Raw genomic sequence first — 57671 nt, forward strand, 5'->3', positions numbered from 1 at the left:
AGGCATCACCGGCGTGGAGGACGTCCTTGTCGTCGTCGCCCGGTACGAACACCCCGGCGTGGCCCGCCGCGTGACCGGGCAGATCCACCAGCATCATCCCCTCGGCGACGTGGTCCAGCGGATGCACGCGGAACCCCTCCCATCGGTCGGTCCCGTAGACGTACTCGACGAAGCGCGGGCCGTGCGCCCACTGCGTGCGCCGGTACCTGCGACGCTCCACGAAGCGCGGCGTTCGTACCGCCCACGTCAGTGCCTCGGCTGCCACGTGCACACGAGCCTCGGGGAAGTCAGCGAGACCGCCCGCGTGGTCGAGATCGAGGTGCGTCAGGACGATGTCGTGCACGTCGTGGGGATCCAGGCCCAGTTCATCGATACGGCGCACCGCGGTCTCCGCCGGGTCCAATGCCGGTCGCAGCAGATGACGCCCGGGACCCAGGCGGCCCGCAGGGTCAGCGATGTCCTGAAGGCCGATGCCGGTGTCGACCAGGACCAGCCCGCCAGGAGCCTCCACCACGAGGATCCGCGTGGGGGTGCGGCCCGCCATGGTTCCGCAGTTGAGCTGGTGGATCCGCATGTGAGAAACCGTACCGGGGAACGTCGCCGCCGGCTCGGTTGACGGGGCACACTGGATCCATGACCACCTCCGCATCCCGCCCCGGCCGGACCACGGGCGAGGCCCGGCCTGTCCACCCCGTCTATCCGGAGTGGCAGCCACCGTCCACCTCCCGTGCTGCCAACTACGGGCCATTGCCTGCTCCCGAACCGGGCTTCACCCCGGAAGTGATCGTGGTGGGTCACGGGCTCTCGGGACTGGTGGCGACCTACGAGGCCAGCCGGGCGGGCAAGAAAGTGCTCGTGGTGGACCAGGAGAACGAGAAGAATCTCGGCGGTCAGGCCTACTGGTCGCTCGGCGGGCTCTTCATGGTGGACACGCCGGAGCAGCGGCGGATAGGGATCAGGGACTCCCTCGAGCTCGCCTGGCGGGACTGGCTCGGTTCCGCCGGGTTCGACCGCCCCGAGGACGCGCGTCCGCTCGAGTGGGCCCGCGCCTACGTGGAGTTCGCGGCGGGTGAGAAGCGGCGGTACCTGCACGACCTGGGCCTGCGGATCGTGCCGACTGTCGGTTGGGCCGAACGCGGTGGCGGCGAGGTTGACGGTCACGGCAACTCCGTCCCGCGCTTTCATGTGACCTGGGGGACCGGGCCCGAGGTGGTGCGCGTGTTCGAGGAGCCCGTTCTCGACGCCGCCCGTCAAGGGCTCGTGCGGTTCGCGATGCGGCACCGGGTCGACGAGATCGTGGTGTCCGACGGCCGGGCAGTGGGTGTCCGCGGAGCCACTCTCGTGCCCTGCGGCCTCGACCGCGGAGTCGCCTCACCGCGTGAGGAGATCGGAGAGTTCGAATTCCGGGCCAAGGCGGTCCTGCTGTCCTCCGGCGGGATCGGCGGAAACCCTGACCTGGTCCGCGAGTACTGGCCCACGGACCGACTCGGCGAAGCGCCCCGGAACCTGATCGTGGGTGTCCCCGAGCACGTCGACGGTCGGATGCTCGAGATCTCCGACGGCGCCGGCGTCAATCTCATCAACCGGGACCGGATGTGGCATTACACCGAGGGCGTGTCCAACTTCGCGCCCGTGTGGCCCTCACACGCAATCCGGATCATCCCCGGCCCGTCGACCCTGTGGCTGGACGGCAACGGCGACCGCATGCCGATGCCGCTGTTCCCCGGCTACCACACCACCGCCTCTATCGAGGCCATCCGTCGAGCCGGCCACGATCACTCGTGGTTCATCCTCGATTCGTCGATCGCCGGCAAGGAGTTCATCCTGTCGGGCTCCGAGCAGAACCCCGAGCTCACCGATAAGAGCCTGAAGAAGTTCGCCTCTAAGGCCGGTAGCGGGCTCCCGCCGTCGATCACCGACTTCACTGAGCAGGGTGTCGACTGGGTGGTGGCCGACTCCATCGAGGAGTTGGTGTTCGGGATGAACGAGCTCGTGGACGAGGGTGAGCCTGCGCTGGATCTCGAGAAGGTGCGCGAATTCGTGCTGGCGATGGACGGGCAGATGGACAACCCGTTCGCCAAGGATCTCCAGGTGCAGGCCATCCACAATTCGCGGCGCGTGCTGACGGACAAGCTCACCCGCCTGGCCAAGCCGCACCGCCTCCTCGCCGATTCAGGCGCGGGTAAGGGGTCGGCTGCGGGCTCGGGTGGGCCACTGATCGCCGTCAAGGTGCACCTGATGACCCGCAAGACGCTCGGCGGGATCGAGACCACGCTCGACTCGCAGTGCCTGACCAAGGACGGTCAGCCTTTCCCGGGCCTGTACGCGGCGGGCGAGGTGGCCGGCTTCGGCGGAGGCGGCGTGCATGGCTATAACTCGCTCGAGGGCACCTTCCTCGGCGGCTGCATCTTCTCCGGGATGAAGGCCGGCAGGGCGATCGCGCGCGAGGTCTAGCGCGCGTTCCGCTGCCGTGCCACGCTTTGCCGCGCCGACGACCCGCCCCACCCGCCGCCGCGGCGCGGCGCGGCGATCGTGTTTTGTCGTCGCCACTGCGAGCATTTTCGTCGATTTTCGCAGTGACCACGACATTTCTGGCTGGCGTTGGGCTGCGGCGGGCCGCGCGGCGTTGGGCCGCGGCGGGCTGGGCGGCCTGGGCGGCGTTCGGCTGCGGCGGCGTTGGGCGGCGTTGGGCCGCGGCGGGCCGCGCTTCGTACACCGCGCAGGGAGCGGCGGGGCGGGGCGGGTCAGCCGGCGCTGGCGATCGCGAGCGGCAGTACTGCGGATACGCCCGCAGCCCGCAGGTGGCGGGCCGCCTCCGTCGCGGTCCAACCGGTGCCGAACAGATCCGTCACGAGCAGCACCGGCCCATCGCCCACTGCGGTCGACCCATCGGCGGCGGTGGGCCCGGCGAGGGTGCCCCACAGCTGCGCGACCCGGTAGGCCGAGTTCTGCGCTGTCACCGGCGGTAGAGCGGCGGCGCGGGTGATCTCACCGAGGTCTTCCATGCGGCCCATCTGCGCCAGCGCGCGGGCCAGACTCGCCACCAGGACCGGATGGTCCCCGGTCGTCAGGGCCACCACTCCGGTGGGTCGCTCGGACCAACCCCATTCCCGTAGGACGGGCACGCAGGCGCGGGCCACCCAGTCCGGCGTCTCCTGGTCTGGTTCAGCGAGCAGGGCGCGCAGCTTCTGACCCAGCCCGAGGTCGGTCAGGCGTGCCAGGGCCCGGCCCTCCGCGGGACCGTCCGCGATCTTGCCCTTGAGCGGGATGTCCAGCCGAGCTAGGCCGGTCGGCCACTGGCGGCGCGGGGGCAGCACGACGCCGGGCCGCTCGAGGGCATCTTTCGCGCGCGTGAGGGCGGCGTCGGCGACGGTGGTGGGGCGGCGTTCGCCGGTGCAGTTGTCGCAGCGGCCGCAGCCGGGTGAAGCCGGGTCGAGAGTCGGGTCGTCCAGTTGACTGCGGAGAAAATCCATCCGACAGCCGTCCGTGCGCTGATAGGTGATCATCGCCTGCTGCTCCGCCTGGCGGGCCTCGGCCAGGCCGGCGTAACGCTCGGCGTCGTAGTGCCATGGTTGCCCCGTGGACACCCATCCACCGCGAACCCGCTGGACCGCGCCGTCCACGTCGAGGACCTTGAGAACCATCTCCAGGCGCGTACGACCCAGATCTACAGCGGGCTCAAGTGCCGGGGTGGACTGCGGCCGGTCCGGGAGCAGCGCTTCCAGGACGCGTCGAACCACGTCCTCGGGCGGAAATGCCAGCGAGGCGAAGTGGTTCCAGATGGCCCTGTCCTCTGGGCCGGGTAGCAGGACTACCTCGGCGCGGTCCGCGGCACGGCCGGCACGGCCGATCTGCTGGTAGTACGAAATCGGGGACGGGGGAGCGCCGAGATGTACCACGAAGCCGAGGTCCGGCTTGTCGAAGCCCATACCGAGGGCCGATGTGGCCACCAGTGCTTTGACCTCGTTATCCAGCAGCGCGCGTTCGAGTTCCTCGCGCTCACCGGCGTCGGTGCGGCCGGTGTAGGCGCTGACCCGGTGCCCCGCGGATGTGAGGAGCTCAGCCATGTCCTGCGCGGCCGCGACGGTGAGGCAGTAGATGATCCCGCTGCCGGGTAGCGAGTGTAGGTTCTCGACCATCCAGGCGGCGCGCTTCTCCGAATCGTCGATCTCCACCACCGAGAGCCGAAGCGACTGCCGGTCCAGACCGCCTCGCAGCACGAGAGTGTCGGCCTCGGCGTGTGGGTCGGCACTCGGAGCGTCTCCGGCAGTACCGACTCCGAGTTGCTGCGCCACGTCGCGCACCACTCGGTCGTTGGCCGTGGCGGTGGTGGCCAGCACGGGGACGCCCTCGGGCAGGTCGGTCAGAAGAGTGCGGATCCGACGGTAGTCGGGACGGAAGTCGTGTCCCCAGTCGGAGACACAGTGGGCCTCGTCCACCACCACGAGGCCTGCGTCTGCGGCGAGTGCGGGCAGGACCGTGTCGCGGAAGTCCGGGTTGTTGAGCCGCTCGGGGCTCACCAGCAGCACGTCCACCTCACCGGCCCGGACGGACTGCCGGACCTCGTCCCATTCCGTCATGTTGGCGGAGTTGATCGTGGCCGCCCGCACCCCGGCCCGCGCCGCCGACTCCACCTGATTACGCATCAGCGCCAGCAGGGGCGAGACGATCACTGTGGGCCCCGAGCCGAGTTCACGCAGCAGCCGGGCTGCGATGAAGTAGACAGCCGACTTGCCCCAGCCGGTGCGCTGCACCACCAGAGCACGCCTGCGATCCGCGACCAGGGCCTCGATGGCAGTCCACTGATCTTCCCGCAAGGTAGCTCCCGGGCCGGCGAGCGCTGACAGGAGCTCATCGGCGCGGGATCGCAGCGCCGTGCGATCGAGTCCGGTGGGGGAGATGCCAGTGGGAGTGGGGGCCATGGTGCCCATCGTGCCCCAGAACTCCGACACCGCCGGGCGGGGTGGGGGCGGACCTCGTCGTCGTCCTGGTCGTGTTCTTTCCGGCAGGTCCATACTTGCCGTATGACGCAGACGTGGAAGAACATCGTGGAAGCCGATCCCGAGCACTCCCGGCGGTACGCCAAGCGTTGGGAGGACATGGTTGCGGAAGGCGTCGACATCGACGGCGAGGCGCGACTGGTCGACGCAATGGCGCCGCGCGGCGCGCGGATCCTCGACGTGGGGTGCGGCCAGGGCCGGATGGGCGCGTATCTCTACCAGAGAGGGCACCGGGTGACCGGGGTGGACCTCGATCCGTACCTCATCGACAGGGCGCGCGAGTCGTGCCCGGATGCGCAGTGGGAGGTCGCGGATCTGGCTGACGATGGTTGGGCTCAGGGGCCGTTCGACCTTGCCGTCTCCGCGGGCAACGTGCTGGCATTCGTGGATCCAGCAGACAGGGGCGCGGTGTTGGCCAACCTCGCAGCGCGACTGGAGGCGGACGCCAGGGACGTCGAGAACCGGCCGGGGCGACTCGTTGTGGGATTCGGACTGGACCGGGGGTGGACACGCGAGCAGTTCGACGCCGACGCCGCACAGGCCGGGCTGCGCCTGGTGCAACGCTGGTCCACGTGGGATCTGGAGCCGTTCGACGACGAGAGCGGATTCATGGTCGCGGTACTGGTGCGCGCTTAATCGGGGAGAGCCTCGCGCCGATCGCCTCACCTCGACGATCGGTAAGCTGGCACGCATGACGACGAGCCACCTTGACGCCCTCGACGCCCCCGGCCAGATCGGGGCGGACCCGGTCCGTGACGCTGTTCGTGACGCGGCCAGTCGTGCACGAACCGCCTCTCGCGAGCTGGCGCTGCTCACCGCCGACCGAAAGAACTCGCTGCTGCTCGCGGCGGCCGACGCCCTCGTCGCCGCGGAGGCGCGAATCCTTGAGGCCAACGGTCGTGACATCACCGACCAGGCGGAGGCGGGAACCGGGGAGGCGATGCTCGACAGGCTCCGGTTGACCCCCGAGCGGATCGAGGGCATCGCGGGCGGTCTTCGGCAGGTCGCCGGACTGGCCGACCCGATCGGTGCCGTCGTCCGCGGGTCCGCGCGGCCCAACGGCCTGCAGTTGCGTCAGGTCCGCGTCCCGCTGGGTGTGATCGGCATGATCTACGAGGGGCGCCCCAATGTCACCGTGGACGCCTTCGGACTCGCTTTCAAGTCCGGTAACGCGGCGCTCCTGCGTGGATCGAAGTCCGCTCGTCACTCCAACGAGGCACTGGTCGACGTCCTGCGCGGCGTACTCGCCGAACATGATCTTCCCGTGGACGCCGCGCAATTGTTGCCGTCCGAGGACCGCTCGTCCGTGACGCACCTCATCCAGGCGCGGGGCCTGGTGGACGTGGTGATCCCCCGCGGCGGTGCAGGGCTTATCCAGACCGTCGTGGAGAACGCTAAAGTGCCGGCCATCGAGACCGGCACCGGCAACTGCCACCTCTACATCCATGGAGACGCGGACCTGGACGAGGCGATCAGTCTGCTGATCAACGGCAAGACCCGCCGCTGCAGTGTCTGCAACGCCACAGAGACCGTCCTGATCGACTCCGCCCTCGGCGAAGCAGCGGTGGACCGTATCGTGGGCGCGCTGCGCTCGGCGGGCGTGACCGTGCACGGCGACCGCGAGGGCCTGGTCCCGGCCGACGACGTGGACTGGGGTGAGGAGTACCTGAGCATGGATATCGCCCTCAAGGTTGTCGATGGCGTGGACGAGGCGATCGAGCACATCGCACGATGGTCGTCGGGACATACCGAAGCGATCTCGACTCGCAGCATCGACGTGGCGGACGAGTTCTGTGCTCGTGTTGACGCGGCCGCGGTGATGGTGAACGCCTCCACGGCGTGGACGGACGGCGAGATGTTCGGCTTCGGCGCTGAAATCGGCATCTCCACGCAGAAACTCCACGCCCGGGGCCCGATGGGTCTCGAGGAACTCACCAGCACCAAGTGGATCGCCCATGGAAAGGGGCACGTGCGGCCCTAGCGCCCACACCACCCGGGTCGCCCGACGGCCCGCCCCGGACACTCCGAATCGAAAGGATCCACTCATGGACCGAGCTCGCACCGCCCAACGACCGGCATTCTCCAGCATCGACCACGTCATCGAGGCGCTCGGTGACCAGGGGTATCTGGCGGACCGGTCCACGGCGACCGTCGTCTACCTCGCCGACAGGCTGGGCAAGCCCCTGCTCATCGAGGGCCCGGCGGGTGTCGGCAAGACTGAATTGGCCAAGGCCGTGGCGAGCGCTACCGACGCCGAACTCATCCGACTGCAGTGCTACGAGGGCGTCGACGAGGCGCGAGCGCTGTACGAGTGGAACCACGCCAAGCAGATCCTCCGGATCCAGGCGGGCCAGGGCGAGGGCTGGGATTCCACCCGGGACGATGTGTTCTCCGAGGAGTTCTTGCTCTCCCGGCCGCTACTCACCGCCATTCGCCGCAGCGAGCCCACCGTGCTGTTGGTCGATGAGGTGGACAAGGCCGACATCGAGATCGAGGGACTGTTGTTGGAGGTCCTCAGCGACTTCGCGGTGACCATCCCCGAACTCGGCACCATCGAGGCGACCCGCCTCCCGTTTGCTGTGCTGACCTCCAACGCGGCCCGCGAGCTGTCCGAGGCGCTTAAGCGGCGCTGCCTCTACCTGCACCTGGACTTCCCGACGCCCGAACTGGAACGCAAGATCTTGGCGTCGAGAGTGCCCGAGCTAGACGACCGGCTGGCCGAGCAACTCGTCCGGGTGGTCGGCGTTCTGCGCGCGATGGCGCTCAAGAAAGTGCCGAGTGTGTCCGAGACGATCGACTGGGGTCGCACCCTCGTCGCACTAGGGCTGGACACCATCGACGACGAAACGGTGCTGCAGACCCTCGGTGTTGTTCTCAAACACCAGTCTGACCAGCTTCGCGCGGCCGCCGAGCTGCGGCTCAACTAGGTCGACGCACAGCAAATCGAAGGCGGGCGCGATGAGCAACGAAACGACCATCAAGGGAACACCGGGCGGTCTGTCCGGCCAACTCGTGGACTTTGTCGACGCACTGCGTCGCAAGGGGATCCCCGTAGGCCCGAGCGAGGCGGTCGACGCGGCGTCCGCGATGGTGCACATCGACCTCCTCGACCGAGCGGCGTTGCGCGAGGCACTGGCCGCGACGATCCTCCACAAGCCGACGCACCGCGGGGTGTTCGACCAGCTCTTCGACCTGTGGTTCCCGGCAGCCGTCGGCGCCCACGCGCAGAGCGACGCGGCGATGGTGGAGGTGGAGATCCCCACCGACGACGACGGCAAGGTGGACCCCGAGGCATTGAACGAACTCATCGCCTCGCTTCTGCTCGAGGACACCGACGAGTCGCGCGCCAAGGCCCGTGCACTGGCAGAGCTCCTGGTGGAGCAGATCGGTTCCTACGATTCGGCCGGCGGACAGAGATTCTCCGCGTACCAGGCGCTCAGCCCGCTCGATACCAGCGCGATCATGCAGAGGATCCTTGACGGACTGCTCGGTGCCGACCCCTTCGACCCGGATGGTGCCAAGAGGCACGCGGAGAAGACCGCCGCAGCGAACTCGGCCGCCGACATGGTGCGCGGATTCTTGCGCGAGGTCGCTGACGAAACCCGCCGACGCACCGCTGAGTCGGTGGGTCGCGACCGGGTGGCGCAGTACGCTGTCGGCCCCGCTGCAGAGCAGGTCGACTTCCTGCGCGCCAACGACCAGGACCTGCAGGCGCTGCGCCGACGTGTGGGTCCGCTCGCCCGCCAGCTGGGCAGCCGTCTCGCAGCCAGGCGTCGTCGCCACCGGCACGGCGCGATCGACATGCGTAAAACCATGCGTAAGTCGATGTCCACAGGCGGGGTGCCGATCGAGTTGGTACTGCGTAAGCCGCGTCCGGCCCGGCCAGAACTAGTGGTGCTGTGTGACGTGTCCGGCTCGGTGGCCGGATTCAGCCATTTCACCCTCCAGTTGGTGCACTCGCTGCGCGAGCAGTTCTCCCGTGTGCGCATCTTCGCTTTTGTCGACACCACCGACGAGGTCACCTCGTTCTTCGAAGCTGGTTCAGATCTGGGTTCAGCGATGAGTCGCATGGTGAGGGAAGCGGAGATCGTCACCTACGACGGGCACTCCGACTACGGTCACGCCCTCCGGGGATTCGCAGACAAGTACGCGCACACGCTCAGCCGGACCGGATCGCTCCTCATCCTGGGCGACGGACGCAACAACTACCGCGACCCGTCGGTCGAGGCGCTCGAGTTCGTCACCGAACGGGTGAGCCATACGCACTGGCTCAATCCGGAGCCCACTAAGCAGTGGGGGACCGGCGACTCGGCGGCCAAGCTCTACTCGCAGTACGTCCCGATGCACGAATGTCGGAACGTGGAACAGCTCACGAAGGTCGTTGCTGGCCTCCTGCCCGTGTGACCGTCGGTGACACCGGGGTGCTGCGTTCGACCGCACCGGGTAGCTGACGGATAGACTGCACGACCATGACCGACACGGGTACCGCCGCGGGCGTCCGACGCCGCATTGGCGTGATGGGCGGGACCTTCGATCCCATCCACCACGGGCACCTCGTGGCGGCCAGCGAGGTTGCCCACAGGTTCGGGCTCGACGATGTCGTGTTTGTCCCCACCGGCCAACCGTGGCAGAAGCGCGGCCGGAAGGTGTCGCCAGCCGAGGACCGCTACCTAATGACCGTCATCGCCACCGCATCCAATCCACGCTTCTCCGTCAGCCGGGTAGACATCGACCGTCAGGGACCCACCTACACGGTCGATACCCTCCGTGACCTGCTGCGGCAGAACCCGGACACCGAACTGTTCTTCATCACGGGCGCGGATGCCCTGGAAAAGATCCTGACGTGGCGCGGGTGGGAGGAGATCTTCGATCTCGCCAGCTTCGTGGGGGTCTCGCGGCCGGGTTTCGAACTGTCCGACACCCATCTCCACCGCACTGGCGACGGGCAGGTTCACCTCCTCGAGATCCCGGCACTGGCGATCTCGTCCACGGAGTGTCGCCGCCGCGCCGCCGACGGGGCTCCTGTCTGGTACCTCGTGCCCGACGGGGTCGTGCAATACATCGTCAAACGCAATCTCTACCGGCCCGAAGGCTCAACCCGCCTGGACGGCACCCCCGCAGCGACGGCTCCGGTACACCTCGAGCCAGAACTCACCGAACCCCACACCGAGGAGAACCCCCTGTGACCGCAAGCCCCGAATCCCTGGAGATGGCCGCGATCGCGGCCCGCGCCGCAAGCGAGAAGCTGGCGACCAACATCGTCGCGATCGACGTCTCCGGTCAGCTCGTCATCACCGATTGTTTCGTCGTGGCCTCCGCCGAGACCGAACGACAGGTTAACGCCGTGGTCGACGAGATCGAGGACAAGCTCCGCGAGGCGGGATACAAGCCGCTGCGCCGCGAGGGCACCCGCGAAGGACGCTGGGCGCTACTCGACTACAACGAGCTCGTGGTGCATGTCCAGCACGTCGACGAGCGCGACTACTACTCGCTGGACCGCCTGTGGAAGGACTGCCCCGTCGTGGAGATCGAGGGCGTGGAATCCTCGAGCCCGGCCACCGCATCGGGCTCCGGCGCCGACGATTCCCTCGCGCCGGAGGAGCCACTGCGGGATCAGGAGCTCTGAACTTCGCGGTGACCCGTCGCCTCATCCTCCTGCGTCACGGACAGACGCACTACAACGCGTCGTTGCGTATGCAGGGTCAGTTGGATACCGAGCTCAGTGAGCTGGGCGTCCGGCAGGCTCATGCGGTGGGCCGTGTGCTGGCCCCGCGTCGGCCGTGGACGATCCTGTCCTCGGACCTGCAGCGGGCTCACGAAACGGCGCGGGCTCTGGCCTCGGAGGTGAGCTTGGAGGTGCATACCGACCGTAGATTGCGTGAAACGGATCTGGGGAGGTGGCAGGGGATGAGTCACTCCGAGGTCGACGCGCAGTGGCCTAACGCCAGGATGCAGTGGCGGAGCACCCCGCGCTGGGCCCCACCCGAGGGGGAGAGCAGGATCGATGTCGCCGCGCGGACCCGACAGGTCGTCGACGAGCTCCTCCAGACCTCAGCGGAATGGGACGAGCATCCCGCCGTGCTCGTGGCCCACGGTGGTGCGATCGCGGCGTTGACCGCTGCGTTGCTGGAGCTCCCGGTGGAGCAGTACCCCATATTCAACGGTCTGGGGAATACCTGCTGGGTGCAGTTGTCCGCCCACCGACGGCTCTCGGGCTCCGGCGAGGACACCCCCGGCCCCGAGGTGGCACCCACTACTGACGCCGCACGTGACGTGATCTGGCGCCTGGACCAATGGAACGCGGGCGTCACACCGTCGGAGGTGACATGACTGTCCGACTGGTCACTGACTCCAGCGCTGACCTACCCGAAGAGTGGACCCGGGAGTTCCAGATCACGGTAGTGGGTCTCCACGTGGTCGAGGAGGGCGACCGCGCGGTCTCCACAGCGGCCGTGACACCCGATCAACTCGCAGAGGTCTACGAGGAACTACTCGCGGATCCGGATTGCACCGGCGTCGTGTCGGTGCATCTGTCGAGTCAGCTCTCCCGCACCTGGCAGTCCGCGGCCGACGCGGCGACGAGGTTCGGGGGACGTGTCCTGGTGTCCGACTCGCGGTGCGCGGGGATGGCGTTCGGTGCCGCGGTTGCGCAATGTGCGTGGGCGGCGCGCAACGGTCTCGGACTGTCCGGGACATACGAACTCGCCGAGAGGCTGTGCAGGGGTGCGTCCACGTTCGCGGCCCTGGAATCGCTGGACAGTCTCCGCCGAGGTGGCCGGATCAGCGCTGTGGCGGCGATCTTTGGTAGCGCGCTCGCGATGCGACCGGTAATAGTTCTCCGCGGCGGGACGGTGGAGCTGGCGGCCAAGGCCCGCACTACCACCAAGGCGCACCAGCGGCTGCGTGCGTTGTTGCGGGACGAGATCGGTCGGGGCGATGTGCTGGTGGTGGTTCACCACCACGAGGCACCCGAGCGGGCCGAGGAGATGGCCACGGAGATCCGAAAAGAAACTCCGTTCCCGGAACGCGTGCTGATCGTCCAATTCGATGAAGTGCTGGGGTGGCACCTGGGCCCCGGAACTGTGGGTGTGTCCATCACGAGCCTGGATGACATCGAATTCCCCATCCCTCCGTTCTTTCCACAGCCGACAATCTGACCCCCGGAGCACGAAGCTGAACGGGGTGATCCACCGGCTAGGTTCGCGCCATGCGATCCGACACCCGGTCCCGCCCCGTCGGCCACGGCGATCCGGTCAGGGACCCAACGCAGGCCGCCGCGCTGGACAGACTTTCCACTGTGCTGGCACCGCCCCGGCCGATCAGCGACCCCGCGCCACCTACATCGACGAGGGAACCGGTGCCGTCAGGGGCTGGCGAGTCCGCGCCACCCTGGGCGGACATCGACCCCGACGGAGTACGCCCCGAACGGGTTCCTCCGGAGGACCCTGACCTCTCGGTTTGGGCCGATCCGCCGTGGTGGAATCGCATCCGGTGGGCGCCGGACAAGATCGCAGGCGTCGCGCTGGTGGTGCTCGTGGTGGCACTGGGCGTCTTCTCCGTCCACAGGCTGTTGGCTTCGGTGCCCGAGGCGGCGCCGGTTCCCGAGCTCCCGTTGGCAACACCGGGAGAGACGGTGCCGGCAGACGGAACCTCGGTGCCGGATCCGGCCTCGACCCTGATCACCACCGCGCCTCTGGCGGCGGCCGAGTCGTCGGAGGCCGAGGAGATCGTCGTGTCGGTGGTAGGTCTGGTGGGTCGCAGCGGACTGGTGACCGTGACACCGGGTGCGCGGGTCGCCGATGCCCTCGACAGGGCGGGCGGCGTCCTGGAGGGGGGAGATCGTGACGGCCTGAACCTTGCTCGCAAGGTAGTCGACGGGGAGCAGATCCTGGTCGGGCTAGCGCCCGGGCCGGACGGCCCCAGGGGCCCGCGCAGCGCCATCGTCGGTGCGGACGGCGGCGCAGGCCCGGAAGGTGTAATCGCCTCTGGTCCTGGTCCTGCACCGGAGGGGCCGGGCGGCGCCGCGGGGATGGTGAACATCAACACCGCCGATGCCACCGCGCTCGAGACACTGCCTGGCGTGGGACCGGTGACGGCCTCGTCGATCCTGGCGTGGCGTACGGCCAACGGGGCATTCGCGAGTGTCGATCAGTTGACGGAGGTGGACGGAATCGGACCGGCGACGCTCGCCCGCCTCCGGCCGCTGGTCACCGTATGAATTCGACGGGCCCCAGCCGAGATGCTGCCGGGCACGGCGCCGCCGCCTCGCACGCGCGGGGTGAGTTCGCTCAGCGGGTGCCGGCGGTGCGGGACCTGAGGCTGGTCGTGCCTACTGTGGTGGTATTCCTCGCTACGGCTGCAACTGCAGGTGCCCCGCCAGCCGTGTCGGCGGCCCTGTCCGTGGTGTCCGCTGGGGTCTCGGGTGTGGCACTCGTGTGGGCGTCCGGGCTCGGGGCCGACCGTGCGAAAACTGGCGGGCTGGACCGGGCTGCACTGGGGGTGCTGGCGATCGCGTGCGCGGTAGGGGCGGTGGCGGTCGGAGTCCAGGCGGCGCGGGCGCATGCGTTGGCCGCGCATCCGCTGGTGGGGCTGGAGGGTGCCCGCACAGGGATCGAGGCCGTGGTGACGGGTTTTGATCGCCCTGTCCGCAGCGGTGGTGTGATAGTCCCGATTCGGGTGGAGGTCACGGGGTCGGGAACCTCAGCTACCGCGGGAAATATCGATGTGGTGCTGTTGGCCCGCGACGGGTGGCGGGGGATACCGCCGGGAACACGGGTCCAGACATCGGTCACTGTGCTGGAGCCGATGGCCGCGGGGGGTCCTCCCGCGGTGCGGGCGATGACGCCCCCTCGGGTGACCGCGCAGCCGGGGCCGATGGGCACGATGCCGGCAGCGGTGAGAGAGCGGCTTCGCGTGGTGTCAAGACGCGCGCTGCGAGGGGAGGCGGTCGGTCTGTTGCCGTCATTGGTCCTCGGCGATGAGGGTGGGGTTTCCGCCGAGACACGTGGTGAGTTTCGGTCCTCCGGTCTGTCCCATCTCGCAGCGGTGTCGGGAGCCAACACGACATATGTGGTGGGGGCGGCGTTGCTTGCGGCGGCGGCGCTCGGAGTGGGTCGGCGTGGGCGGATCGTGGTGGCGGGCGTGGCTCTAGCGAGCTTCGTCGCGGTGGTGGGTCCCGAGCCGGCGGTGCTGCGGGCGGCGGGGACGGGTGTGATCGGTTTGGCGGCATTGAGCGCGCACCGGTCAGGGCGTCCGTTGGCGGCCCTGGCGGCGGTAGTGATGCTCGTGTCGTTATTGGATCCCGCCACGGCGACAGGAGCCGGGTTTGCTTTGTCGGTGACCGCGACCGCGGCGTTGGTGGTGGCGGCCCGGCCGGTGGCGGTGCGGATCCGGCGGCCCTGGATGCCCGGCCCCGTAGCGGACGTCCTGGCGGTGTGTGTGGTGGCGCATCTGGCTACTCTGCCGGTGCTGATCGCCTCGGGACTCGAGGCCGGGCCATGGGCGTTGCCCGCCAACATCGCGGTGGCGCCGGCTGTACCGATGGTCACGGTGCTCGGAACGCTGGCGGCTGCGGTGGGGCCGGTGTGGGAAGACGGAGCGGTTCTGCTCTCGGCCGCGTGCGCGCCCGCGCTGTGGTGGCTGGATGCGGTCGCGGGGGTCGTGTCGGCGCTACCGGGCTCGCCGGAGGTGGCGCGGGGATGACCGTCGGGCTGTCAGGGGGCGCCGGGCGGCGACGGTGTCAGGTCTGCGTGGCACCATGTCGTGAGAACAACTCGGGTCGTGAGAGCCCGGAGATGACGACGACGAGGAGGTCGCATGCCGACAGGGCCCGCTCCGGCTCCGCTGCATCTGGTGTTGGGGGAGGACGAGTTCCTGACCGAACGCGCGACCTCGGGCGTCGTCTCGACAGTGTGTGCCGCAACACCTGCGGGAGAGGACCCGCCGGTGGTTTCCCGTCTGGGTGGGCCTGATGTCACGGCTCCACAGTTGTTCGAACTTCTTTCCCCGTCACTATTCGGGGAGGCGCGCGTCGTGGTTATCACCGGTGCCGCGGAGCTGGGCAAGGATGCGGTGGCAGCCGTGCTCGGCGCGGCCAAGGACCTGCCCGAAGAGACGGTGCTGGTCGTGCAGCACACGGGCGGGGGCCGAGCCAAGAACTTGGTGGCGGACCTGCGCAAGGCCGGGGCCGAGGAGCACACGGCCGGCACGATCACGCGACATATGGACGTGGTGGGCTTCGTTCGGTCGGAGTTTCGCGGGCTGAAGGTCCGCGTCGCCCCGGAGGCGTGCGAGGCCCTGGTGGAGGCAGTGGGCACAGACCTTCGCTCGTTGGCGTCTGCGTGCGGTCAGCTCGTCGCGGACACCGGCGGCAAGGTCGATGTGGAGGCGGTGCGCCGCTATCACTCGGGCGTGGTGGGAGTCAGTGGCTTCACGGTGGCCGAGCGTGCGGTCACCGGTGACACGGCAGGCGCGATCGAGGCTCTCGAGTGGGCTATGCACACGGGTGTCCCGCACGTGGTGCTGGCGGATGCGTTGGCAGACGCCGTTAATTCAATCGCCATGGTCGGGACGCAACGCGGCGCCCCACCTGCGGACTTGGCCCGGCAGGGGTTGCCACCCTGGAAGGTCAAGAAAGTTGCTGCTCAAACACGCTATTGGTCGATCGAGACGCTCGGCAGCGCACTGCAGATCGTGGCGCGTCTCAACGGTGAGGTGAAGGGCATGGCGGAGGACTCATCCTATGCACTCGAGCGCGCGGTTCGCGCGGTTGGCGCGCTTTCGTCCGCCCGCTGATCCGCCCTCCGCCGCCCTGTTGAACCAGCTCACTCGTATTTCGTTCGACACCGTAAGTCGGGTGTCGAGGTTACGACGAAAGCCCACCCCGTGCGCACCGGGAGGTTGCGGGAGGTGGGCCTTCGGAGCCTCGACACATCGGCTCACCGACGTGGGGCTCGGGCGCTTCTCTCGGGGAGAGGAACGTCAGCTGCTCAGAGGGCGTTGACGGCCTTGGTGAGCGCCGACTTCTTGTTGGCGGCCTGGTTCTGGTGGATGACGCCCTTGCTGGCGGCCTTGTCGAGCTGGCGCGAGGTAGCGACGAGCAGGGCGCCGGCCTTCTCCTTGTCGCCGGCCTCGGTGGCTGCGCGCAGGTTGCGGATGGCGCTACGCAGGCCGGTCTTCACCGACTGGTTACGCTGGCGGTTGCGCTCGTTGGTGAGGTTCCGCTTGATCTGGGACTTGATGTTGGCCACTCGTCACACCTTTGGTCGTGTGTCGACGGCTCCACGAGGGGATCCCGCCGATCTGATGTCTTGTCGTCTTGTCCGGGCGAAAACGCAGTACGTGAAGCCGTAGTACGCAGTCCTGTGGACACCGACGACCCACTTTACCAGCGCCCACGTCACCGGCCAAAATGCGGACGCCGGGTCAACGCCAACCGTATTCGGCTCGGAGTCGGTCTGCGACCATGTCGAACTTCCTCTGCGGACAGATCGCTCCCTCGCGGCGGATGCCCTCCTCGGGGACATCCAGGACCCGGTCGAGGCGTACCCAACTCGGTCGGCCCTCCGAATCCCACGGACCGGATCCCATCGCGAGCCAGTCTCTGTCGTGGTCACGCTTGTCCTGCGAGGACAACTGGAGGCCGAGAAGGCGGTCGCCATCGCGGCCCACAACCAGGACCGGTCTGTCTTTGCCGCGACCGTCGTTCTCCTCGAACGCGACCCACGTCCACACGATCTCGCCGGGATCGGCGTGACCGTCGAGGTCGGGCGCGTAGACGATGGTGCGGGCCCGGCTCGAGGTGGGCACTGTCCCGGTGGTGGCCGGGCGTCCGCTCGTCCCGTTCTGCCGGGCGAGGACGGGGGAGCCGCCACGATCATCAATCCGCTTGCGCACCTCGCGGACGGCCGTCGGTCCGTACCTGCGGCCCATCCGGACCGCCTGCCTCCCCATCCGGGCCCAGTCGATTGCCATGTTCAACAGCGTAACCGCCCCTAGGATCGCAACCATGGACATGTTGTGTGCGGTGGTGTGGTCGCAGGAGCAGGCGGAGGTCACTGACCCGGGCGAGTCGGCGGAGGTGAGGGCGCGGATAGCGGAGATCCTCGAGGCACCGCTGTCAGACCTCGGGGCGAGTGAATACCTGATGAACGTCCGCGACGAGGCCGTGGCCGGCGCCGTGATCGACGTTCGGGTGACCCCGATGCCGGTGCTCGCCGTGATCCGTGTGCGGGTGCCCGTCGCTTCGGCGACCGCATGCGCGGGTGTTCTCGCCGCACTGCAGGAGGTCGGACCGGTGTCGGCGTGGTCGGTGACGGACTCGGAGGTGCTCGGACCACCGCCCCCCCGCTCCGACGGGCGGTGCGAGGGCATGGCCAATATCGCGTTCCTCCGACGCCCTGAGCGGATGGACCGCCACGACTGGCTGCGCATATGGCTCGAGGAACACACGACGGTCGCGATCGAAACGCAGTCCACCACCTCCTACACCCAGCACGTGGTGGTCCGACCTCTGACCGAGGACGCACCGGTGATCGAGGCGATCGTCGAGGAGGTGTTCCCGATCGAGGCTGCACGCGATCTCGGCGTGTTCTTCGACTCGCGCGGCAGTGACGAGAGGCTGAACGCCAATATCGCGGCGATGACGGCCTCCACCGGGCGGTTCCTCGACGAGGGCACCGTCGACGCGGTCCCCACCGGAAGGTACGTGGTGGGAGTTCCCGGCCGGAGCGTGTGACAATGGGGTGATCGCCCGGTCGGACGCAACCCAGCACTACCCGGGCCCGCCTCCAGGAGTGATCGAGATTCCCAACTTCGCAGAGACGACGTTCACCGATCCCGCCAAGATCAGGAACTTCTGCATCATCGCGCACATCGACCACGGCAAGTCGACGCTGGCCGATCGAATGCTGCAGCTGACCGGTGTGGTCGAGGAGCGTCTCATGCGCGCCCAGTACCTGGACCGCATGGACATCGAGCGCGAACGCGGGATCACCATCAAAGCGCAGAACGTCCGCCTGCCGTGGGTGCCCCGCTCAGGCGCGCACGAGGGCGAGGAAATCGTCCTGCACATGATCGACACCCCGGGCCATGTGGACTTCACCTACGAGGTCTCTCGCGCGCTCGAGGCGTGTGAGGGTGCGATTCTGCTGGTGGACGCGGCGCAGGGCATCGAAGCACAGACTCTGGCCAACCTGTACCTGGCCATGGAGAATGATCTCGAGATCATCCCGGTACTCAACAAGATCGACCTGCCGGCCGCGGACCCGGACCGGTTCGCCGAGGAGATCTCCCACATCATCGGTTGCGAACCCGCCGAGGTGCTGCGCGTCTCCGGTAAGACTGGCGACGGCGTCGAGGAACTGCTGGACAAGCTGTGCGAGACGATTCCGGCGCCGGTCGGCGATCCGGAGGCTCCGGCCCGCGCCATGATTTTCGACTCGGTCTACGACACCTACCGCGGCGTCGTCACCTACGTCCGTGTGATGGACGGTTCGCTCAGGCCGCGCGAGAAGGTCAGGATGATGTCCACAGGCAGCACCCACGAGGCGCTCGAGGTCGGGATCATCTCGCCGGAACCCAAGTCGACGACGGGACTCGGCCCCGGCGAGGTGGGCTACCTCATCACCGGTGTGAAAGATGTGCGGCAGTCGAAGGTGGGTGACACGGTCACCAGCGCCCGTAACGGTGCAGACGAAGCGTTGCCCGGCTATAAGGAACCCAACCCGATGGTGTTCTCCGGGCTCTACCCGATCGATGGGTCTGACTACCCGGTCCTGCGCGATGCGTTGGACAAGCTGCGACTTAATGACGCCTCTCTTGACTACGAGCCCGAGACCTCGGTTGCTCTGGGCTTCGGTTTCCGTCTGGGTTTCCTGGGTCTGCTCCACATGGAGATCACCCGCGACCGGCTCGAGCGGGAGTTCAACCTCGATCTCATCTCGACCGCCCCGAACGTGGTGTACCGGGTGGTCGCAGAGGACGGCTCGGAACACCAGGTCACCAACCCCTCGTACTGGCCGGAGGGCAAGCATCGTGAAATCTACGAACCGATCGTCAAGTGCACGATCATCGTGCCGAGTGAATTCGTGGGCACCACGATGGAGCTGTGCCAGTCCAAGCGTGGGGAAATGAAGGGCATGGATTACCTGTCCGAGACTCGGGTCGAGCTGCGTTACGTGATGCCGATGGGCGAGATCATCTTCGACTTCTTTGACTCGCTCAAGTCCCGCACCAAGGGCTACGCATCCATGGACTACGAGGAAGCCGGCGAGCAGATGTCCGACCTGGTCAAGGTTGACATCCTTCTGCAGGGGGAGGCGGTGGACGCGTTCTCCGCGATCGTCCACCGCGATTACGCGCAGGCCTACGGCAACAAGATGACCGTGAAGCTCAAGGAGCTCATCCCCCGTCAGCATTACGAGGTTCCCGTGCAGGCGGCGATCGGATCCAAGATCATCGCCCGCGAGAACATCCGCGCGATCCGCAAGGACGTGCTATCCAAGTGCTACGGCGGTGATATCAGCCGTAAGCGCAAGCTGCTGGAAAAGCAGAAGGAGGGCAAGAAGCGTATGAAGTCAATCGGTCGTGTGGAGGTGCCCCAGGAGGCGTTCGTGGCCGCGCTGTCGTCGGATTCAAACTCCGACAAGAAGTAGGGCACTAGGCTGCCACCGCTTGCGTGGTCTGCGTGTTGATATCCGCCAACCGGTTGCCGCACTGTTAGTGCCATGCCCTCGTCCTTCGCGGAGTTAGAGGCCACCCCAGCCATCGGTGTGTCCGTCTGGGTGCTCGCGGCACTCGTGCTGGCCGCGTTCGTCGCCGGTTGGGTGGACTCGGTCGTCGGAGGCGGAGGATTGATCCAGCTCCCCGCGCTGGTCATCGCCTTGCCTTCCGACGCCACGACCCCGCAGGTGCTGGGCACCAATAAACTGTCGTCGGTCGCGGGGACGCTAATCGCCACCGCGACGTACCTGCGCAGGATCCGGGTACCGGTGGCGATGGTGTTGCCGCTTGTAGTGGCTGCTTTCGTGGGCTCCGCGGCGGGGTCGTCCGTAGCCCGGTTTATCCCCAAAGAGGCGCTCACCCCGATCGTGCTGCTGGCCGTGGTCGCGGTGGGGGCCTATACCTACTTCAAACCGTCGATGGGGCGGACACACGAGGAGCGCTACACGGGGTGGGCGCGGGCGTGGCGGTCTGCCCTCATTGGCGTGGTGGTGGGGTTCTACGACGGAATCCTCGGCCCCGGTACGGGCTCGTTCTTCGTCATCGCAATAGTCGCGTTCCTCGGCTTCGGCTTCCTCCAGGGCACGGTCGCGGCCAAGCTGGCCAACCTGACCACCAACATCGCCTCGATCCTGGTCTTCGGCTTGCATGGCGAGCTGCTCTGGGTCATCGGCGGCTGTATGGCGGTGGCAAACCTGAGCGGCGGGTTCCTCGGGGCGCGGATGGCCATGCGGCACGGTAACGAGTTTATCCGCACCGTGTTCCTTGTGGTTATCGCGATTCTCGCGACCAAGCTTGCTTGGGATACAGCCGTCCAGTGGTGGTGAGTCGACCGGGCCGGGCGAGCGAGGTCGCATAGCCGGCGGACGTAGACTGACACACATGACACCTCCGAGTTCAGAGACGTCGCCTCATCCGCTGCTCGACGAGTCCCCGCTGCCGTACGGGTTGCCGGACTTCGCCGCGATCGACGATGCGGACCTGGAGCCGGCGATCCGCACGGCGATCGATGACCACGCGGCTGAGATCGCTGCCGTCGTCGACAACCCGGAGCCGCCGACCGTCGAGAACACGGTGATCGCACTCGAACGTTCGGGGCAGGCCCTCGACCGGGTGCTGTCGACTTTCTACGGGCTTTTGGGTCCGGACGCCACGCCGGCCCGACGTGACGTGGACCGTGTGGTGTCGCCGCTCCTGGCAGCCCATCACTCGGCGGTCATGACTGATCCAGGCCTCTACGCCCGTGTGGACGCGCTCCACTCAGCACTAGAGGCAGGGTCGTTGGATGTAGCTGATGAGACAGCGCGCCTCGTCCGCCGTCACCACCGCGATTTTCTGCGGGCCGGTGCCGCGCTCGACGACGAGGCCCGCGCCCGACTCACCGCGATCGATACCCGCCTTGCAGAGCTCACAACCCTCTTCGGCGAGAACCTGCTGGCCTCGACCAGTGAGCTCGCCGTGTCCGTCACCGACGAGGCCGAACTCGACGGGCTGCCGGACTCCATGAGGTCGACGCTGGCGGCGACCGCCGCCGACGCCGGACGCGAGGGTTGGCTAATCCCGCTGGGGCTGCCGACAGTCCAGCCGATCAGCGCCTGGCTCGACCATGAAGGCCTGCGGCGGCGCGTGATGGAGGCGTCCCTTCGGCGTGGGTCCACTCCGGACCATGACAACGGCCCGATCGTGCTGGAGATCGTTCGGCTGCGTGCCGAGAGGGCATCTCTGCTCGGGTTGACCTGTCACGCCGATCATGTACTCGCAGTCGAGACCGCAGGCACACCGGACGCCGCCCGGGGACTGCTTCTCGACGTGGTGGACGCCGCAGTGACGAACGCTCGAAACGAGGCCAAAGACTTGCTCGGCGGTGAGGATCGGGAGCTGAATCCGGCTGACTGGGCGTGGGAGTCCGAGCGTTTACGTTCCGAGCGATTCCGGGTTGATGACGCCACAGTGCGCCCCTTCTTCGAGCTCGAACGGGTGCTGCGCGACGGTGTCATGCACGCGGCGTCGAGTCTGTACGGACTGCGTTTCGTGGACCGTCCTGACCTGACCGGATTCCTGCCCGATGTCCGCGTGATCGAAGTGTTCGACGATGTGCGCAGTGAGCGCGACGCAGGGATCGGTCTGTTGCTGCTCGACTACTACGCGCGTCCGACCAAGCGGGGCGGGGCGTGGATGAGCTCGTTCCGCGACCAGTCCCGTCTCCTGGATTCGCGGCCCGTCGTCGTCAATGTCATGAACCTGGCACGTCCCGCGGCGGGGGAGCCCACTCTCCTCACGATGGACGAGGTCACCACGATGTTCCACGAGTTCGGGCACGCACTGCACGGACTGCTCTCCGACGTCGAGTACCCAGTCTTCTCCGGAACCTCGGTGCCCCGTGACTTCGTCGAATTCCCGTCCCAGGTTAACGAGATGTGGGCGCGCCGCCCGGAAGTGCTTGAGAACTACGCGCGGCATGTGGAGTCCGGCGAGTCGATCGACGAGGACCTGGTCGAGCGGATGCGGGAGGAGCGTTTCGGTGAGGGGCAGGCGACCGTCGAATACCTGGCCGCCGCATTGCTCGACCTGGCTTGGCACTCGCTGTCGCTGGAGGAGGCCCGCGCGGTCACGGATGTCGACGAGTTCGAGTCGACTGTCCTCGCCGAGGCTGGCCTTGACGTGCCGGGGATCGAACCCCGGTACCGGTCCCGGTACTTCCAGCACATCTTCGCCGGCGGTTACTCCGCTGCCTACTACTCCTACTTCTGGGCGGAGGTCCTCGATGCGGATGCCGCCGAATGGTTTGCCGAGCGCGGGGGACTGGAGCGTTCTTCCGGTGACGCGATGCGGCGTGAGGTCCTCTCGCGTGGGGGCTCGATCGAATTTCTCGAGGCCTACCGCCGGATGCGGGGCTCCGAGCCGAGTCCGGCCGCGCTGCTGCGTCGGCGTGGTCTGGATTCCTCGGTGGTCGGAGGCCGTGAAGCCGCTGCTGCCGCACGGACGTAGGATCGCCCGATGACGGCGTTCCTGCAGTTCTGGGACAAGGTCGAGCTCTGGCTCGTGACCCTGCCGTTTCCACTGCAGGTGATCATCATGCTCACGATGGGGGTCCCGCTGTTTCTCCTTGCCGCGGTAGTGGTGGAGAAGGTGGCGGACGAAGTCGTCCACAGGTTCCGGGGGCTCGCAGCTCCGCGGTCCGCAGAGACCGGGAAGGAGGTCCGCTGATGCCCCGGTCGCGTGTGACTCTCGCCCTGGTTTTGCTCATCGCGTTCGTCGTGATCGCATGGTTGATCATCGAGGTTCTCTGACTCAGTGCGCTCAACCGGACAATGCCCGCCGTGGAGCGCATTCCCGAAGTACACTCCCCCCATGCAGCGCTTGAGTGGACTTGACGCCAGCTTTCTTTACTTTGAGACGAGGGCCCAGCTCCTCCATGTGAGTGGGCTGATCGTCCTGGACGTATCAGAGATGAAGGGCGGCTATTCGTATGAGGCGTTGCGTCACGAGTTGAGCCGTCGGGTCACCGGGATGCCGGGCTTCCGCCGCAAACTTCACGATTCGGTCCTCAACGTCGACCACCCGGTCTGGGTCGAGGCCGATGACTTTGACATCGACCATCACCTCCACCGGGTGGGGATCCCGGCCCCGGGTGGGGATCATGAGCTTGCCGAGCTGTGTGCGCATTTGGCTAGTCAGCCGATCGACCGTTCTATGCCGCTGTGGCAGATGTACGTCATCGAGGGGCTACCGGACAACCAGGTAGCGGTCTTCGCGAAGATGCACCATTCGACCGTGGACGGCGTCACCGGCGCCAATATGATGTCTCAACTGTGCACTCTCACTCCCGACGACCCGTCGCTTGACGAGGACCTGGTCAACGAGACCGCCGGCGGGTCCGGTGCACTCGAGCTCGCGGTGGGCGGCGCGCTGTCCCGTTTGGCCACGCCATGGCGACTTGCTTCGCTCTTGCCCGGAACCCTCGGGGTGTTGCCGTCGTGGATCAACCGGGCGCGCAAGGGTTTGGCGATGCCGGCCCCGTTCACCGCCCCGCGCACGCCCTTCAACAGTACGATCACCGGCCACCGTTCGATCTCGTACACCAGCGTCGCTCTCGATGACATCAAGCAGGTCAAGAATGCATTTGGCACCACCGTCAACGACGTGGTGCTGGCGATCTGTTCGACCGCGCTGCGCAGCTACCTGGAGGATCTGGACGAGCTGCCCCGCAAGCCGCTGATCGCGATGGTGCCGATGTCAGTGCATGCAGCCGAGTCACGGCCGGGAACGAACCGGGTGTCGGGGATGTTTATGTCCCTGTCGACCGATATCGACGACCCGGTGGAGCGTCTCGAGGCGATTCGAGACGCGAATATCGTAGCCAAGGACCACACCAACGCTCTTGATGCGAACCTGCTCACAGACTGGGCGCAGTTCGCGGCGCCCTCGGTGTTCGGGTCGGCGGTGCGGATGTACTCCAGGCTCAGGCTCTCCGAGCGTCACCCCGTGGTGCATAACCTCGTCATCTCGAACGTGCCCGGCCCCAACTTCCCGCTGTATTTCCTGGGCGGGAAGATCGACAAGATGTTGCCGCTGGGGCCGGTGTTCCACGGGGCCGGACTCAACTGCTCGGTGATGTCGCTCGACGGCAAACTGCACTTCGGGTTCATCGGCTGCAAAGACCTCGTCCCCGATCCCTGGCCGCTGGCGAACGCGGTCGAGGACGCATTGGCGGAATTTGTCCGGGCGGCGTCCGAGCGCGAGAAGAGTGGTGTGCCCGCGGTCGAGCCCAAATCGGTGGCTGAATTAGGCCAGGAGCGCAAAGACCAGCGCAAGTCCGACCGCCAGACATCCAAGGCGTTGGCTCACGCGGATGCCGCCGCAGCCTCCGACTCAGGCGACGAGGGGAAATCGGAGACGGCAGCCGTTACCACGGCTCCGGCCAAGAAGGCTCCGGCCAAGAAGGCTTCGGCGCAGAAGGCGGCTGCGAAAAAGGCACCGGCGAAGAAGGCTGCCGCGAAGAAGGCGCCGGCTAAGAAATCTCCAGCCAAGAAGGCTGCCGCGAAGAAGACACAAGCAACGAAGTCGGCGGCCAAGCCGGCAGGGAGCAAGCCCACGGCCGCAAAGCCCACCGCGACAAAGTCCGTCGGCGGGACGTCTGCGTCTGCGTCCTCGTCCTCGTCCTCGCCCACGACCGCAGGGCAGAAGCAGGCTCGGCACGGTGGCGAAACCGGCACGGGCGCCGAGTCCGGTCAGGCGTGACGAACACGGCTCACGGCGCAGCCGGTATCGCGAACTCTCCGCCCGAACGTGATCCGGGGACACCATTCGGTATCTACCTGCACGTCCCATTTTGCTCGACGAGGTGCGGCTACTGCGATTTCAACACGTACACCGCAGGGGAACTCGGTTCCGCGACCTCACCCGTCGACTGGGAGCGAGCTGCAGCCCTGGAGATAGAGCGGGCCGCGGAGGCACTCTCGCGGTCAGGGACGCCGCCTGAGGTCGACACGGTCTTCGTAGGTGGCGGCACACCGTCGCTCGTCGGGGCGGATGTTCTGGTGGCGATGCTCGCACGGATAGACGCGACCTTCGGTCTCGCGCCGGGCGCCGAGGTGACCACGGAGAGCAACCCGGAGTCCACCTCGCCCGAGTTCTTTGCCCGCCTTCGCGAGGGTGGATACACCCGCATCTCTCTCGGTATGCAGTCGACGGCGCCGCACGTACTGAAGATCCTGGACCGGACACACACTCCGGGACGGCCTCAGAAAGCCGTGGCAGAGGCGCTGGGCGCAGGATTCGAGCACGTCAATCTAGACGTGATCTACGGGACGCCGGGGGAGACCGACGACGACCTCGCGCGCACCCTCGACGCCGTGGTCGGGGCCGGTGTGGACCACGTTTCCGCCTACTCGCTCATCGTGGAGGACGGCACCGCTCTGGCCCGCCGTATCCGCCGGGGTGAACTCCCCGGGACCGTCGAGGACGTATTAGCCGACCGCTACGAACAGGTCGCGGACCGCCTCTCGAGTGCGGGTTTCCACTGGTACGAGGTCTCGAACTTCGCCACCGATGAATCCGGCTACTGTCGGCATAACCTGGGCTATTGGCGGGGCGGCGACTGGTGGGGTGTCGGGCCCGGTGCCCACTCCCATCTTGCCGGTGCGCGGTGGTGGAATCTCAAGCACCCCGCCAGGTACGCAGCTGCATGCGACGCTGGTGAGCTTCCGGTCGACGGCGGGGAGAAGCTCGACGACGACGACCGCCATCTCGAGCTGATCATGACAGGACTCCGGCTCGCGGAGGGGCTCGGGGATTCTGCGTTCACCACCGAGGAGCGGCGCCGCGCGGACGAGCAAGTCGAGGCGGGGTTGCTGCGTCGACGGAACGAGCAGGACGCCGGTGGACCCGGTTATGCACTGACAGAAGCGGGCCGGTTACTGGCCGACGGGGTCGTGCGCGACATCCTCCTCTGAGCCGACCACCCGGACACTGGCCTAGAATCGGGGACCGGAGCCACGCGAGGAGGAGGAATCGATGTCGAGTTCGGCCGATCGTAGGACCGATGTCCTGCGCGCGATCGTCTCCGACTACATCGCCTCGCACGAACCCGTCGGTTCCAAGGCGCTCGTCGACCGTCATTCACTGGGCGTGTCCAGTGCCACGATCCGCAATGACATGGCGGTACTGGAGGCGGAGGGCTTCATCGTCCAGCCGCACACCAGTTCCGGTCGCGTACCCACTGAGAAGGGCTACCGGCACTTCGTGGACTCCATCGAGGAGATCACGCCACTGTCACGGGCCGAACGCCGCGCGATCCGCGCGTTCCTCGAGGGTGCTGTGGACCTCGATGATGTCCTCCGGAGGGCGGTGCGATTGCTCTCGCAGCTCACCCGCCAGGTCGCCGTCGTCCAGTACCCGGTCCTGGGCCGCTCCACGGTGCGTCATCTCGAGGTGGTCAGTCTCACCCCCACCCGGCTTCTCCTGGTGCTCATCACGGACACCGGGCGGGTCGACCAACGGACGGTTGAGCTGGCCACCCCGCTGACCGAAACGCACCTCGGCGAACTGCGGACGCTGCTCTCGGAGGCTGTTGCGAACAAGAGACTGTCCGACGCGTCGGCGGCGCTCACCGCGACCGCCGAGGCGGCACGATCTGAATACAGGCAGGCGGCCGAACGCTGTGTCACGGTCCTCGTAGACACCCTCGTGGAGCAACCCGACGACCGGATCGTCCTGGGCGGGACAGCCAATCTCACCCGGAGCGCCGCCGACTTTGACGGGTCGCTGCGCTCGGTTCTCGAGGCCCTCGAGGAGCAGGTCGTGATTCTGCGTCTACTCACCACCGGGCAGACCGTGGGCATGACCGGGACCGCCGGGGTCACAGTCCAGATCGGCGAGGAAACCAAGGCCGCCGAGATCCGGGGCGCCTCAGTGGTCTCCTCCGCCTACGGGGTTGAGGGGGAGGCTTTCGGCGGGATGGGGGTGCTCGGGCCCACACGGATGGACTACCCGGGAACAATCGCGTCGGTCGCCGCTGTTGCCCACTACGTGGGCGAACTCCTCTCCGGACACTGACGCCCGTACGCTCTTCGAGAGCCACATCAACTACTTGACGAAAGGCCACACGTGTCACGCGACTACTACGGGACCCTCGGGGTCGATAGGGGCGCCTCGGAATCTGAGATCAAGCGCGCCTACCGCAAGCTCGCACGCGAGCTCCACCCCGACGTCAACCCGTCGGACGAGGCACGTGAGAGATTCAGCGAGATCACCGCGATCTACGAGGTCCTTACCGATCCCGAGAAGCGTCGCATCGTCGACATGGGCGGCGACCCCCTCGAGTCCGGTGGCGGCGGTGGATACGGCGGCGGCTTCGGCGGCGGCGGCGGCTTCGGTGGGGGAGGCCTCGGTGACGTGTTCGAGGCGTTCTTCGGCGGCGGTGGCGGCGGCGGTGGTCGTGGTCCCCGCAGTCGCGTGCAGCCCGGTTCCGACGCGCTCATCCGTGTGAGCCTGGACCTGGCCGAATGCGCCACCGGTGTGACCAAGGAGATCAAGGTCGACACCGCCGTCCTTTGCGAGGTCTGCCACGGCAAAGGCTCCACGAGCGACAAGCCCCCTGCCAAGTGTGGGATGTGCCAGGGCCAGGGCGAGATCCAGTCTGTACAGCGGTCACTGCTGGGCAACATCATGACCAGTCGCCCGTGCCCCACCTGCGCCGGGACCGGTGAGATCATCACCGATCCCTGCGGTGAATGCACCGGTCAGGGGCGTGTCCGCAAGCGTCGTACCGTCTCCGCAAAGATTCCCGCCGGTGTCGGGGACGGCATGCGCATCCGTCTGTCGGGTCAGGGTGAGGTCGGTCCAGGCGGCGGGCCCGCCGGCGACCTCTACATCGAGGTCGACGAGCGCACCCACCCGGTGTTCGTCCGCGACGGCGAGGACCTGCACTGCACGGTCCGGGTCCCCGTGGTTGACGCCATGCTCGGCGGCAGCGTCGAACTGGAGACCGTCGTGGGCGACCCTCTGGATATCGAGATCCCGGCCGGCACCCAGCCCGGACACACGGTGACCTTGACCGGCCGGGGAATGCCTCGCGTCCGCGGTGGTGGCGCCGGGGATCTGACCGTCCACATGGAGGTCGTGATTCCCGAGAAACTCGACCGCAAACGTCGTGAGCTCGTCGAGCAGATGCGCAGGCTGGACGGCGACTCGGCCGAGGTGGTCAACGAGGACACGGCCCGCCGCGGTGGCCTGTTCTCCCGCCTACGCGACGCCGTGGCCGGTCACTGACGGACATGACCCCGCCCCTGTTCCGCGCAGAGTCGGTCCCCGCCGTCGGCGGGACCGTCGTCCTCGACGGCCCCGAGGGCAGGCACGCAGGGTCCGCCCTGCGCGTGCGGCCAGGGGAGACCGTGCGGGTGGGCGACGGCCGCGGTGTCGTGGCTGTTTGCCTGGTGACCGGTTCGGCCTCCGGCAGGGTGGAGGCCGAGGTGGTGGCCCGCGATGAGGTCTCGCACCCCATGCCCGCAGTGACGATCGTCCAGGCACTGCCCAAGTCAGAACGCTCCGAGCTGGCCGTCGAACTGGCGACAGAGGCCGGGGCCGACAAGATCATCCCGTGGCAGGCCGATCGATGTGTCAGCCGCTGGACTGGTCCGAAGATCGACAAGGGCCGTACCAAGTGGATCAACGCCGCCCGCGCCGCCGGTAAGCAGTCGCGCAGGGCATGGGAGCCGGAGATCGGTGAACTGCTCGACTCGACCGCACTCGCCGGGTTCGTCGCGGACGAGACCTCGGCTGGCGTCCGGGCCCTCGTCCTGCACGAGGACGGGGCCGCCGGATTCGCAGACACGGTGACGGCGGGACCGGTCCCGGAGCGGATTCTCCTCGTCGTCGGGCCCGAGGGCGGCGTCTCCGACGCCGAGATCGACGCACTGACAGGCGCCGGCGCCGACGCGGTCGTCCTGGGCCCCGAGGTCCTCCGAACCTCCACCGCTGCGGCCGTCGCGTTGGGCGCGCTCGGAGTTCTCACACCGAGATGGGCCCGCACGGGGACTACACTCGACTCGACCACACCACGAAACGGGAAGTGATCCACGTAAGCACTCCAGACAGCGACGCAGGCCTCAACGCGACCGCCGCGGACAACGGCGCCCGGCACGACTCTGGCGACTCACCCGTCCGCACGGCCGTTCAACTTGACCCGGATCTGGCCATGGCGGTGCTCGGGGCCGCCGATTCCAACCTGCGCACGCTCGAAGAACTCCTCGAAGCCGACCTGCACGTCCGGGGCGGCACCATGACCATCTCGGGCTCCCAGCGGGCGGTCGATACGGCCTCCCGGGTCGTCTCAGACCTGCTGCGGCAGGCGGGCAGAGGGGTGGAGATCACGCCGGCGTCAGTGCGACGCTCCGTGGAGATCCTCGCCGGCTCCGCGCCGCTCACCCCCCAGGAGGTGCTGGGGACGGAAGTGCTCTCGCGCCGGGGCGGGATGATCCGCCCCAAAACCCTCGGGCAGAAGCGGTACGTGGACGCGATCGACGACCACACCATCGTGTTCGGCCTCGGACCGGCGGGCACCGGCAAGACCTACCTGGCTATGGCCAAGGCGGTGGCCGCGTTGCGCGCCAAAGAGGTCAGCCGCATCATTCTCACCCGGCCCGCGGTCGAGGCCGGGGAACGCCTCGGCTACCTGCCCGGCACCCTCCACGAGAAGATCGACCCTTACCTGCGGCCCCTGTACGACTCGCTACACGACATGATGGACCCCGAAGCCATTCCCAAACTGATGGCTGCCGGAGTGATCGAGGTGGCACCGCTGGCCTACATGCGCGGTCGGACCCTCAACGACGCGTTCATCATCCTCGACGAGGCCCAGAACACCACGCCCGAGCAGATGAAGATGTTCCTCACGCGCCTGGGCTTCGGCTCCAAGATCGTGGTGACGGGCGACATTACTCAGATCGACCTCCCCGGTGGGCAACGCTCCGGGCTGAAGGTCGTCCGCGAGATCCTCCGTGGGGTCGACGACATCAACTTCTCCGAACTCACCTCACGAGATGTCATTCGCCACTCACTGGTCGGAAAGATCGTCAACGCCTACGCAGAACATGAAGGGCGCCTCGATCGGGGCGCCCGAAAAACCGACACACACGAGCCCAGGGAGAAGCGTCGCCGATGAGCATCGAGGTCGCCAACGAGTCGGGCGTGGAGGTCGACGAGGCAGAACTCATTGACGTGGCCGCGTTCGTGATCGCACGCATGGATGTCCACCCGGCCGCCGAGTTGTCCATCACGCTCGTCGACAAGGACACCATGGCAGACCTCCACGTGACATGGATGAACCTGCCCGGCCCCACCGACGTCATGAGCTTTCCGATGGACGAACTCACCCCCGGCGGTCGCCCTGACCTGCCGGAACCCGGTCCGGCGATGCTCGGCGACATCGTACTGTGCCCGGCTTTCGCCGCTGACCAGGCCGCCAGCTCCGGCCATCCGCTGGCCCACGAACTCGCGCTTCTCACCGTCCACGGGTGCCTGCACCTGCTGGGATACGACCACGCCGAGCCAGCCGAGGAACGGGAGATGTTCGGGCTGCAGAACGAGTTGCTGGGCGAGTGGTACGACCATCGCGAAGGCGCCCCGGTCGGGGACGCCTGACCCGTGGACGGCACCCTCATCACGGCCCTCGCGGCCGTACTTCTCATCCCTGTCGCGGGCCTGTTCGCCGCGATCGACGCCGCGTTGAGCACGGTGTCCGTGGCCCGTGTCGACGAGATGGCCAAAGACGGCCGCTACGGCGCCCCCCGGTTGGCTCGCATGCTGGACAACCGGGCGCGGTATATCAACGTCACGGTCCTGCTCCACGTGCTGGCTCTGGTGGCGGCCGCCGTGCTGTTCACCGTCGTGTTCTCGGACCTTATCGATTCGTCCGCGTGGGCGCTGACCGTCGCTATCACCGTCACCACCATCGCCGGCTACGTCGTAGCCGGCGTGGGGCCTCGCACCCTCGGACGTCAGCACGCCTACACAATTGCTCTGGGCGTCTCGACTCCGTTGGCCGTGATCAGCATCGCTTTGGCCCCGGTGGCCACGCTGCTGGTCAGTGTGGGTAATGCCGTCACCCCGGGTGGCGGCTTTCGCAACGGGCCCTTCGCCTCCGAGATCGAACTCCTCGAGATCGTGGACATGGCCCGCGAACGCGGAGTGGTGGCCGACGACGAATCCCGCATGATCCAGTCCGTGGTGGAGCTCGGAGAGACCACCGCGCGCGAAGTCATGACGCCGCGGACCGAGATGGTGTGGATCGAGTCCGACAAGACAGTCGGGCAGGCAGCCCGGCTGACGGTGAAATCCGGCTACTCCCGGATCCCGGTGGTGGACGGCGACGACTCCGACAACGTGGTGGGCGTGGTCTACCTGCGCGACATAGTGGCCCGCCTGGACGACCCGGACGGACGAGCAGCTCCGGTCGCGGATGTCATGCGACCTGCAGTCTTTGTCCCCGACTCCAAGCGGATAGATGACCTCCTGGCCGAGATGCAGCGCGATCACAATCATCTGGCGTTACTGGTCGACGAGTACGGCGGAACCGCGGGCCTCGTGTCGATCGAGGACATCCTCGAGGAGATCGTCGGCGAGATCGTGGATGAGTACGACACCACCGAGGTGCCACCCTTTGAAGAACTGGAGGACGGCCGCTACCGGCTGTCCGCCCGACTTGGGTTGGACGAGGTGGCGGAGATTTTTGACATCGACTTCCCGGACGAGGTGACCGAGGAGGTCGAGACCGTCGGCGGGTTGATGGCGCTCGAACTCGGTCGCGTCCCGCTGCCCGGCGCGCACGTGGTGACCACCGGACTCGAGCTCCGCGCCGAGGGCGGTAACGACAGGCGGGGGCGGGTCAAGGTGATCACGGTGGTCGCACAACGTGTTGAGACCTCCACCGACGAAGATTTCAGAAACGACGAGGAGAACCGATGAGTACCCCCGAGGGACACAGGAGCGGGTTCGTCAGCTTCGTGGGCCGGCCCAACACCGGCAAATCCACGCTGACCAACGCACTGGTCGGCGAGAAGATCGCGATCACCTCGTCGAGACCCCAGACGACCCGACACGCGATCCGTGGCATAGTGCACCGTCCCGACGCCCAGATCATCCTGGTCGATACCCCCGGACTGCACCGCCCGCGCACTCTGCTGGGGGAGCGGCTGAACGCCCTGGTGGAAGACACGTACTCCGACGTCGACCTCATCGGAATCTGTATTCCCGCCGGGGAGCGGATCGGCCCCGGAGATCGCTGGATCCTGGAACAGGTCCGCAAGCTCTGTCCCAACACTCCGCTACTGGGGCTGGTCACCAAGATCGACACGGTTTCCAAGCAGAAGGTCATGGAGCAACTCATGGCGGTGTCGAAGTTCCTCGGCCCCGACAGCGAGGTGGTGCCGGTTTCGGCGGCGTCGGGTGAGCAGGTGGACGTGGTCGCAGACGTCATCGCAACCCTGCTTCCGGAGGGGCCGCAGTTCTACCCCGAGGACGTCATCACCGAAGAGTCCGACGAGTCGCGCATGTCCGAGCTCATCCGCGAGGCCGCGCTCGAGGGTGTGCGGGATGAGTTGCCGCACTCGATCGCCGTGTCGATCGAGGAGGTGCTACCCCACGAGGGGCGCGACGACATGGTGGACGTGCACGCCGTGGTCTACGTCGAACGGCAAAGTCAGAAGTCGATCGTGCTGGGCAAGGGCGGTTCCCGGATGAAGGAGGTCGGCACCCAGGCCCGCGCCGGCATCGAGGAACTCCTCGGCACGAAGGTCTATCTGGACCTGCACGTCAAGGTGCTCAAGGAATGGCAGCGCGACCCCAAGATGCTGGGGCGGCTGGGCTTCTAGCGCACCCGGCCCACGAGACCCACCGCCGACACGTCTGTCGACACGCGCCCACCGGTGGGACAATGGGCGTTCATCCATCTGTCGAGAGGAGGCCCGTATGCATCCCTTCACCGATACGGGCCTCGTCGTGCGTACCTACGACCTCGGCGAGGCGGACCGGATCGTCACCCTGCTGACCCGGAACCACGGGCTCGTTCGTGCCGTGGCCAGGGCTGTGCGACGGACCAGGTCGCGAATGGGCGCGAGCCTGGAACCGTTCGCCGTGGTCGAGGTGCAGATCGCCCCGGGCAGGGGACGGAGCGGGCTGGGCACCATTCGTCAGGCGTCCAGTCGCGAATCGCTCGCCCGCCAACTGGTGGCCGACTACCCCGCCTACACCTCCGGGTGTGTGGTGCTGGAGACCGCTGAGAGACTGGCGGGTGAGGAGGGCGACCCGTCTCCGCGACTGCTCGGCCTCGCCGTCGGGGCACTACGTTCTCTCGCCGAGCAGCGCCGTGCGCCCGGACTGGTCGCGGACGCGTTCCTACTGCGCGCCATGGCGGCCTCCGGCTGGGAGCCCGTGCTGGATTGTTGCGTGCGATGTGGCGTGGTGGGGCCGCACCGGGCGTTCCATGTCGCCTCCGGTGGCACCGTATGCGTCCACTGCCGCCCTCAGGGTTGCGCCATGCTCTCGCCGGGCGTCACCGAGCATCTGTCTGCTCTGCTCGCCGGGGAGTGGGACGCCATCGGGCCGTCATCCCCGGCCGTCATCCGACAGGCCTCCGGGATCGCCGCAGCCCACCTGCAGTGGCATCTCGAGCGGGACCTGCGAAGTCTGCCCCTGGTCGACCGCGGCACGGTCGTTCCCGCACCCGTCGACACAGTGGAGGAGTCCAGTGCCCGGATTGCCCAGATTTCGTAAGCGTCCCGCCTCACAACAGGCCCCCGCCACCCCCGGGAGGGCAAGCGTGGCGCGGACGCCGACCCCGCACCCCTCAGGGGCCCGCCCGCCCGCCATCCCCGCCGAGTTCGTTCCCCGGCACGTGGCACTGGTCATGGACGGGAACGGCCGCTGGGCCCAGGAAAAGGGCCTGCCCCGTACGGAGGGTCATAAGCGGGGCGAGGCCGTCCTGATGGACGTGGTCGAGGGATGCATCGAGATGGGGATCCCCTACCTGTCCGCGTACGCCTTCTCCACCGAGAACTGGAAGCGCAGCCCCGAAGAGGTCCGCTTCCTGATGGGATTCAACCGGGACGTACTGCGCCGTCGCCGTGACGAGATGAATGCCCTCGGGGTGCGCGTCCGGTGGGCGGGCCGCCGGCCGCGACTGTGGGGTTCGGTCATCTCCGAGCTCGAGGAGGCCGAGGAGCTGACCAAGGACAACACGGTCATGACCCTGGCCATGTGCGTGAACTATGGTGGCCGGGCCGAGATCGTGGACGCCGCCCGTGACTTCGCCCGCAGGGTTGCCGCCGGGGAGGTCTCGCCAGAGGACTTGACCGAAGACGACTTCCATCGCTACCTGGACGAGCCGGACATGCCCGACGTGGACCTGTTCCTGCGTCCCTCGGGCGAACTGCGTACGTCGAACTTTCTCCTGTGGCAGAGCGCGTACGCCGAGCTGGTCTTCCAGGACACCCTGTTCCCGGACTTCGACCGCCGCGATCTGTGGGCGGCGTGCTTGGAGTACGCCGAGCGTGACCGGCGCTTCGGTGGAGTCGCTCCGAGCTGAAGTCCGAGGTCTTAGCCGACGACGCGGTCAGTCGGCGCGGACGGCGCACTCCGCGCACAGGCCGAACAGCTCGACAGCGTGGGTGACCTCGGTGAAACCGTGCGCCCCGGCGGCCCGGTGTGCCCAGGATTCGACGCCGGGCTCCTCGACCTCCACCGTGAACCCACACCCACGGCACACCAGGTGGTGGTGATGGGAATCCGAGCACTTGCGGAAGATCGACTCTCCCGAATCGGTGCGTAGGACGTCGACCGCGCCGGCGTCCGCCATCGACTGCAATGTCCGATAGACGGTGGTGAGACCGATGGTGTTCCCTCGGTCGCGGAGTTCGGCGTGGAGGTCCTGAGCGGACCGGAAACCCTTGGACTCGTCCATCAAGTCCGAGATGGCGCTGCGTTGACGTGTCGAGCGCATACCGATGGGTCTGTCGGCGGTGGTCACCTGCTACTCCTCCCCGACGTGTACGACGGCCGCCTCGACGATACGCAGCAGATGATCATCGAGCAGTTCGTAGCGCATCTCCCGGCCCTGGCGCAGAGCTGAGACCACCCCCGAGGACTTGAGTACCCGGAGGTGTTGGCTGACGAGCGGCTGGGGGACGCCCAGGGCGTCGACGAGCTCGTGTACGCAGCGGGGCCCCTCACGCAACTGGAGCACGATCTCGATGCGCAGCGGCGCGGAAAGGGCCCGCAGCAGCTCGCCAGCGGCGGAGACCACGTGGTCAGGCGTGGGCGGGGCCTGCGCGGCGCTGCCAGACGGGTGGTGCCGGTCCGCGACACACTCCGTGGGGGGCGTGGGATCGCTTGCGATTGCCATCGTCTCCACCTTCCGGGCTCGGCGACGAGGTCCGCGGCCACCGGCATCGTGTCGGGTAGGGGACCCCAGTATCCCAGACCCGGATGCCATACCGGATACCCTGGGGACAAGTGCCCGGGCGTCAGCCCGTGCCGAGGTGATCTACCTCGACAGCTCCGCAACCGACTCATTAAAGGGAGAACCCCCGACGTGGCAGCCTCAGCTTCCGTCATCGACACCGTCGTCAACCTCTGCAAGCGCCGGGGACTGGTCTACCAGAGCGGCGAGATCTACGGTGGCACCCGCTCTGCCTGGGACTACGGTCCACTCGGGGCGGAACTCAAAGACAACATCAAGCGTCAGTGGTGGCGAACCTTCGTGACCGCGCGCGAGGACGTCGTGGGCCTGGACTCGTCGATCATCCTTCCGCGTCGGGTGTGGGAGGCCTCCGGCCACGTCGAGACCTTCACCGACCCGCTGGTCGAGTGCCAGGTCTGCCACACGCGGCTGCGTCACGACCACCTGCAGGAGGCCTACGCGGCCAAGAAGAAGCTTGACTCGCCGTCAGACGCGCCGATGTCCGAGATCGCGTGTCCGAACTGTGGCACCAAGGGCAAGTGGACCGAGCCCCAGCTGTTCTCCGGTCTGGTCAAGACGTTCCTCGGCCCCGTGGACAACGAGGAGGGCCTGCACTACCTCCGTCCCGAGACCGCCCAGGGCATCTTCGTCAACTACAAGAACGTCATGACCACGTCCCGTCGCAAACCACCGTTCGGCATCGGCCAGATCGGCAAGGCCTTCCGCAACGAGATCACGCCCGGCAACTTCATCTTCCGTACCCGCGAGTTCGAGCAGATGGAGATCGAATTCTTCACCAAGCCGGACGAGGCCGTGCAGTGGTTCGACCGTTGGGTCGAGGACTGCTGGGATTGGTTCGTGGACCTGGGCATCGACCCGGCCAACCTGCGTCGCTTCGATGTCCCGGACGACGAGCGCGCCCATTACTCCGCCCGCACTATCGACTTCGAGTACAGGTTCGGCTTCCAGGGCAGCGAGTGGGGTGAGCTCATGGGCGTTGCCAACCGCACGGACTACGACCTGACGCAGCACCAGAAGCACTCGGGTGAGGACCTGCAGTACTTCGACCAGGCCACCGGTGAGAAGTTCATCCCCTACGTCATCGAACCCAGTTTCGGTCTGACCCGCTCCCTGATGGCGTTCCTCGTGGATGCCTACACCGAGGACGAGGCGCCCAACTCCAAGGGCGGCGTCGACACCCGGACCGTGCTCAAGCTCGATCGTCGACTGTCGCCGTTCAAGGCCGCGGTGTTGCCGCTGTCACGCAATGCCGACCTCTCGCCCAAGGCGCGGGACCTGGCGGCGCAGCTGCGCAAGAACTGGAATGTGGACTTCGACGACGCGCAGGCCATCGGGCGTCGCTACCGTCGTCACGACGAGATCGGTACGCCGTTCTGTATCACGGTGGACTTCGACACCCTCGAGGACCAGGCCGTGACGATCCGTGAGCGGGACACCATGGCGCAGGAGCGCGTGGCCATCGACCAGGTGGAGGGATATCTCGCGCAGCGGCTCCTCGGCTGCTGACCAGACGCTGGCACACTGGTCGAGTGATGAGAACCCGGTCCCCGCTCGGCGCGGTGTCCAGGGCCATCGGATGGCTCCTGACCCTCGTGCTCCTACTAACTCTGGTCGTACCCGGCTTCATCGCGTTCCGCGTGTGGCATGTGGCACGGGTCGACGACCGGTCACCCGCTGACGCGATCGTGGTGCTGGGAGCAGCGCAGTACAACGGGATCCCGACCCCGGTGTTCCAGGCGCGTCTCGAGCATGCAGCGGCGCTCTACGAACAGGGTGTGGCGCCCCAGGTCATCACCGTCGGGGGCAATCAGCCGGGCGACCTGTACACGGAGGCGGGATCGGGGCGGGCCTATCTGACGAGTCTGGGCGTCCCGCCCGAGGTGATACTCGCGGTAGAGACCGGAACCAACACCGTCGGCAGTCTGGATGCGGTCGCGCAGACCGTGACCGACCAGGGCGGCGGATCGGTCGTGTTGGTCAGTGACCCCACGCACTCATACAGGTCACGGATGATGGCTCGCGACGTGGGGCTGGACGCGTGGACCTCGCCGACACGACACGGGCCTGCGGTGTGGACCCGGGAGAACCAGATCATGAGCATCATCCGGGAGACCGGAGCTGTGCTCTGGTACCAGTACCATCGGCTGGCCGGCAACGACGTGGATTTTCCCGGCTGATCGGGTCGACGGGGTCACCACGCCGGGAGGAGAAGGTCATGACGGGGTACGCGTACACGGAGTCCGACGGTGAGCGTCGGGTGGCCGAGGGGAGTGGTCGCGCGCAGGGCTCGGCCAGTGAGCGCAGCCCGTTCGAGCGGGACCGCGCCCGCGTCCTGCACTCGGCGGCCCTGCGTCGGTTGGCGGACAAGACCCAGGTTGTCGGGCCCGGAGACGGTGACACCCCACGCACCCGCCTCACTCACTCCCTGGAGGTCGCGCAGATCTCGCGCAGTATCGCCGCAGGGCTGGGTTGCGACCCGGACCTTGCGGATCTGGCGGGTCTGAGCCACGACATCGGCCACCCGCCCTACGGCCACAACGGCGAGCGGGCACTCGACGAGGTGGCCCGTGGCTTCGGTGGGTACGAGGGTAATGCCCAGACAGTACGGATCCTCTCCAGGCTCGAGCCGAAGGTCGTAGACGCTGACGGCAACGGTGTGGGTCTCAACCTGACCCGCGCGGCACTGGACGCTGCCACCAAGTACCCGTGGCTCCCGCGCGAAGGCACCAGCAAGTTCGGTGCGTACCCGGACGATGCGGATATCCTCGCCTGGATCCGGAAGGGTGCCCCGGGCTATACCCGCAGTCTCGAGGCCCAGATCATGGACTTCTCCGATGACGTGGCCTACTCGGTGCACGACGTGGAGGACGCGATCGTCGCCGGCCGGCTGGATCTGCGGTCGCTGTCGGACAGATCAGAGGTCGCGGCACTGGCAGAGCTCGGGGCCACGGAGTTCCGCGGCCCGGATGCAGACCAGTTGGAGCAGGCCGCCGGCCGCCTTGGCGCCCTGGGGGTGGTCCGGGCCGTGCAGCCGTTCGAAGAGTCCTTCGGTGGAATGGTCGCGCTCAAGGCTCTGACCAGCGAGCTCGTAGGTCGCTTCGTCATGCCGGCCATCCACACCACGCGTGACGTGCACGGTGCGGTGCCGCACGGTCGTTACAGTGCGACCCTCGAGGTTCCGGTGGAGGTGGAGGCCGAGGTGGTGATGCTCAAGACGATGGCCGTGCGGTACGTGATGAGTGACCCGGGCCACCGCGTGCGCCAGGACCGCCAGCGTGACCGGATCCACCGCGTTGCCGAGTATCTGGCCCACTCCGCGCCGGCGGGGCTGGACCCGGTTCTACGCCCGTTGTGGGATGTGGCCCGGGACGACGCCGCACGCATGCGGGTGATCGTGGATCAGGTCGCCTTGTATACCGAGAGTCGGTTAGAACGCATCGATCGGGCCAGTGCGGGCATCCAGGCGGCCTGGGGTTAGCTGACCGCGCGAATCACGTCCGAGACGAGCTGGTCCACCCCGAGGGCGTCGATCGTGCCGCCCGGTGAGAATCCGGTGCGCACCACCACGACGTCCGCGGACGGGACCACCACCACGTACTGGCCGTCATGGCCGGAGGCCCAGTAGGCGTCCGCCGGGATGCCTTCCAGACGCAGCGGGGATCCGTCCCCCGCATCGTTGAGCCACCACTGGGCACCGTACGGGTCGGGTTCGCCGCCCGCGCCGACCTCCGAAGTCATAAATTCCGTCCACCCCTCGGGCAGCAGCGGGGAACCGTTCACCTCGCCGTCGTCCAGCACGAACTGTCCGAACCGCGCCCAGTCCCGCGGCGTGGCCCACAGATACGAGCCGCACACTGATCGGCCCGAGGCGTCAGCCTCGAGGATGGCGCTGGTCATGCCGAGCGGGCCGAAGAGCAGTCGGTCGGCCAGCTCGGGGCCGAGCCCGGTGCGTTGGTGGAGCAGGTCGCAGACGATGTTGGAGGTACCGGACGAATACTGGCGGTACGTCCCCGGATCGTGGGCGAGGGGCTGCGAGGCGGCGAACGCGGCCATGTCGGGTTCTGTGAAGAGCATCTGGGTGATGGGTGTCCCGAGGTCGTACTCCTCGTCCCATTCCAGGCCGGAGGTCATCCGCAGCAGATGATCGAGTGAGATGTCGGCGCGCTCGTCGTCCCATTCGGGGCGCAGGCCGGTTGCGGCGGGGTCGAGGTTGGCATCGGGGAACTCGACCTGCGCGCGTCCGACGAGGGTGGCGGCCACGCTCTTGGCCATGGACCAGCCGAGCTGGCGGGTGTCGGGGCCGAAGCCGTCGGCGTACCTCTCGCCGATGATCTGGCCCTGATGGACGACGACGAGTCCGCGCGTCCCGTCCTGTTCCGCGGCCTCATCGAGTGCCGAGGTCACGGCCGCGGGCGCGTCGGGCGCCCCGGGGAGGTTGATTCCCGCGCCGGCCTCCTCGGGCCGCAGCGGGGGCGGCTGGGTGCTCTGCGAACCCGCGGGGCGGTCGCCGAGGGTGCAGCCATACTCGGAGACGTACGCGGTCTGCCCGAACGCCATGCCCAGCACGGATACCGAGACGGTGCCCTCGGCGTCGTCGACGTTAGTCCGCAGGTAAGGCACCAGCGGGTTGGGCGGCAGGTCGTTCTGGGGATCGTCGCGGTCGGTGAGGAAGTGGATCGCACAGGCGTTGTGGGCGGCGTAGCCGGTACCGGTCAGCAGCAGCGGACGGAAGCGGATCCCCACGACTACCAGCGTGGCGGCGACGAGGGCCAGCACCACGGCCAGGATGATGAGGGATTTTCGCACCCGCGTCATGGCGTCAGAACCGCCCGCCTGCGCCGCCGCCGCCGAAGCCGCCGCCACCACCGCCGAAGCCACCGCCCCCGAAGCTGCCGCCTCCACCCCAGCCCCTGCCGCCTCCGAAGCTGGAGCCGGCACCGCGGGCCATGCCCTGGATCAGGGCCCCGGCGATGAGACCGCCGACCATCGCACCGGTGTTGGAACCGCCGCGACCACCGCGTCCGTACGGGCCGCCACCATGGCGTCCGGAGTACTGCGGGCGGGAGGCGTCGCTCTGAGCAAGACGAAGTGCTTCACGGGCCAGGTTCAGGGCCCTGTCGGCGGCTGGGAAGGCGGCCGGGCCGGATGTGGCCTCGGCGGTATCCAGGGAGTTCTTGGCTGCCACCAGGCGGGTGCGGGCGGCCTGACCGATCACGTAGGAGCGACTGCCGATGTAGTTGTCGGCCTCCCTGACCGCACCCCGTGCGCGGGTGATGGCCGCCTGCCTGGCTGCGCGTGCTCTATTGGCCGTCTCGGCCTCGTGTCCTGCGGCCGCCAGTGCTTCGTCGAGGTCGCGATCCACGTCGATGAGCTGGGAGAACGTCCCCAGCGGGTCGGTCTCGCCATGGCTGCGGGCGAGGTCGAGCGCATCGCGGGCAGCAGCCGAGGCATCGGCGAGGGCATTGCTGGTCGCAGTGGAGATGTCGGTGGTGGAGAGCAGGCTGGCTGCCTGTGCCAGCTCTTCCTCCACCTCGGCGATCAAGGCATCCAGGTCGCGACGAGCGGTAGTGATGTCGTCGGCGGCGTGGTCTACGCCGTCGACGAGTTTCTCCGCACGGTCGAGCTCGCCCTCCGCCGAGGTGATCGCGTCCACGGCCTCGCCCTGTTCACCCACCGGCCGGGCCAGCGCGGTGCGGGCGCGAGTGGTGTCGGACTCCGCGGCGGTGAGCAGCTCGGCGGAAAGTTGCAGATTGTCCTCGATCGAGGTGAGGACCGATGCGGGGAAGCGACCACGAAGTCCGGCCATGGTCTGCTCCGCCTCGGGCAGGCGTGCGCGGAGGCTGACCGCCCGCCGGGTCAGGGCGTCGACGGAGGCGCCCCCGTTGATGAGGAGGTCTCGCATCTCGGCGAAGGCCCGGGACTGGTCCTGGAGACCACGTTCGGCGCGCTCAGCTCGGGCGGCCACCTCGAGCAGCATGGCGCGGCGCTGGTCCGGGGTCTCGGGTATGTCGTCGTCCAGGCGCTGGATCAGTGCGTGCGCCGCAGCGACCTCTGCTCGTGCGGAGTCCAGGGCGGCGCGGAAGGGACGGGTACGCAGTTCGCCGAACTCGCCGGCAGCCGTAGTCAGGGCGGTGGTGGAGGCATCCACGGACTGGTCGGCGTCCACGAGGCCGGCGCGGGCGCGGGCGTCGAGCACGTCCACCTGCAGGGCGGACATGCGTGCGGTGTCGTCACCGGGGATGTCGCGGGCGGCCTCGGCCTGACGAGCTGTTCGTGAATTCTGGCGGCGCCGGGTCACCAGGAGCACCAGTGCCACCAGGGCGACGATCACACCGATGGCGATGAGCAGCGTCGTGACCGAGAACCCGGACCCCGAGCCCTGGCGCTCCAGTCCATCGGCGGCTCCCGTGACTGCACCCGCCCAGTCGTCCACGGCCAACGCCGGCTCGATGTCAGCATCGGCGATGCGCTGCACGGCGCGCTGGTCGTTGTATTCGAACCAGTACCCCCCGTCGCCCACAGCCACGACGAGCAGCGCGTCCGAGGCCCCGAGATCTGACAGGCGCGCGGTCTGCTGTGCCCACTGCTCGGCGGGCATGCCGTCGAAGGTGTCGACCAGGGTCACCCAGAGTTGGATCTGGTCGGAGGAGCGCAGGTCCGCCAGTCGACCCTCCACCCGGCCGGTGTCGCCGCCCAGGACCCCGACCGAATCGGTGAGTTGCTGCTGCAATCGCGTCGGGGGTTCGGCCGAGGCGATCGGGGCCGAGAGGGCCGCGAGGCACGCCACCATCGCGGCGAGGAGCACGGCGACGAGGGACCGGGCCAGGGGGCGTTGGTCGATTACGGTGCGTGGCGGGGCGGCGATCATGGGCCCAGCGTATCGGCCGGGTAGCGGCGCCACGACGAGCTCGGGCAAGGGCCGCTACTCTGGGCGTCATGGCAGGGCGGATTCCGGAGCAGGACATCGCCGCGATCCGCGAACGCACTCGCATCGAAGAGGTCGTCGGTGAGTACGTCGCGCTCAAACCAGGCGGCGCCGACTCCATGAAGGGTCTGTCCCCGTTCAAGGACGAGCGGACGCCCTCATTCCATGTGCGTCCGCAGCACGGCTATTTCCATTGTTTCTCCACAGGTGAGGGCGGTGACGTCTTCAGCTTCCTCATGAAAATGGAGCACATCAGCTTCGTAGAGGCGGTGGAGCAGCTCGCGGACCGCATCGGGTACCGCATTTCGTACGAGGGCGGCGGACAGGTTGTCCAACGGGACCGCGGCACCCGCTCGCGGCTGGCCCAGGCCAACGCGGCCGCTCAGAAGTTTTACGCCGAGCGGTTTCGGGACGACGCTGAGGCACAGGTGGCGCGGGACTTCCTGACCGAGCGCGGTTTCGACATGGCTCAGGCCGAGTTTTTCGGTTGTGGCTACGCGCCGACCGGCTGGGACACCATGAGCAAACATCTGATGCGCCAGGGGTTCGAGGCCAAGGAGCTTGAGGCGGCGGGACTGTCCAAAACCAGTTCGCGCGGCTCTCTCATCGACCGGTTCCATCGCCGTTTGCTGTGGCCGATACGCAATCTGGCGGGTGAGGTGATCGGTTTCGGCGCCCGCAAGCTGTTCGAGGACGACAAGCTGGGCAAGTACATGAACACGCCCGAGACGATGCTCTACAAGAAGTCTCAGGTGCTGTTTGGTCTGGATCTGGCCAAGCGGGAGATCGCCTCGCAGCGCCGCGCTGTGATCGTCGAGGGCTACACCGATGTCATGGCGATGCACGCCGCGGGCGTCACGACGGCGGTGGCGGCGTGTGGCACGGCGTTCGGCGAGGACCACCTGTCCACGCTGCGGCGGTTGATGCTCGACGACAACTACTTCCGCGGCGAGATCATCTACACGTTCGACGGCGACGAGGCGGGTAAAAAAGCCGCGCTCCGGGCGTTCTCCGGGGATCAACAGTTCTCCGGTCGCACCTTCGTGGCGGTGGCCCCGGCTGGCCAGGACCCCTGTGACCTGCGGCAGGGCAAGGGTGACGCCGCGGTGCGGGACCTGGTCTCCACGCGGGTGCCGATGTTCGAGTTCGCTATCCGGTCGATGCTCGAGGACCACGATCTCGATCACGCGGAGGGCCGCGTGGAGGCGCTGCGGAGGACTGTTCCCGTGGTCGCCGACATTCGCGATTCAACTCTGCGTGACGAGTACGCCCGCCAACTCGCAGGCTGGGTGGGCTGGGACGATCCCGCGACAGTCCTGCGCCGCGTCCGTGAGGAGGCTCGCAAAAAAGGCCGCTCGCAGTCGTCGGCCACGGGCCCGACTCTGCGTCGTCGTGCCCCCGGCGGTCCGGGTGGGGGACCCCGGTCGACGGGCAGTGGTGTCGGCCGTGACGGCGGGCGGAACGACGACGAGGTGGGCGCCGGCGACGGCCAGCAGCCTTCCGGGTCGCCTAAGGGCGTACCGCTTCCCTCAGCCGGTGATCCGGTGTTGTGGCCGCAACGAGAGGCGATCAAAGCGGCCCTGCAGTATCCGGGCCTGGCGGGTCCGCTCTTCGATTCGCTGCCGGTCGAGTGCTACACCCATCCCGCCTACGAGGCGCTGGCGTCGGCGCTGTCTCAGGCCGGGGGCTGCGTGTCGGGAAAGAGCGGGGCCAACTGGGTCTCGGAGGTGTCCGAGGGGCTCAAGGACGAGGGGCTGAGTCGGCTCGTGGGCGCACTCGCTGTGGAGACATTGCGCGTGTCCGAGGAGGCGCTCCCACGCTATATCTCCGGGGTGCTCGCGCGACTGCAGGAAGTGTGGGTCTCGGGTCAGATCGCCGACCTCAAGTCCAAGGTGCAGCGGATGAGCCCGGCTGAGGACCCGGAGGGATACTCGGCCCTGTTCGGGGATCTGGTTGCGTTGGAGGAGTATCGCCGAGGGCTGCTGGAGCAGGCGGTCGGGGCCACCCCCGACATCGCCTGAGCTGGCGATTTGGTCCTTTCGGCCGGCGCGCACTAAGGTGGGTTCTCGGTATCCGACATCACCCCGGAACGCCGAGAACAATCCCCCATAGCTCAACGGCAGAGCATTCGACTGTTAATCGAAGGGTTTCTGGTTCGAATCCAGATGGGGGAGCATTCAAAAAGGCCCACCGCATCGCGGTGGGCCTTTTTTGTTGTGCAACAGATGGCTTCCGCGTGATCAGCAGGCGGTGCCCACGGCGTCCTGCGGAAGATTGCCGATCATGTCGACGGACGATCCGTTCCACTGGAAGGTGACGTCAGTTCGTCCGCGCATGTTCGCGTTACTGTCTGAGCCAATCGGCCAGCGGTACTGCACCGTGACCGAATCTGACGTTGAATCTGTCACCTGGCCCAGAGCGTTGCAGCGGATCCCAGTCCCGAGGAACTCGCCCTCGTTGTAAAGAAGCAATTGAGTCGGGGATGAGCCGGTACCCCCGGCAGTCTCCAGCTCCGCGTATCCCAGGGGGCCGCACAAGTTGCCGGTCTGCCAGACGGACCACGCCCGGTCGGGAAACGGCGCGGCGATTCCCGCCGCGTCAGTAGCAACGGGGACAGTGGAAGGCGAACACTCTTCCGACGTGCTACCGGATGGCGAAGGGGGATTTCCGTTCGACTCAACGGGTGACGAGGCGGCCGTTTCAGTAGCGGTCACCGTGACCGTGGTGGCGGGCGGCGCTGACGACCCGATCGCGGAGTCCTGCTTTTCACCTGTCTGGTCCTGACCATCGGCGCAACCAACGAGGATCAGGGCTGCGGTGAAGACGATCGCGGCGAGGCCAGTGGTCGGTCGGGCCAGCTGAACCCAGAGGTGATCTGGTCGGCGTGGTGGTCCTGGTTCATTCATGTCGACTCTTTCTCGTATGGGAGGCCGCTTCCGCCTCTTCGGCCCGATGACCGTGAACATATCGGTTTTCGGAGACGTCCTCGTGACGGGCCGGGCCACAGGTCCGCAGCAGCAGTGGGATAGCAGCCGGAGCGCGCGCCGTGCTTTCGCTACGCTGAACACCGACTCAAACAACGAGGAGAAGCAGCGGATGACCACGCAGATTCGGATCGGCATCGCCGGCTACGGCAATCTTGGCCGCGGTGTGGAGGCCGCGCTCGCCCAGAACCCCGACATGGCGCTTGTGGGTGTGTTCACCCGACGCGCGCCAGAGAACGTTTCGACACTGAGTTCCGGGACACCGGTGTTCGCGTACGACGATCTGTCCACCAAGGAGGGGCAGATCGATGTCCTGATCCTCTGCGGGGGGTCGAAGGACGATCTCCCGGTTCAGTCCCCGGAGCTCGCGGCCACGTTCAACATTGTCGACAGTTTCGACACCCACGCCCGAATCCCTGAACATTTCGCCGCAGTGGACGCTCCCGCGCGGGCGGCGGGCACCACGGCGTTGATCTCCGCGGGCTGGGACCCGGGCATGTACTCGATCAATCGGGTGGTGGGCGAGTCGCTTCTTCCCGAGGGCGATACCTACACCTTCTGGGGTCGCGGGCTGAGCCAGGGGCATTCGGACGCGGTCCGGCGGGTGCCCGGAGTGGCTGGCGGTGTGCAGTACACGGTACCGAGCGACTCCGCGATCGCGGCGGTCCGCGCTGGTGACAGGCCGACGTTGACCACGCGGGAAAAGCACGTCCGCGAGTGCTTTGTGGTCCTGGAGGAGGGGGCCGACCGGGACACCGTGCGTGAGGCGATCGTGACGATGCCGAACTACTTCGCTGATTACGACACGACGGTCAATTTCATCACTGCAGAGGAGCTCGCCCGCGATCATCGCGCGATGCCGCACGGGGGGTTTGTCATCCGTTCCGGCGTGACGGGTGAGGGAAACCCGCAGGGCATCGAGTACCGGCTCACCCTCGGCAGCAACCCGGAGTTCACGGCCGGCGTGCTGGTGGCCTATGCGCGCGCTGTGCACCGGCTCAACGCCAGCGGCCAGATTGGCGCACACACCGTCTTTGATGTGGCTCCCGGCCTGCTCTCACCGAAGAGCCCGGAGCAGCTGCGCGCGGACGACCTGTAACCGCAGCGGCGGACATGACCGTTGTCGAGGCCTCGCTGTCCACAGGCCATGTGCGAGGAAGTATGCGGGAGGGAGTCGCCCGCTTTCTCGGCATCCCGTACGCCGAGGATCCGGTGGGCGCCCTGAGATTCGCTGCTCCCGTGCGCCGTCGTTCGTGGGACGGCGTCCGCGACGCCACCCGACCGGCCGCGACGGCGCAGCGCTTGCGGTTCGACCCGGACCCGGCGATCCCCGAACCAATCGTCGCAGGGACCGACGTCCTGCATGTGGACGTGTGGACGCCCACCGACGAGGCCGGGCTCACGGCTCCCGCCGAGGGGACCGGGCACCCGGTGATGGTGTGGTTCCATGGCGGGGGCTGGGAGTCCGGGTCCTCCCACCAGCCGTGGTTCGACGGATCGACGTTCGCCCGCCGCGGAATCATCGTGGTCTCTGTGGGCTACCGCCTCGGGGTCGAGGGCTTCACGCCGTTCCCTGACGCGCCTGACAACCGCGGGGTGCTCGACTGGATCGCCGCCCTGGAGTGGGTGCAGAGTGAGATCACCGCGTTCGGAGGCGATCCCGGCAGGGTCACGGTCGCCGGCCAGTCCGCCGGAGGGGGAGCAGTGTTGTTCCTCCTGGGATCGCCTGCCGCGGCGGGGCTCTTCCACCGTGCGATCGCGAGTTCTTCTGCGATCCTCCGGGCACCGTCCACCCACCCTCCCAAGCGGATCACTGCCGCGTCCCTGGCCGCGGGCGGCCGTGGCGCGGTGGACGAGTTCCATCGCAGATTCCGCAAAGATAATCAGTTCACCCTGCCGTTCCGTCCGGTCGTGGATGGCGACCTCGTGCCGGGACCCCCGCTGGAGACTGTCGCGGGTGGCCGGGCGGGCGAGGTTCCCCTGATGATCGGCTCCACCGCCCTGGAGTTCGATGCGATCGCTGACAAGCTTCCCGGCCCCGCGCTCGTTCCGGGTGCTGCGCTCATCGCGCTATCCCAGCAGATACCGCGAGAGGGGATCCGGGCGCTTGCTCGTCAGTCCAACGGCAGATCGCTTCGGCGCAGTGTCGGTGCGGTGATCGACGCCGCCGCGATCCACTCGACCGTGGTCCGCGCCGCCGAGACGCGCTTGGCGGCCGGGGATCCGACGTGGGTCTACGACTTCTGCTGGGCTGGGGGGAACGGGCCCCGGCACTGCGCGGATCTACCGTTTTTCTGGGGAGTACCGGAGGCGGAAAACGTGGAACGCTATCTCGGTGAGCCAGCCCCGTCATCGTTGGTGAAGTCGATGCACGACTCGTGGGTCACTTTTATCACCGGCGGAGACCCGGGCTTTCCCGTCTACGACGCCCCCGGAAGGAACGTACAAGCCTGGACCGATCCGCCGAGCGTGCTCGCAGACGGGCTCGCCTCGGTCCGCGAGGTCTGGTGGCCCGAGGTGGCCGACTGAGCCCTTGCTACGATGACGCGGCGCGAGTCCTCCGGTACATCCGGGGGCGCGAGGGGCTATAGCTCAGTTGGTTAGAGCCGCGGACTCATAATCCGCTGGTCGCGGGTTCGAGCCCCGCTGGCCCCACCCATAGGTCATTGTTCAAACCAACGACATTGCCGGTTTGAGTACCGGATTCCGTGTCTGACCGTTGGGCGACCGCGGTTGCCTGGGCCTCGGGGTCGACGAACACGGTGAACGGCGGGCCGGGTTGCCCGTCGACGGTGTTCTCCTCCGTGAGGATCAGTTTCTCAAAGAACGCTTGTTTAGCGATCCGCCGTAGCGAGTCGTCGATGCGCATGTAGATCGCATGGCAGTCTCCGGCCAGGGCGAGACAGTCGTCGAGGTGGGCTTTCGCCTGCTCGTACTCGATGTCGCCCGCGTTGATCTGGGCGTCGAGGAACGCGATCCGCCGTGCGATGCGTTCCTGCTCCGTGGCAGGTAGGTCGAGGGGCAGGGCTCCGGCGTAGTGAGCTTGAAGCAACTTGGTGCGCTCGTCCCGGAGCGCGTCGCGTTCGAGTTTGTGAGCGTTCCGCTCCTCCTTGGAGGTGGCTTGGAGCTGGTCGAACTGGCGAGTGATGAGCTCGCGCAGCGCTGTCACGATGTGGTCAGGGATCTGGATGCGGCGGTAGTAATCCTCCACCGAAGTCTCGACTTCGGAGATCAGCGATCGCGCGCTGGGGGCTGAATCATCTGCACGTTTGAGATGCCGCCCTGATTCACGCAGTCCTGGGCGAGGTCATGAACGTGCCAGTAGTAGTCCAGAGCTGGCTCTACCACGTTTACCGTGGTTTCGACTGGCGTGTAGTGATGAAGGAGGATCGACACGCCGTCGCAGGTGAAGCCCATGTTGTCTTTCGTCAGGATCGCCAGCGGCTGTTCGCCGGTCCACTCGATGCCAATGCGCACGTCGTACTCGTCGTTGTCTGTTGCTTCCGCCGCGGTGCGCGCGAGCGCCATCAGGCCCGCGATGGCGCTCTCAATGGCGGCAGACTCGACCTGCCAGCCGTCAAAGAATCCGTCACTGCTCATACGATGACCGCCCACGGCAGCGGCGAGGGTCACCGAGCCGTCATGGTGGATGCTCATCCAGGCCTCCTTCCAGAGTGAACGTTCGCTGGCTGCGGTGTTCACGGCTACCCAGCGGCGCAATCCGGGGCGGGGATTGTCGCGGTCTGTCGACGGCGGGTGAATACTGACCCCCTGGTGACGGGGTGGTTTCTAGCCAACGACGCAACACCAAGTGATGTTGTGGAGGGCATGATGACGACGAGACGAGTAAAGAAGGGGCCGGGGCGGCGACCGCTGTCACAGCAGCGGGCGCGGTACATGGCGTTGCGGGCGCAGGGAATGCCGATCCGGCGGGCAGGCAGGGAAGCGGGGGTCTCACGGTCCACGGCGCGGAACTGGGAACACGGCTACTGGCAATACCGGGGAGCCGAGAAGTTCCAATGGATACCGCCATTGGATCGGCTGGAGGTTCGGGCGGTCTCGCCGAGATATCTTTCGCAGGACGAACGGCTGGAACTCGCCGACCTCCACGGCCAGGGTGTGTCCATTCGGCAGATCGCACACCGTCTGGGCCGGTCACCATCAACAATCTCCCGGGAACTGCGCCGCAACTCGTCTACTCGAGGGAATACGCGCACCTACAACCCGTTCGAGGCGAAACGCCAGGCCTGCGCTCGGCGGGCCCGTCCACGCCGGCGCCGAATTCACGCTGACCCGGTGTTGTACGAGGCCGTGAGTGAGTTGCTAGCCACGAGGTGGAGCCCGTCCCAGATCGCCCGCCGGCTGCGCCGTGATCATCCCGCCGACCGGATGATGTGGGTGTGTGCCGAGACCATCTACCAAGCCGTCTATCAGCCCGGATCCACGCTCGGCCGACCGCACAAGGTGCCCTCGTCCGGCACGGGTGCGCTACGGACTGGACGTCCCGGCCGTCGAGCCCAGCGCCGAGACCGACAGCGGCGTCCGCGCTTCGAGCAGCCGATGCTCACTATCCATGACCGCCCGTTCGAGCCTGAAGATCGGACCCGATGGGGTCACTGGGAAGGTGACTTGATCGTGGGGACCCAGGGCCGCGACGCTATCGCCACTCTCGTGGAGCGGCGTAGTCGAATGGTCCTGCTGGTGCATCTACCGGCGACGGATTCGGTGACCGTCACCCAGGCGATCACCTCGGCCCTGGCGGCGTTGCCACCGGTGCTGGTGGGTTCGTTGACATGGGACCAGGGCACCGAGATGGCCCGGCATCTCTCTGTGACCGCGTCGCTGAGGATACCGGTCTACTTCTGCGATCCGCACGTCCCCTGGCAGCGGGGCTCGAACGAGAACACCAACGGCCTGCTGCGTCAGTACTTCCCCAAGGGCAGCAACCTGTCCGTCCACGGCGCCGACTACCTCGCCGACGTCGCCGGCGAGCTCAACCACCGCCCCAGAGCCGTCCTTGACGACAGGTCACCGCTGGAGTTCATCACCGACGAACTAGGCTCCGAGGTGTCCAACCGTTGCGTCGTTGGCTAGAAACCACCCCGTCACGTAGGGGTCAATTCTCACCCGCCGTTGACACGGTCGACGTTCTCGAGCGGGTGAACACCTCCGCGTCCTGCGTAGGTCAGGGCCAACCCCACGGTCTTGGTCAGCACTCCGCGAGCCTCGTCACGTGTGAGTCGATCGTGGAAGCGAGGGATGCGAGGGTGAGCGACTGCGATCAGCCAGGCGCGCTTGTCGGAATCCCTGCCTGCCGCGGCTTCATCGGACAGTGCATCTAACGCCTCAGTTGCGTGGCGGCGCTCCTCGAAACGAGCTCGATACATCGCCTCGATCTGCCGCTCCTTCATCCACACGGTGTCGGAATCGTTCCGCACCGGCGCGGCGAAGTAGTCGTTCTTGTAGATCAAATGTGGCCCATCGACGCTGGCCGGGATCTCTACGACAACGGCACGGTTACCCTCGACTCCGATCCGATGCACGTTCAGCCCGAACACCGGCGGAGAGATCGCCGTGATGGCCGCGCTTCGCAAGGATCGTTCGTACGCTTCATCGAGCTCGCCGACGTCGACGCGCTCAGTCGCAGCCTTCTGCGTCTCCCGTACTCCGTAGACGATGACGCCGCCGCCGCTGTTCGCCATCGCCGCAACGTCCTTGGGGAAGTCCGTCTGTGGCAGCCCCTTCGCTGGCGGGAGCTCCGACTTCCAGTCCAAGTCGTTCGTCTCTGCAACACCAGCGGCAACGGCCGCATCAAGAATCGCGTCAGCTAACGGTCCCGGAGCGGTGCCCACGGCGCGGTGAAGTGCGGTGAAGGTCATGCTGCAAGCCTAGAGATGCTCGCTGACACAGGGAGCAGCGCGGCGGGCTCTTCCGACTCGCCCAGGGGAGGCGTGAAGTGCTAAACAAGGCAGGTTTCTCCTTGATATGAAGTCCTTCGGGGCAGGCTCTCGGGCCACTCTCTACGCACTGTCTCGTCAACGTTGTCGTGCGATGAGAGAGGCAAACGTCGTGATCCGATTGCTCTGGGCAGCAAGCGTCCGCACCAGCTATTCCCTGCGCCGCTGCATGCCGACGAACCGGCTCCTCGACGCGATCCGCACCCGGCGAGGCCTCAAATGGGGTCTGCCCGCGATGCTCCTCGCCGGCCCCCACCTGCTCGCTGCGAGTATCTGCACCAACCTCATCGCCGACGGCGGACCGGGTTGGCTGAACATCTTCGTGATCCTGTTCATCTGGAACGCGATGAAGTTCCTCATCATGGGGCCCGTCAGCATCATTCTGCTCGTTCGGGTCCGTGTCCAGGAGGCCCGGCAGCGCAGACGCGCGCGGCGGGCACAAGCCGCCGCAACTGAACCCCAGCTAGCCGAGAACGAGCCAGTGAGTGAGAATGACAAGTCCATTTGGCCCCGCTGTGCTGTTTTGATTTGGCCCCACCCTCGTGATGGGTGAGGGGTGGGTGCGCCGGTGGTCGGCGACCCGGTCGACTCAGGTGCTTGCGGGATCCTTTCGGTGCTGCGCTGCGGTGGTGGCCAGTCGGTAGGAGGCGGTGCCGGTCTGGATGATGTGGGCGTTGTAGGTCAGGCGGTCGACCACGGCTGCGGCCAGCCGGGGGTCGGTGAAGGTGTTGCCCCATTCGCTGAACGGAGCGTTGGAGGCGCAAGCAATCGAGGCTCGTTCCTCTCGTGCGGTGATGATCTGGAACAGCAGTTCGGCCCCGCGTGGATCGAGGTGGACGTAGCCGAGTTCGTCGAGGCACAGCAGGTCAAGGCGGGCGTACCGGCCGACCACTCTGGATAGTTGCTTGTCGTCGGCGGCTTCGACCAACTCGTTGACCAGGGCCGCAGTGGTGATATACCGAACCCGTCGTCCTTGTTCGGCTGCCGCGGTGCCCAACGCGATGAGCAGGTGTGTTTTGCCGGTGCCGGAGTCGCCGAGCAGGACCAGGGGCTCGCCAGCGTCGATCCACGCTCCGCCGGCAAGGTGCGCCAGCGTCGCCGCGGGCAGGTCGGGCAGGCGAGCAGGGTCGAAGTCGGCGAGCCGTTTGGTGCGCGGGAACTTCGCCTCGTTGACTCTGCGCAGTCGTCGGCGGGCATCGCGCTCGTCGCACTCGGCAGAGAGCATCTCAGCCAGGAACGCCTTGTGAGTCAGTCGCTGCTTGGCGGCGGCTTCGGCCATCGGTATTGCCTGGTCACGCACGGTGGGAAGGCACAAGGATTTGGCGGCAGCGCCGATCGCGGCTTCGGCGGCCGCATCGGTCAGCGCGGTCAGCGCCGGTGGGGTCTTGGCGCTCATGCGATGGCCTCCTGCAGGTGACGTGGGCCGGTGGTGGTCAGGAGCTGGTCGTAGCCGGCCAGCGAGGGCGCGGGCCGCTCGGTGGCTGCGGTCGGCCCGGCTGTGGCCGGGACCGCGATCGGCGGGGTGGTGGTCCGAGCGCAGGTGGCACTGCGAGCGTGGACGGCGACCAGGTCCGGATCGAACACCCCGTCGGCGATAGCAGCGGTCATGCCGGCGGTCACCGCTGATGCGTTCATGGTGCGGTGCAGTAACAGGACTCCGATCAGGGCGCGGGTGCCGGCGCTATCGCCCAGTGCTGCGCGGGCGGCGGTCCAGAACCGTTGATGGTCAGCGGTGAATGCCCCCGACGCTTTGGCCGAAGCAAGGGCGGTGGAGCCGGCCATAGCGCCGGGTTTGCGGACCAGCACCTCCAGGTAGTGGTCCAGCACGAGGTCCTCGGTGCCCTTGTGCAGGGAGCGGGTGTGCTCAGCAATGACCTTGCCGTGGGCGGCCGGGTCGAGCACTCGGATACTGGTGGCGCCCAGACGTGCCTCGAGACGACGGCCGACGTGGCGTGCGGGCACTGAGTAGTAGGACTGGCGCACGCATATCCGCGCTTTGGCATCGACCCGGCACGACAGGACGGCGGCCACATCGAAGTCCTGCGCCGGGAGCGGCCGCAGCAGCGGTAGCTCCCGAGCTGCGGCGGCGCCGACGGTCTCGGCCCGGGCACCGATGCGCCGGGCATCATCGTGGACATCGGCGGCGGCGATCAGCTCATTGAGCTCGGCCAGGGAGTTCACCTTTGGTACCGGGGTCAGGTGCCGTCGCCGGAACCGGCCGATCTCGCCCTCGACGCCGCCTTTTTCGTGGGCGCCGTCCTTTCCGGGGATGCAATAGAACGAGTCGAACCCGTAGTGCGAGCGCAACGCCACGAACCGGGGGTTTTCGAACCGCTCCCGGCCGAGCGCGACCCTGGTCACGGCGGGTTTGAGGTTGTCGTAGCGGATCATGCCGACCGGTACCCCGCCGAAGGCGGCGAACGCCCGGACGTGCCCGTCGAAGAACGATTCCTGGGCCTGGTTGGCGTAGGCGAAGTGGAACGCCTTACCCGAATGCGACAAGCGCATGCAGAACATGAATATCTTCATCACCACCCCGGCGATCGTGGCGGTGAACTCACCGAAGTCGACCTCGGCCTCCTCGGCCGGCGGGTGGGTCTGCGGCACCATCACCTCGGTGGGGCCGCTGATCTCAGCGCGAAGTTTGGCGACCAGGTTTCGCACGCTCGACTCGGCCACCTCCACTCCTTCCTCATCCAGTAGTCGCTGCCAGACGCGGCGAGCGGTATGACGCTGCTTGCGCGGCGCCGTGAGATCCTCGGTCAACCAGCGCCGGATCGTTGCCTCATGCGGGCCCAGCACCGGCGCATCTCGATGCGGAGTCTTACGCGGCGGCGGCACCGCATCAGCCAATGCCGCGCGCACCGTACGGCGGTGCACCTTGTGCCTCTCGGCGAGCGCCCGGATGGACAGGCCTTCATCCCGGGCATCTCGTCGGATACGTTCGAACTGCTCCACTCTCGATCTCTCCTTCAACCCCTTGCCTCTCGTGAACGTCTTTGGTCGGACGACACGAAATCTAGGGTCTGGTTGATCGAGGGTGGGGCCATTTCAGACCAGCACTACGCCTCCAAATGGGGCCACTTCAGACTGGCACACTCAAGTGAGTGCCACGCGTTGAACTCTCTACGGCTTGCGGGCACAGCAGCGGGTGAACGATGGGGGCGCAGATTGGCGACCTTAACCTGTCTGCCCAGCAGCGTCCTCGGCGTGGTCTCAGAGCGTGAGGTCCCGTCAACGGTACTATCTAGCGGTGAACTCATAGCGGCTTGTCCTGTACTGGTCGGCCGACGTCAGAGTCGGTCGAAGGGTTGAGCATGGGCGAGTCAAACGCGGAGCGAAGCCGTGGAACAGCGTGGCGAATCTGGGACTTACACGTCCATACGCCGGCATCAATCGTTCAGCAATACGGCAGCGATACCGATGAGACGTGGTCGCGATTCATAGATGAGCTGGAAGCTCTACCCGAGGACATCAAGGTCATCGGCATCAACGACTACTGGTTTCTCGATGGCTACAAGCGCGTGCTCCAGGCCCGCGACAGCGGCAGGCTGGGCAATCTGGAAGCCATCTTCCCTGTAATCGAGATGCGCCTCGACCAGTTCGGCGGCACGGAAGGGAAACTGTCCCGTGTCAACGCCCATGTAATCTTTGACCCAGAACTCGATCCAGATGTAGTTCAAGCTCAGTTCTTGAACGCGCTCCAGCCGCAGATGAAACTGTCTCCAGGCCACGATGCGCTGGGGTGGCAAGGTGTCATCACAAGAGAATCGCTGGTTGATCTGGGAAGCAAGATTAAGAAGTCTGTTCCCGAGGATCAATTCGGCAAGTACGGGTCCGACCTGCAAGAAGGCTTCAACAATCTCAACGTCACGCTTGATGATATTCAAGCGGTACTCGCCGGCCCCTTCTTCAATGGCAAGGCCCTGTTCGGCGTTGGCAAGACCGAATGGGCGGACATCAAGTGGAGTGATCAATCGATCGCCGCCAAGAAGAACGTCATTAACTCAGCCCACTTCATCTTCACCGCATTCGAAAAATCGTCTCGCTGGAAGAAAGACGTTGAGTTCTTGCGTGCAAGCAAGGTGAATGATCGACTTCTTGATTGCAGTGACGCTCACTATTTCTCGGATTCTGATCAGCACATGCGGCTCGGCGCTTGTCAGACTTGGATGAACACAACGCCGACCCTTGCGGGCCTTGCCTACGCACTTGAAGAATTCGATCGTCGGGTCTTCGTCGGGCTTGAACCTCCAGCTCTCGCCCGCGTCCGCAAGTATCCTGAACGATTCATATCGCAAGTTCGGGTGCAGTCGGACAAAGAAGACCACAAGCTCTTCGACTACGAGATGCCCCTCAACAGTGGATTTGTCGCGGTCGTTGGCAACAAAGGGCAGGGAAAATCTGCGCTGCTTGACTGCATCGCTTTGGCTGGGAATTCGTCGCGAAATCGTGAGTTCGCGTTCCTGACAAAAACACGGTTCCTCAGCCCCACCAGCATCAAGGTCGCCAGAGAGTATTACTCCAAATTGGAATGGGCAACTGGCACAACTCGCCGAGTTCAACTGAATGACGAACATGACAATTCTGCTCCCGTCTCTATCGAGTACCTACCTCAAGCATTCGTGGAGCGTGTATGTAACACCGACCCTGCCGCTGGAGATGCCGACGAGTTCGAGCGCGAGCTGCGAGACATTCTCTTCACCCACATCGGCGAAGAAGAACGCTCGGGAGAAAAAACCTTCGATGCGTTGCTAGCCCAGAAGACACGCGTTTCTCAAGACGACATCGATCGGCTCCGCGATGATCTTCGCTCAGTTATTAGCTCATACGTCTCCCTCGCATCGTTCCGCGCTGAGAACCGTTTGCCTGAAGTCGAGGGGAAAATCGCTCTCAAGGAATCCGAAGTATCGGCTGCCGAAACCAACCTCAAAGCCGAGAAGGACGCACTAAACGAAATCGACTCTGCTGGCCATGACAATGACGTCCTCGCAGCGTTAAAGGAACGTTCTGAGGAAATTGAGACTGCGCGTACCGAATTGCTGTCCAGGCGATCAGACAACGAACAGCGCCAAGCGCTTTCTCGACAAGCATTGTCTGGAATGGAAGCTGTTGCCCGCCGAGCCGAAGCAATTCGGTCGGATGCGGCCGACCTGAACGTCGAAGCTGAGGCACTGCTGGCAAGAGACGGCGCCCCCTACGTCACCGTGACGATCAATCATTCCCGCTATGACGCCTGGCGCGGACTTATCGAAGCTGGTCTCGTCACGGCAAAAGCCGAGCATGATGCGTTGGTCGGAGACCTCGCAGTCCAGGATGAAGCACGACGCCAGAACGCAGAGGCGCTTGCCGCCGCTGATAGCGCGCGCGAGCGAGCGCGCCAACGCGTGCTCCAATCCGAGGAACGTGTCGCCGTCCTTGTAGGAAATGAGAACGATCAAGAGTCCTTCGCTGGACTCAAGGCGCTCCGTGCGCGAATCACAGATGCACCAAGGCAGATGGACGCCATACGCGAGCAGATAGTCGAGCACGCCGGCCGTATACACGCAGCGCTCCAAGCCCAACTCCAGGTCGTCGAGAGCCTGTACGCGCCGGCATCAAACTTCATCGCAGAATCTGAGGTGGTCAAGAACGCTGGGCTTCAGTTCAATGCTGAGTTGAGAATGCTGTCTACATGGCAAAGCGTTTCGACCGCCCTAGACGGTCGACGTAACGGCGATTTTCCCGACTGGCTCGCCGAGCTTCCCCAACGGGTCGAAGATACGAGCTGGGAGCAGCTCTCTGTTCAACTCGCGGAGGCGCTCGTCCGTCTGGAGCACGAGCGAGCTGAGATCGACGGCGGGTTCCGGAACCCTGAGAGCGCACTTCGTAATACGACTACGCTGGACGACTTTCTAATGAGCATGTTCGACTTGTCCTGGCTCGAGGTCAGATTCGGACTGACTGGTGATGGTCTACCTCTTTCTCAACTGTCACCCGGCCAGCGCGGGTTAGTGCTCGCGTTGTTCTATCTCGTGGTGGATCGCCGTACAACACCACTTCTTCTCGATCAGCCGGAAGAAAACCTTGACAATGAGACCATCTCGTCGAAACTCGTACCGGCGATCC

50 protein-coding genes, 2 tRNA genes and 1 pseudogene (2 of these 53 only partly in view) are annotated in these 57671 nt (G+C 66.7%); 40 read left to right on the plus strand and 13 right to left on the minus strand.

The genetic code is table 11. The features are described 5' to 3' along the window. Positions 1 to 574, minus strand: the 5' portion of a protein-coding gene (locus ON04_RS04840) for an MBL fold metallo-hydrolase (RefSeq protein WP_010540458.1). Its footprint begins 191 nt before the window's first position; only the first 574 of its 765 coding nucleotides appear in the window; its start codon is at positions 572 to 574; its stop codon lies off the left edge, out of view. Positions 575 to 633: 59 nt separating this feature from the next. Here ON04_RS04840 and ON04_RS04845 point away from each other — a divergent pair, with 59 nt between their 5' ends. Then, positions 634 to 2454: an FAD-binding dehydrogenase gene (locus tag ON04_RS04845; protein WP_010540459.1), complete on the plus strand. Its 1821-nt coding sequence runs from the start codon at positions 634 to 636 to the stop codon at positions 2452 to 2454. A gap of 290 nt (positions 2455 to 2744) precedes the next feature. Here the strand turns inward: ON04_RS04845 and ON04_RS04850 are convergent, their stop codons facing one another. Then, on the minus strand, positions 2745 to 4922 hold the full coding sequence (locus ON04_RS04850; RefSeq protein WP_141564640.1) for a RecQ family ATP-dependent DNA helicase: 2178 nt from the start codon (positions 4920 to 4922) through the stop codon (positions 2745 to 2747). 102 nt (positions 4923 to 5024) lie between these two features. On the opposite strand from ON04_RS04850, the gene ON04_RS04855 reads away from it, so the two are divergent. From ON04_RS04855 to holA, 11 genes are all read left to right on the plus strand, one after another. Continuing rightward, a complete protein-coding gene (locus tag ON04_RS04855) occupies positions 5025 to 5636 on the plus strand; it encodes a class I SAM-dependent DNA methyltransferase (protein ID WP_010540461.1) in 612 nt (203 codons plus the stop codon). A gap of 55 nt (positions 5637 to 5691) precedes the next feature. Continuing rightward, positions 5692 to 6981: a glutamate-5-semialdehyde dehydrogenase gene (locus tag ON04_RS04860; protein WP_010540462.1), complete on the plus strand. Its 1290-nt coding sequence runs from the start codon at positions 5692 to 5694 to the stop codon at positions 6979 to 6981. Positions 6982 to 7045: 64 nt separating this feature from the next. Beyond that, entirely contained in the window at positions 7046 to 7927 is an 882-nt protein-coding gene (locus ON04_RS04865) for an AAA family ATPase (RefSeq protein WP_010540463.1), read from the plus strand. A 31-nt stretch (positions 7928 to 7958) separates the two neighbouring features. Continuing rightward, positions 7959 to 9404: a vWA domain-containing protein gene (locus ON04_RS04870; RefSeq protein ID WP_010540464.1), complete on the plus strand. Its 1446-nt coding sequence runs from the start codon at positions 7959 to 7961 to the stop codon at positions 9402 to 9404. 65 nt (positions 9405 to 9469) lie between these two features. After that, a complete protein-coding gene (gene nadD / locus ON04_RS04875; protein ID WP_010540465.1) occupies positions 9470 to 10186 on the plus strand; it encodes a nicotinate-nucleotide adenylyltransferase in 717 nt (238 codons plus the stop codon). Continuing rightward, positions 10183 to 10626 carry a ribosome silencing factor gene (rsfS, locus tag ON04_RS04880; RefSeq protein WP_010540466.1) on the plus strand — a complete coding sequence of 148 codons (444 nt, stop codon included), beginning with the start codon at positions 10183 to 10185 and terminating at the stop codon, positions 10624 to 10626. The genes nadD and rsfS overlap by 4 nt, the downstream gene beginning before the upstream one ends. 8 nt (positions 10627 to 10634) lie before the next feature. After that, positions 10635 to 11330: a histidine phosphatase family protein gene (locus ON04_RS04885; RefSeq protein WP_010540467.1), complete on the plus strand. Its 696-nt coding sequence runs from the start codon at positions 10635 to 10637 to the stop codon at positions 11328 to 11330. Further along, entirely contained in the window at positions 11327 to 12157 is an 831-nt protein-coding gene (locus ON04_RS04890) for a DegV family protein (protein WP_010540468.1), read from the plus strand. The genes ON04_RS04885 and ON04_RS04890 overlap by 4 nt, the downstream gene beginning before the upstream one ends. Positions 12158 to 12357: 200 nt before the next feature. Then, positions 12358 to 13218, plus strand: a complete 861-nt coding sequence (locus tag ON04_RS04895) for a ComEA family DNA-binding protein (RefSeq protein WP_010540469.1) — start codon at positions 12358 to 12360, stop codon at positions 13216 to 13218. Further along, a complete protein-coding gene (locus tag ON04_RS17180) occupies positions 13215 to 14702 on the plus strand; it encodes a ComEC/Rec2 family competence protein (RefSeq protein ID WP_081477126.1) in 1488 nt (495 codons plus the stop codon). The genes ON04_RS04895 and ON04_RS17180 overlap by 4 nt, the downstream gene beginning before the upstream one ends. Before the next feature lie 114 nt (positions 14703 to 14816). Then, positions 14817 to 15794, plus strand: coding sequence for a DNA polymerase III subunit delta (gene holA / locus ON04_RS04905; protein WP_010540471.1), 978 nt, complete (start codon positions 14817 to 14819; stop codon positions 15792 to 15794). Positions 15795 to 15988: 194 nt separating this feature from the next. On the opposite strand, the gene rpsT is transcribed toward holA, so the two are convergent. Both rpsT and ON04_RS04915 read right to left on the minus strand, forming a co-directional pair. Further along, positions 15989 to 16249 carry a 30S ribosomal protein S20 gene (rpsT, locus tag ON04_RS04910; protein ID WP_010540472.1) on the minus strand — a complete coding sequence of 87 codons (261 nt, stop codon included), beginning with the start codon at positions 16247 to 16249 and terminating at the stop codon, positions 15989 to 15991. A gap of 175 nt (positions 16250 to 16424) precedes the next feature. Then, on the minus strand, positions 16425 to 16973 hold the full coding sequence (locus ON04_RS04915; RefSeq protein ID WP_029457763.1) for a type II toxin-antitoxin system PemK/MazF family toxin: 549 nt from the start codon (positions 16971 to 16973) through the stop codon (positions 16425 to 16427). Positions 16974 to 17007: 34 nt separating this feature from the next. On the opposite strand from ON04_RS04915, the gene ON04_RS04920 reads away from it, so the two are divergent. The 16 genes and pseudogenes from ON04_RS04920 (at position 17008) to ON04_RS04995 (ending at position 34803) form a co-directional block, all read left to right on the plus strand. Then, entirely contained in the window at positions 17008 to 17736 is a 729-nt protein-coding gene (locus ON04_RS04920; RefSeq protein WP_010540474.1) for a hypothetical protein, read from the plus strand. Positions 17737 to 17794: 58 nt separating this feature from the next. Continuing rightward, on the plus strand, positions 17795 to 19654 hold the full coding sequence (lepA, locus tag ON04_RS04925) for a translation elongation factor 4 (RefSeq protein ID WP_029457765.1): 1860 nt from the start codon (positions 17795 to 17797) through the stop codon (positions 19652 to 19654). Positions 19655 to 19726: 72 nt separating this feature from the next. Continuing rightward, positions 19727 to 20548 (plus strand): TSUP family transporter, encoded by an 822-nt coding sequence (locus tag ON04_RS04930; RefSeq protein ID WP_010540476.1) that lies wholly within the window; start codon positions 19727 to 19729, stop codon positions 20546 to 20548. Positions 20549 to 20603: 55 nt separating this feature from the next. Beyond that, the gene (locus ON04_RS04935) at positions 20604 to 22709 is read left to right on the plus strand and encodes a M3 family metallopeptidase (protein WP_010540477.1); all 2106 of its coding nucleotides are present in this window, start codon (positions 20604 to 20606) and stop codon (positions 22707 to 22709) included. 9 nt (positions 22710 to 22718) lie between these two features. After that, entirely contained in the window at positions 22719 to 22928 is a 210-nt protein-coding gene (locus ON04_RS04940) for a hypothetical protein (protein WP_010540478.1), read from the plus strand. A gap of 144 nt (positions 22929 to 23072) precedes the next feature. Further along, positions 23073 to 24437, plus strand: a pseudogene (locus ON04_RS04945) (WS/DGAT/MGAT family O-acyltransferase); the annotation flags it as partial. A 551-nt stretch (positions 24438 to 24988) separates the two neighbouring features. Next, a complete protein-coding gene (gene hemW / locus ON04_RS04950; RefSeq protein ID WP_238529248.1) occupies positions 24989 to 26176 on the plus strand; it encodes a radical SAM family heme chaperone HemW in 1188 nt (395 codons plus the stop codon). Positions 26177 to 26237: 61 nt separating this feature from the next. Continuing rightward, positions 26238 to 27278, plus strand: coding sequence for a heat-inducible transcriptional repressor HrcA (hrcA, locus tag ON04_RS04955; RefSeq protein WP_010540481.1), 1041 nt, complete (start codon positions 26238 to 26240; stop codon positions 27276 to 27278). Between the two features lie 51 nt (positions 27279 to 27329). Then, on the plus strand, positions 27330 to 28493 hold the full coding sequence (dnaJ, locus tag ON04_RS04960; RefSeq protein WP_010540482.1) for a molecular chaperone DnaJ: 1164 nt from the start codon (positions 27330 to 27332) through the stop codon (positions 28491 to 28493). A 5-nt stretch (positions 28494 to 28498) separates the two neighbouring features. After that, positions 28499 to 29296, plus strand: a complete 798-nt coding sequence (locus tag ON04_RS04965; protein WP_010540483.1) for a 16S rRNA (uracil(1498)-N(3))-methyltransferase — start codon at positions 28499 to 28501, stop codon at positions 29294 to 29296. Continuing rightward, on the plus strand, positions 29293 to 30384 hold the full coding sequence (locus tag ON04_RS04970; protein WP_010540484.1) for a PhoH family protein: 1092 nt from the start codon (positions 29293 to 29295) through the stop codon (positions 30382 to 30384). The genes ON04_RS04965 and ON04_RS04970 overlap by 4 nt, the downstream gene beginning before the upstream one ends. Continuing rightward, positions 30381 to 30863, plus strand: coding sequence for an rRNA maturation RNase YbeY (gene ybeY / locus ON04_RS04975; RefSeq protein WP_010540485.1), 483 nt, complete (start codon positions 30381 to 30383; stop codon positions 30861 to 30863). Before ON04_RS04970 ends, ybeY begins: the two co-directional genes overlap by 4 nt. 3 nt (positions 30864 to 30866) lie before the next feature. Beyond that, positions 30867 to 32186, plus strand: a complete 1320-nt coding sequence (locus ON04_RS04980) for a hemolysin family protein (protein WP_010540486.1) — start codon at positions 30867 to 30869, stop codon at positions 32184 to 32186. Further along, entirely contained in the window at positions 32183 to 33091 is a 909-nt protein-coding gene (era, locus tag ON04_RS04985) for a GTPase Era (protein ID WP_010540487.1), read from the plus strand. The genes ON04_RS04980 and era overlap by 4 nt, the downstream gene beginning before the upstream one ends. A gap of 97 nt (positions 33092 to 33188) precedes the next feature. Beyond that, entirely contained in the window at positions 33189 to 33992 is an 804-nt protein-coding gene (gene recO / locus ON04_RS04990; RefSeq protein WP_010540488.1) for a DNA repair protein RecO, read from the plus strand. Positions 33993 to 34038: 46 nt separating this feature from the next. Further along, positions 34039 to 34803, plus strand: coding sequence for an isoprenyl transferase (locus tag ON04_RS04995; RefSeq protein ID WP_010540489.1), 765 nt, complete (start codon positions 34039 to 34041; stop codon positions 34801 to 34803). A gap of 27 nt (positions 34804 to 34830) precedes the next feature. On the opposite strand, the gene ON04_RS05000 is transcribed toward ON04_RS04995, so the two are convergent. Continuing rightward, the gene (locus ON04_RS05000) at positions 34831 to 35244 is read right to left on the minus strand and encodes a Fur family transcriptional regulator (protein WP_010540490.1); all 414 of its coding nucleotides are present in this window, start codon (positions 35242 to 35244) and stop codon (positions 34831 to 34833) included. 3 nt (positions 35245 to 35247) lie between these two features. After that, positions 35248 to 35619 (minus strand): ArsR/SmtB family transcription factor, encoded by a 372-nt coding sequence (locus tag ON04_RS05005; protein ID WP_010540491.1) that lies wholly within the window; start codon positions 35617 to 35619, stop codon positions 35248 to 35250. 189 nt (positions 35620 to 35808) lie between these two features. Between ON04_RS05005 and ON04_RS05010 the strand changes: the two genes are divergently transcribed. The 3 genes from ON04_RS05010 to ON04_RS05020 are packed head-to-tail and all read left to right on the plus strand — an operon-like array spanning position 35809 to position 39175. Next, entirely contained in the window at positions 35809 to 37203 is a 1395-nt protein-coding gene (locus ON04_RS05010) for a glycine--tRNA ligase (protein WP_010540492.1), read from the plus strand. 26 nt (positions 37204 to 37229) lie between these two features. Next, positions 37230 to 37874: a YdcF family protein gene (locus ON04_RS05015; RefSeq protein WP_238529239.1), complete on the plus strand. Its 645-nt coding sequence runs from the start codon at positions 37230 to 37232 to the stop codon at positions 37872 to 37874. A gap of 38 nt (positions 37875 to 37912) precedes the next feature. After that, on the plus strand, positions 37913 to 39175 hold the full coding sequence (locus ON04_RS05020) for a deoxyguanosinetriphosphate triphosphohydrolase (RefSeq protein WP_010540494.1): 1263 nt from the start codon (positions 37913 to 37915) through the stop codon (positions 39173 to 39175). Here the strand turns inward: ON04_RS05020 and ON04_RS05025 are convergent. After that, entirely contained in the window at positions 39172 to 40599 is a 1428-nt protein-coding gene (locus ON04_RS05025) for a serine hydrolase domain-containing protein (RefSeq protein WP_010540495.1), read from the minus strand. The genes ON04_RS05020 and ON04_RS05025 overlap by 4 nt on opposite strands. After that, on the minus strand, positions 40517 to 42565 hold the full coding sequence (locus ON04_RS17185) for a TPM domain-containing protein (protein WP_029457770.1): 2049 nt from the start codon (positions 42563 to 42565) through the stop codon (positions 40517 to 40519). Before ON04_RS17185 ends, ON04_RS05025 begins: the two co-directional genes overlap by 83 nt. A gap of 68 nt (positions 42566 to 42633) precedes the next feature. Here ON04_RS17185 and dnaG point away from each other — a divergent pair, with 68 nt between their 5' ends. Together dnaG and ON04_RS05040 are read left to right on the plus strand one after the other, a co-directional pair. Next, the gene (gene dnaG / locus ON04_RS05035) at positions 42634 to 44643 is read left to right on the plus strand and encodes a DNA primase (RefSeq protein WP_010540497.1); all 2010 of its coding nucleotides are present in this window, start codon (positions 42634 to 42636) and stop codon (positions 44641 to 44643) included. Between the two features lie 81 nt (positions 44644 to 44724). Next, positions 44725 to 44796 (plus strand) — tRNA-Asn (locus ON04_RS05040). Between the two features lie 66 nt (positions 44797 to 44862). On the opposite strand, the gene ON04_RS15905 is transcribed toward ON04_RS05040, so the two are convergent. After that, positions 44863 to 45528, minus strand: coding sequence for an LppP/LprE family lipoprotein (locus ON04_RS15905; RefSeq protein WP_010540498.1), 666 nt, complete (start codon positions 45526 to 45528; stop codon positions 44863 to 44865). 190 nt (positions 45529 to 45718) lie between these two features. Between ON04_RS15905 and ON04_RS05050 the strand changes: the two genes are divergently transcribed. The 4 genes from ON04_RS05050 (at position 45719) to ON04_RS17190 (ending at position 48619) form a co-directional block, all read left to right on the plus strand. Then, complete coding sequence (locus ON04_RS05050) at positions 45719 to 46705, plus strand: diaminopimelate dehydrogenase (protein ID WP_010540499.1); 987 nt, start codon at positions 45719 to 45721, stop codon at positions 46703 to 46705. A 14-nt stretch (positions 46706 to 46719) separates the two neighbouring features. After that, positions 46720 to 48135, plus strand: a complete 1416-nt coding sequence (locus ON04_RS05055; protein WP_029457772.1) for a carboxylesterase/lipase family protein — start codon at positions 46720 to 46722, stop codon at positions 48133 to 48135. Positions 48136 to 48187: 52 nt separating this feature from the next. Continuing rightward, a tRNA-Ile gene (locus tag ON04_RS05060) sits at positions 48188 to 48261 on the plus strand. Positions 48262 to 48484: 223 nt separating this feature from the next. Then, positions 48485 to 48619, plus strand: coding sequence for a hypothetical protein (locus tag ON04_RS17190; RefSeq protein ID WP_274376957.1), 135 nt, complete (start codon positions 48485 to 48487; stop codon positions 48617 to 48619). 218 nt (positions 48620 to 48837) lie between these two features. On the opposite strand, the gene ON04_RS05070 is transcribed toward ON04_RS17190, so the two are convergent. Continuing rightward, positions 48838 to 49263, minus strand: a complete 426-nt coding sequence (locus ON04_RS05070; protein ID WP_010540502.1) for a hypothetical protein — start codon at positions 49261 to 49263, stop codon at positions 48838 to 48840. 171 nt (positions 49264 to 49434) lie between these two features. Here ON04_RS05070 and ON04_RS05075 point away from each other — a divergent pair, with 171 nt between their 5' ends. Further along, positions 49435 to 50700, plus strand: a complete 1266-nt coding sequence (locus ON04_RS05075) for an IS30 family transposase (protein WP_081477132.1) — start codon at positions 49435 to 49437, stop codon at positions 50698 to 50700. A gap of 29 nt (positions 50701 to 50729) precedes the next feature. On the opposite strand, the gene ON04_RS05080 is transcribed toward ON04_RS05075, so the two are convergent. Next, positions 50730 to 51485 (minus strand): AlbA family DNA-binding domain-containing protein, encoded by a 756-nt coding sequence (locus ON04_RS05080; protein WP_010540504.1) that lies wholly within the window; start codon positions 51483 to 51485, stop codon positions 50730 to 50732. Positions 51486 to 51657: 172 nt separating this feature from the next. On the opposite strand from ON04_RS05080, the gene ON04_RS05085 reads away from it, so the two are divergent. Then, the gene (locus ON04_RS05085; RefSeq protein WP_202945575.1) at positions 51658 to 52116 is read left to right on the plus strand and encodes a sulfate permease; all 459 of its coding nucleotides are present in this window, start codon (positions 51658 to 51660) and stop codon (positions 52114 to 52116) included. Positions 52117 to 52152: 36 nt separating this feature from the next. Here the strand turns inward: ON04_RS05085 and istB are convergent, their stop codons facing one another. Next, entirely contained in the window at positions 52153 to 52959 is an 807-nt protein-coding gene (gene istB, locus ON04_RS05090) for an IS21-like element helper ATPase IstB (protein ID WP_010540506.1), read from the minus strand. Continuing rightward, positions 52956 to 54539, minus strand: coding sequence for an IS21 family transposase (gene istA / locus ON04_RS05095; RefSeq protein ID WP_033444071.1), 1584 nt, complete (start codon positions 54537 to 54539; stop codon positions 52956 to 52958). Before istA ends, istB begins: the two co-directional genes overlap by 4 nt. 341 nt (positions 54540 to 54880) lie before the next feature. Between istA and ON04_RS16990 the strand changes: the two genes are divergently transcribed. Next, positions 54881 to 57671, plus strand: partial view of a TrlF family AAA-like ATPase gene (locus tag ON04_RS16990; protein WP_010540508.1) — the 5' portion only. Its footprint extends 236 nt past the window's final position; 2791 of the gene's 3027 nt are visible here — the first part of the coding sequence; the start codon lies at positions 54881 to 54883; its stop codon lies beyond the right edge, outside the window.

The organism is Dietzia alimentaria 72 (assembly GCF_000226215.1).
GTDB classification, from domain to species: domain Bacteria; phylum Actinomycetota; class Actinomycetes; order Mycobacteriales; family Mycobacteriaceae; genus Dietzia; species Dietzia alimentaria.

Bases quoted from the DNA above. Each gene is read 5' to 3' on its own strand.
- ON04_RS04845 (WP_010540459.1), top strand. From the start codon at position 634: ATGACCACCTCCGCATCCCGCCCCGGCCGGACCACGGGCGAGGCCCGG.
- ON04_RS04850 (WP_141564640.1), bottom strand. From the start codon at position 4,922: ATGGCCCCCACTCCCACTGGCATCTCCCCCACCGGACTCGATCGCACG.
- ON04_RS04855 (WP_010540461.1), top strand. From the start codon at position 5,025: ATGACGCAGACGTGGAAGAACATCGTGGAAGCCGATCCCGAGCACTCC.
- ON04_RS04860 (WP_010540462.1), top strand. From the start codon at position 5,692: ATGACGACGAGCCACCTTGACGCCCTCGACGCCCCCGGCCAGATCGGG.
- ON04_RS04865 (WP_010540463.1), top strand. From the start codon at position 7,046: ATGGACCGAGCTCGCACCGCCCAACGACCGGCATTCTCCAGCATCGAC.
- ON04_RS04870 (WP_010540464.1), top strand. From the start codon at position 7,959: ATGAGCAACGAAACGACCATCAAGGGAACACCGGGCGGTCTGTCCGGC.
- nadD (WP_010540465.1), top strand. From the start codon at position 9,470: ATGACCGACACGGGTACCGCCGCGGGCGTCCGACGCCGCATTGGCGTG.
- ON04_RS04890 (WP_010540468.1), top strand. From the start codon at position 11,327: ATGACTGTCCGACTGGTCACTGACTCCAGCGCTGACCTACCCGAAGAG.
- ON04_RS17180 (WP_081477126.1), top strand. From the start codon at position 13,215: ATGAATTCGACGGGCCCCAGCCGAGATGCTGCCGGGCACGGCGCCGCC.
- holA (WP_010540471.1), top strand. From the start codon at position 14,817: ATGCCGACAGGGCCCGCTCCGGCTCCGCTGCATCTGGTGTTGGGGGAG.
- ON04_RS04915 (WP_029457763.1), bottom strand. From the start codon at position 16,973: ATGGCAATCGACTGGGCCCGGATGGGGAGGCAGGCGGTCCGGATGGGC.
- ON04_RS04920 (WP_010540474.1), top strand. From the start codon at position 17,008: ATGGACATGTTGTGTGCGGTGGTGTGGTCGCAGGAGCAGGCGGAGGTC.
- ON04_RS04930 (WP_010540476.1), top strand. From the start codon at position 19,727: ATGCCCTCGTCCTTCGCGGAGTTAGAGGCCACCCCAGCCATCGGTGTG.
- ON04_RS04935 (WP_010540477.1), top strand. From the start codon at position 20,604: ATGACACCTCCGAGTTCAGAGACGTCGCCTCATCCGCTGCTCGACGAG.
- ON04_RS04940 (WP_010540478.1), top strand. From the start codon at position 22,719: ATGACGGCGTTCCTGCAGTTCTGGGACAAGGTCGAGCTCTGGCTCGTG.
- hrcA (WP_010540481.1), top strand. From the start codon at position 26,238: ATGTCGAGTTCGGCCGATCGTAGGACCGATGTCCTGCGCGCGATCGTC.
- ON04_RS04965 (WP_010540483.1), top strand. From the start codon at position 28,499: ATGACCCCGCCCCTGTTCCGCGCAGAGTCGGTCCCCGCCGTCGGCGGG.
- ybeY (WP_010540485.1), top strand. From the start codon at position 30,381: ATGAGCATCGAGGTCGCCAACGAGTCGGGCGTGGAGGTCGACGAGGCA.
- era (WP_010540487.1), top strand. From the start codon at position 32,183: ATGAGTACCCCCGAGGGACACAGGAGCGGGTTCGTCAGCTTCGTGGGC.
- recO (WP_010540488.1), top strand. From the start codon at position 33,189: ATGCATCCCTTCACCGATACGGGCCTCGTCGTGCGTACCTACGACCTC.
- ON04_RS05005 (WP_010540491.1), bottom strand. From the start codon at position 35,619: ATGGCAATCGCAAGCGATCCCACGCCCCCCACGGAGTGTGTCGCGGAC.
- ON04_RS05015 (WP_238529239.1), top strand. From the start codon at position 37,230: ATGAGAACCCGGTCCCCGCTCGGCGCGGTGTCCAGGGCCATCGGATGG.
- ON04_RS05020 (WP_010540494.1), top strand. From the start codon at position 37,913: ATGACGGGGTACGCGTACACGGAGTCCGACGGTGAGCGTCGGGTGGCC.
- ON04_RS17185 (WP_029457770.1), bottom strand. From the start codon at position 42,565: ATGATCGCCGCCCCGCCACGCACCGTAATCGACCAACGCCCCCTGGCC.
- dnaG (WP_010540497.1), top strand. From the start codon at position 42,634: ATGGCAGGGCGGATTCCGGAGCAGGACATCGCCGCGATCCGCGAACGC.
- ON04_RS15905 (WP_010540498.1), bottom strand. From the start codon at position 45,528: ATGAATGAACCAGGACCACCACGCCGACCAGATCACCTCTGGGTTCAG.
- ON04_RS05050 (WP_010540499.1), top strand. From the start codon at position 45,719: ATGACCACGCAGATTCGGATCGGCATCGCCGGCTACGGCAATCTTGGC.
- ON04_RS05055 (WP_029457772.1), top strand. From the start codon at position 46,720: ATGACCGTTGTCGAGGCCTCGCTGTCCACAGGCCATGTGCGAGGAAGT.
- ON04_RS17190 (WP_274376957.1), top strand. From the start codon at position 48,485: ATGGCAGTCTCCGGCCAGGGCGAGACAGTCGTCGAGGTGGGCTTTCGC.
- ON04_RS05070 (WP_010540502.1), bottom strand. From the start codon at position 49,263: ATGAGCATCCACCATGACGGCTCGGTGACCCTCGCCGCTGCCGTGGGC.
- ON04_RS05075 (WP_081477132.1), top strand. From the start codon at position 49,435: ATGATGACGACGAGACGAGTAAAGAAGGGGCCGGGGCGGCGACCGCTG.
- ON04_RS05080 (WP_010540504.1), bottom strand. From the start codon at position 51,485: ATGACCTTCACCGCACTTCACCGCGCCGTGGGCACCGCTCCGGGACCG.
- ON04_RS05085 (WP_202945575.1), top strand. From the start codon at position 51,658: ATGAGAGAGGCAAACGTCGTGATCCGATTGCTCTGGGCAGCAAGCGTC.
- istB (WP_010540506.1), bottom strand. From the start codon at position 52,959: ATGAGCGCCAAGACCCCACCGGCGCTGACCGCGCTGACCGATGCGGCC.